General features: G+C 34.5%; 51 protein-coding genes (2 of these 51 only partly in view). 30 read left to right on the top strand and 21 right to left on the bottom strand.

Annotation, left to right across the window (positions count from 1 at the left end; translation table 11 throughout):
* The 8 genes from EHQ43_RS09955 to EHQ43_RS09920 form a co-directional block, all read left to right on the top strand.
* Positions 1-185: the end of a DUF262 domain-containing protein gene (locus EHQ43_RS09955; protein ID WP_135771084.1), read on the top strand. 1126 nt of this gene lie to the left of the window's left edge; the window shows 185 of its 1311 coding nt (coding positions 1127-1311); its start codon lies beyond the left edge, outside the window; the stop codon is at positions 183-185.
* Positions 185-1972 carry a DUF262 domain-containing protein gene (locus EHQ43_RS09950; protein ID WP_135771083.1) on the top strand — a complete coding sequence of 596 codons (1788 nt, stop codon included), beginning with the start codon at positions 185-187 and terminating at the stop codon, positions 1970-1972. Before EHQ43_RS09955 ends, EHQ43_RS09950 begins: the two co-directional genes overlap by 1 nt.
* Positions 1973-2027: 55 nt before the next feature.
* On the top strand, positions 2028-2687 hold the full coding sequence (locus tag EHQ43_RS09945) for a hypothetical protein (protein WP_167481777.1): 660 nt from the start codon (positions 2028-2030) through the stop codon (positions 2685-2687).
* 191 nt (positions 2688-2878) lie between these two features.
* A complete protein-coding gene (locus tag EHQ43_RS09940) occupies positions 2879-3880 on the top strand; it encodes a hypothetical protein (protein ID WP_135771081.1) in 1002 nt (333 codons plus the stop codon).
* An 88-nt stretch (positions 3881-3968) separates the two neighbouring features.
* Positions 3969-4355 carry a hypothetical protein gene (locus EHQ43_RS09935; protein WP_135771080.1) on the top strand — a complete coding sequence of 129 codons (387 nt, stop codon included), beginning with the start codon at positions 3969-3971 and terminating at the stop codon, positions 4353-4355.
* Complete coding sequence (locus EHQ43_RS09930) at positions 4352-4573, top strand: hypothetical protein (protein WP_135771079.1); 222 nt, start codon at positions 4352-4354, stop codon at positions 4571-4573. The genes EHQ43_RS09935 and EHQ43_RS09930 overlap by 4 nt, the downstream gene beginning before the upstream one ends.
* Positions 4557-4907, top strand: a complete 351-nt coding sequence (locus tag EHQ43_RS09925) for a type II toxin-antitoxin system PemK/MazF family toxin (protein ID WP_135771078.1) — start codon at positions 4557-4559, stop codon at positions 4905-4907. Before EHQ43_RS09930 ends, EHQ43_RS09925 begins: the two co-directional genes overlap by 17 nt.
* 283 nt (positions 4908-5190) lie before the next feature.
* Positions 5191-6606 (top strand): DEAD/DEAH box helicase, encoded by a 1416-nt coding sequence (locus EHQ43_RS09920; RefSeq protein WP_135771077.1) that lies wholly within the window; start codon positions 5191-5193, stop codon positions 6604-6606.
* Positions 6607-6813: 207 nt separating this feature from the next.
* Here the strand turns inward: EHQ43_RS09920 and EHQ43_RS09915 are convergent, their stop codons facing one another.
* Entirely contained in the window at positions 6814-7176 is a 363-nt protein-coding gene (locus EHQ43_RS09915) for a DoxX family protein (protein WP_135771076.1), read from the bottom strand.
* Between the two features lie 151 nt (positions 7177-7327).
* Complete coding sequence (locus EHQ43_RS09910) at positions 7328-9607, bottom strand: cyclic nucleotide-binding domain-containing protein (RefSeq protein WP_135771075.1); 2280 nt, start codon at positions 9605-9607, stop codon at positions 7328-7330.
* Positions 9608-10176: 569 nt separating this feature from the next.
* On the opposite strand from EHQ43_RS09910, the gene EHQ43_RS09905 reads away from it, so the two are divergent.
* Positions 10177-10944 carry a hypothetical protein gene (locus tag EHQ43_RS09905; RefSeq protein WP_135771074.1) on the top strand — a complete coding sequence of 256 codons (768 nt, stop codon included), beginning with the start codon at positions 10177-10179 and terminating at the stop codon, positions 10942-10944.
* Positions 10945-11123: 179 nt separating this feature from the next.
* Here EHQ43_RS09905 and EHQ43_RS09900 read toward each other — a convergent pair whose 3' ends face one another.
* The gene (locus EHQ43_RS09900) at positions 11124-12563 is read right to left on the bottom strand and encodes a lactonase family protein (RefSeq protein WP_135771073.1); all 1440 of its coding nucleotides are present in this window, start codon (positions 12561-12563) and stop codon (positions 11124-11126) included.
* A 104-nt stretch (positions 12564-12667) separates the two neighbouring features.
* Here EHQ43_RS09900 and EHQ43_RS09895 point away from each other — a divergent pair, with 104 nt between their 5' ends.
* The 4 genes from EHQ43_RS09895 (at position 12668) to EHQ43_RS09880 (ending at position 17932) form a co-directional block, all read left to right on the top strand.
* On the top strand, positions 12668-14605 hold the full coding sequence (locus tag EHQ43_RS09895; protein ID WP_135771072.1) for a 7TM diverse intracellular signaling domain-containing protein: 1938 nt from the start codon (positions 12668-12670) through the stop codon (positions 14603-14605).
* 1 nt (position 14606) lies between these two features.
* Positions 14607-15374 (top strand): response regulator transcription factor, encoded by a 768-nt coding sequence (locus EHQ43_RS09890; protein ID WP_135740507.1) that lies wholly within the window; start codon positions 14607-14609, stop codon positions 15372-15374.
* 207 nt (positions 15375-15581) lie between these two features.
* Complete coding sequence (locus tag EHQ43_RS09885; protein ID WP_135771071.1) at positions 15582-16601, top strand: hypothetical protein; 1020 nt, start codon at positions 15582-15584, stop codon at positions 16599-16601.
* 317 nt (positions 16602-16918) lie between these two features.
* Positions 16919-17932, top strand: coding sequence for a hypothetical protein (locus tag EHQ43_RS09880; protein WP_135771070.1), 1014 nt, complete (start codon positions 16919-16921; stop codon positions 17930-17932).
* 80 nt (positions 17933-18012) lie between these two features.
* Here EHQ43_RS09880 and EHQ43_RS09875 read toward each other — a convergent pair whose 3' ends face one another.
* The 7 genes from EHQ43_RS09875 to EHQ43_RS09840 all read right to left on the bottom strand — a co-directional run bounded on the left by EHQ43_RS09875 (position 18013) and on the right by EHQ43_RS09840 (position 24517).
* On the bottom strand, positions 18013-19047 hold the full coding sequence (locus EHQ43_RS09875; protein ID WP_135771069.1) for a DUF5777 family beta-barrel protein: 1035 nt from the start codon (positions 19045-19047) through the stop codon (positions 18013-18015).
* Entirely contained in the window at positions 19044-19598 is a 555-nt protein-coding gene (locus EHQ43_RS09870; protein ID WP_167481779.1) for a YceI family protein, read from the bottom strand. The genes EHQ43_RS09875 and EHQ43_RS09870 overlap by 4 nt, the downstream gene beginning before the upstream one ends.
* Positions 19595-20023, bottom strand: a complete 429-nt coding sequence (locus EHQ43_RS09865) for an LIC11213 family lipoprotein (RefSeq protein WP_135740512.1) — start codon at positions 20021-20023, stop codon at positions 19595-19597. The genes EHQ43_RS09870 and EHQ43_RS09865 overlap by 4 nt, the downstream gene beginning before the upstream one ends.
* A 932-nt stretch (positions 20024-20955) precedes the next feature.
* The gene (locus EHQ43_RS09855; RefSeq protein ID WP_135740513.1) at positions 20956-22188 is read right to left on the bottom strand and encodes an adenylate/guanylate cyclase domain-containing protein; all 1233 of its coding nucleotides are present in this window, start codon (positions 22186-22188) and stop codon (positions 20956-20958) included.
* Positions 22189-22291: 103 nt separating this feature from the next.
* Entirely contained in the window at positions 22292-22651 is a 360-nt protein-coding gene (locus EHQ43_RS09850; RefSeq protein WP_135771067.1) for a hypothetical protein, read from the bottom strand.
* 443 nt (positions 22652-23094) lie between these two features.
* Positions 23095-23481: a hypothetical protein gene (locus tag EHQ43_RS09845; protein WP_135740515.1), complete on the bottom strand. Its 387-nt coding sequence runs from the start codon at positions 23479-23481 to the stop codon at positions 23095-23097.
* A 214-nt stretch (positions 23482-23695) separates the two neighbouring features.
* Complete coding sequence (locus EHQ43_RS09840; RefSeq protein ID WP_244242743.1) at positions 23696-24517, bottom strand: ankyrin repeat domain-containing protein; 822 nt, start codon at positions 24515-24517, stop codon at positions 23696-23698.
* Positions 24518-24733: 216 nt separating this feature from the next.
* Here EHQ43_RS09840 and EHQ43_RS09835 point away from each other — a divergent pair, with 216 nt between their 5' ends.
* The 3 genes from EHQ43_RS09835 to lsa20 all read left to right on the top strand — a co-directional run bounded on the left by EHQ43_RS09835 (position 24734) and on the right by lsa20 (position 27813).
* A complete protein-coding gene (locus EHQ43_RS09835) occupies positions 24734-25645 on the top strand; it encodes a thioredoxin domain-containing protein (RefSeq protein ID WP_244242742.1) in 912 nt (303 codons plus the stop codon).
* Between the two features lie 65 nt (positions 25646-25710).
* Positions 25711-27183 carry an NADase-type glycan-binding domain-containing protein gene (locus tag EHQ43_RS09830; RefSeq protein ID WP_135771065.1) on the top strand — a complete coding sequence of 491 codons (1473 nt, stop codon included), beginning with the start codon at positions 25711-25713 and terminating at the stop codon, positions 27181-27183.
* Positions 27184-27189: 6 nt separating this feature from the next.
* Positions 27190-27813: an LIC11469 family lipoprotein adhesin Lsa20 gene (gene lsa20 / locus EHQ43_RS09825; RefSeq protein ID WP_135740518.1), complete on the top strand. Its 624-nt coding sequence runs from the start codon at positions 27190-27192 to the stop codon at positions 27811-27813.
* Positions 27814-27887: 74 nt separating this feature from the next.
* On the opposite strand, the gene EHQ43_RS09820 is transcribed toward lsa20, so the two are convergent.
* Complete coding sequence (locus tag EHQ43_RS09820) at positions 27888-29111, bottom strand: FAD-binding domain-containing protein (RefSeq protein ID WP_135771064.1); 1224 nt, start codon at positions 29109-29111, stop codon at positions 27888-27890.
* 168 nt (positions 29112-29279) lie between these two features.
* On the opposite strand from EHQ43_RS09820, the gene EHQ43_RS09815 reads away from it, so the two are divergent.
* Both EHQ43_RS09815 and EHQ43_RS09810 read left to right on the top strand, forming a co-directional pair.
* Entirely contained in the window at positions 29280-29879 is a 600-nt protein-coding gene (locus tag EHQ43_RS09815) for a GyrI-like domain-containing protein (protein ID WP_135740520.1), read from the top strand.
* A gap of 297 nt (positions 29880-30176) precedes the next feature.
* Complete coding sequence (locus EHQ43_RS09810) at positions 30177-30722, top strand: TetR/AcrR family transcriptional regulator (RefSeq protein WP_135740521.1); 546 nt, start codon at positions 30177-30179, stop codon at positions 30720-30722.
* On the opposite strand, the gene EHQ43_RS09805 is transcribed toward EHQ43_RS09810, so the two are convergent.
* Complete coding sequence (locus EHQ43_RS09805; protein WP_135771063.1) at positions 30709-32958, bottom strand: fatty acid desaturase; 2250 nt, start codon at positions 32956-32958, stop codon at positions 30709-30711. The genes EHQ43_RS09810 and EHQ43_RS09805 overlap by 14 nt on opposite strands.
* 106 nt (positions 32959-33064) lie before the next feature.
* Between EHQ43_RS09805 and EHQ43_RS19830 the strand changes: the two genes are divergently transcribed.
* Positions 33065-33199: a hypothetical protein gene (locus EHQ43_RS19830; RefSeq protein ID WP_279631082.1), complete on the top strand. Its 135-nt coding sequence runs from the start codon at positions 33065-33067 to the stop codon at positions 33197-33199.
* Between the two features lie 221 nt (positions 33200-33420).
* Here the strand turns inward: EHQ43_RS19830 and EHQ43_RS19565 are convergent, their stop codons facing one another.
* The gene (locus tag EHQ43_RS19565; RefSeq protein ID WP_167481776.1) at positions 33421-33597 is read right to left on the bottom strand and encodes a hypothetical protein; all 177 of its coding nucleotides are present in this window, start codon (positions 33595-33597) and stop codon (positions 33421-33423) included.
* Between the two features lie 85 nt (positions 33598-33682).
* The gene (locus EHQ43_RS09800) at positions 33683-34369 is read right to left on the bottom strand and encodes a S1C family serine protease (RefSeq protein WP_135771062.1); all 687 of its coding nucleotides are present in this window, start codon (positions 34367-34369) and stop codon (positions 33683-33685) included.
* A 228-nt stretch (positions 34370-34597) separates the two neighbouring features.
* Here EHQ43_RS09800 and EHQ43_RS09795 point away from each other — a divergent pair, with 228 nt between their 5' ends.
* From EHQ43_RS09795 to EHQ43_RS09780, 4 genes are all read left to right on the top strand, one after another.
* Positions 34598-38209, top strand: a complete 3612-nt coding sequence (locus EHQ43_RS09795) for an adenylate/guanylate cyclase domain-containing protein (protein WP_135771061.1) — start codon at positions 34598-34600, stop codon at positions 38207-38209.
* Positions 38172-38858, top strand: coding sequence for a response regulator transcription factor (locus EHQ43_RS09790; protein ID WP_244242741.1), 687 nt, complete (start codon positions 38172-38174; stop codon positions 38856-38858). Before EHQ43_RS09795 ends, EHQ43_RS09790 begins: the two co-directional genes overlap by 38 nt.
* Positions 38858-40762, top strand: a complete 1905-nt coding sequence (locus EHQ43_RS09785) for a 7TM diverse intracellular signaling domain-containing protein (RefSeq protein WP_135771060.1) — start codon at positions 38858-38860, stop codon at positions 40760-40762. Before EHQ43_RS09790 ends, EHQ43_RS09785 begins: the two co-directional genes overlap by 1 nt.
* A 325-nt stretch (positions 40763-41087) precedes the next feature.
* Complete coding sequence (locus EHQ43_RS09780; RefSeq protein ID WP_012389738.1) at positions 41088-41351, top strand: RNA recognition motif domain-containing protein; 264 nt, start codon at positions 41088-41090, stop codon at positions 41349-41351.
* Between the two features lie 179 nt (positions 41352-41530).
* Here EHQ43_RS09780 and EHQ43_RS09775 read toward each other — a convergent pair whose 3' ends face one another.
* The 5 genes from EHQ43_RS09775 to EHQ43_RS19730 form a co-directional block, all read right to left on the bottom strand.
* Positions 41531-45235, bottom strand: coding sequence for a LamG-like jellyroll fold domain-containing protein (locus EHQ43_RS09775; protein ID WP_135771059.1), 3705 nt, complete (start codon positions 45233-45235; stop codon positions 41531-41533).
* 171 nt (positions 45236-45406) lie between these two features.
* The gene (locus EHQ43_RS09770; RefSeq protein WP_135771058.1) at positions 45407-47455 is read right to left on the bottom strand and encodes a sensor histidine kinase; all 2049 of its coding nucleotides are present in this window, start codon (positions 47453-47455) and stop codon (positions 45407-45409) included.
* 74 nt (positions 47456-47529) lie between these two features.
* Positions 47530-48741: an NAD(P)/FAD-dependent oxidoreductase gene (locus EHQ43_RS09765; protein ID WP_135771057.1), complete on the bottom strand. Its 1212-nt coding sequence runs from the start codon at positions 48739-48741 to the stop codon at positions 47530-47532.
* A gap of 114 nt (positions 48742-48855) precedes the next feature.
* A complete protein-coding gene (locus EHQ43_RS19735) occupies positions 48856-50070 on the bottom strand; it encodes a hypothetical protein (protein WP_244242740.1) in 1215 nt (404 codons plus the stop codon).
* A 179-nt stretch (positions 50071-50249) separates the two neighbouring features.
* Complete coding sequence (locus EHQ43_RS19730) at positions 50250-51107, bottom strand: hypothetical protein (protein ID WP_244242739.1); 858 nt, start codon at positions 51105-51107, stop codon at positions 50250-50252.
* 135 nt (positions 51108-51242) lie between these two features.
* On the opposite strand from EHQ43_RS19730, the gene EHQ43_RS09755 reads away from it, so the two are divergent.
* A complete protein-coding gene (locus EHQ43_RS09755) occupies positions 51243-52052 on the top strand; it encodes a cell envelope biogenesis protein OmpA (RefSeq protein ID WP_244242738.1) in 810 nt (269 codons plus the stop codon).
* Between the two features lie 47 nt (positions 52053-52099).
* Positions 52100-52720, top strand: coding sequence for a glycosyltransferase family protein (locus EHQ43_RS09750; RefSeq protein WP_135771056.1), 621 nt, complete (start codon positions 52100-52102; stop codon positions 52718-52720).
* 41 nt (positions 52721-52761) lie between these two features.
* Here the strand turns inward: EHQ43_RS09750 and rnk are convergent, their stop codons facing one another.
* Positions 52762-53178, bottom strand: a complete 417-nt coding sequence (gene rnk / locus EHQ43_RS09745; protein ID WP_135771055.1) for a nucleoside diphosphate kinase regulator — start codon at positions 53176-53178, stop codon at positions 52762-52764.
* Between the two features lie 190 nt (positions 53179-53368).
* Between rnk and EHQ43_RS09740 the strand changes: the two genes are divergently transcribed.
* The 3 genes from EHQ43_RS09740 to EHQ43_RS09730 all read left to right on the top strand — a co-directional run bounded on the left by EHQ43_RS09740 (position 53369) and on the right by EHQ43_RS09730 (position 54662).
* Entirely contained in the window at positions 53369-53641 is a 273-nt protein-coding gene (locus EHQ43_RS09740; protein ID WP_135771054.1) for a hypothetical protein, read from the top strand.
* Between the two features lie 134 nt (positions 53642-53775).
* Entirely contained in the window at positions 53776-54213 is a 438-nt protein-coding gene (locus tag EHQ43_RS09735; protein ID WP_135740534.1) for a MarR family winged helix-turn-helix transcriptional regulator, read from the top strand.
* Positions 54214-54275: 62 nt separating this feature from the next.
* Positions 54276-54662 (top strand): nuclear transport factor 2 family protein, encoded by a 387-nt coding sequence (locus EHQ43_RS09730; protein ID WP_135740535.1) that lies wholly within the window; start codon positions 54276-54278, stop codon positions 54660-54662.
* Between the two features lie 80 nt (positions 54663-54742).
* On the opposite strand, the gene EHQ43_RS09725 is transcribed toward EHQ43_RS09730, so the two are convergent.
* On the bottom strand, positions 54743-55693 hold the full coding sequence (locus tag EHQ43_RS09725; protein WP_135740536.1) for an alpha/beta hydrolase: 951 nt from the start codon (positions 55691-55693) through the stop codon (positions 54743-54745).
* Between the two features lie 252 nt (positions 55694-55945).
* Here EHQ43_RS09725 and EHQ43_RS09720 point away from each other — a divergent pair, with 252 nt between their 5' ends.
* Both EHQ43_RS09720 and EHQ43_RS09710 read left to right on the top strand, forming a co-directional pair.
* Positions 55946-56935: a M14 family zinc carboxypeptidase gene (locus EHQ43_RS09720; RefSeq protein ID WP_135740537.1), complete on the top strand. Its 990-nt coding sequence runs from the start codon at positions 55946-55948 to the stop codon at positions 56933-56935.
* 369 nt (positions 56936-57304) lie between these two features.
* Positions 57305-57671 carry the 5' portion of a sensor histidine kinase gene (locus EHQ43_RS09710; protein ID WP_135771098.1) on the top strand. It continues 572 nt past the right edge of the window, so 367 of the gene's 939 nt are visible here — the first part of the coding sequence; it begins with the start codon at positions 57305-57307; its stop codon lies beyond the right edge, outside the window.

Below are 57671 nucleotides of genomic sequence, written 5' to 3'. Positions count from 1 at the left end.
CGAGAGGAGAGCACGAACGATTAAATTATGGAATGAATCTATTCACGATCATTAGTGAAATGAAAGATCCGTCAGAAATAAAATTGCTAATTTTTGAAAAGCCGTCAGTCATCAAATTAGAAAATAAGAATAAATACGAGAGTATTGTTAACACTCTCAATAAAATTAATGGGTGGGATTTGTAATGGAGCAGGAGCAATTAAAGAAGGTTGCCGTTTCCGATATTTTTATCAATACTAACTTTATTATACCCATTTACCAGAGGAACTATTCTTGGAAAGAAAAAGAAATTGAACAATTAATTGAAGATATTGATAGCTCTATACAATCTCCAAACAGCAGTTATTTTCTCGGAAATCTTATAGTGAATCAAAAAGAATCCAGATTATATGAAGTGGTTGACGGTCAACAGAGATTGACAACGTTATTTATTCTTCAACGATATTTAAGCACTATTTTCGCGCGAGACGCATTGTGTTTCGAAGCCAGAGAAAAATCCAACCGAACTCTTTCGGCACTTGATGATACTGGTAAATTGGATATTATCGATGAATTCTTTTCCTCGGAGATCCTGGACGGCCTTAAAATTATCTCAAATTACTTTGGTAAAAAACAACTGGATAGAAATAATTTTAAATCAAAGTTAAAAAACGTTTTTTTGATCCAAGTTCAAGTTCCTCAAAATATTGATTTAAACCATTATTTCGAAATCATGAATACTCGTGGAGAACAATTGGAGCTCCACGAGATTGCAAAAGCGAAGATTTTGGAAATGCTAGATTCTACTGAACAAAGAAAAGTAGGAGCCATAATATGGGACAATTGTTCAAATATGGATTCCTATGTTCAGATGAATTTTAAAAAGGAGTATAGAGAAAAAATATTTACAGGCGATTGGAGCAGTCTTGATAAAAAAGTTACTAGTTTTGAGAGCATTGTGAATTTGTTAAAAATTCAAGATAATTCTAAAGAAGAAAAGTCAATTCTCGAGATTCTTGGTCAAGAGAAGATAGTACAAGATAAAAAACCTTCTGGGGAAACCGAACCAAATGAGGATGAAAGGTTTGAATCCATTCTCTCTTTCCCAAACTTTCTTTTGCAGATTAATTCATCGAAAAACGACAATCTTTATGAAATGGAAGGAAACCTGGATGATAAGAAATTTATGCTCAACTTGGAGTGGACTTGGAAGAGTTCCATTAATGCAAAAAGTTTTCTTTTTCTACTTTTAAAATCTAGAGTTTTATTTGATAAATATATCGTAAAAAGAGAATTCGCCAGGGATTACAAAGATACCGGTAAGTGGTCTCTCCAACGCCTGGAAAAATATACAGATACGACAAAAGGTAAATCAAACGATAAACCGAATTATGTTGCTACTTTCAGTGATAGAATTAACAAGCAATTAAGAACACTCCAATCTTGCCTACGAATCACTTATACTTCTCCCAAAACAATGCATTGGATTACATTGGCAATTCAGAATTTATTGAAAGATGAAAACGCAAACTTAACAACTATACTTGAAAATTATTGCAGTGAAAAAATAAAAAATTCAGGTTTTGAAAATGAGAGTGGGTTTGCCATTGAGCGAATCGTTTTCACATACCTTGATTATCTTCTCTATCGTGATGGAAATACAAAATATGATATTAAGAAATTATCGGAAGATTGGCAATTCCAATTTCGGAATTCAATAGAACATTTCTATCCGCAAAATCCTAGTGAATTAGAAAAATGGGAAAAACCACATTTGGATTGTTTCGGGAATCTTGCTCTGATTACAACTTCTGACAATTCAAAGTTTTCGAATGTAACGCCGCTTGCAAAAGTTGATACATATAAAAGCATAATTGATCAAAGTTTGAAATTGATGATCATGGCAAAAATGGTCAAAGATAATCATTCCTGGACGAAAGAAATGGTAGAATTACATAAAGATGAAATGTTTGAGATTCTTGCAGGAAACTAAATTTGCATGCGAGGAATAAATTTTAAGTTCCTGAAGGCAATAAGCCAATATAATTTTGAGCAAGTTAATATCCTGCCGTTGGATCAAAAATCAACTTCTCTTTCCAAAAAACTCGAGACGTATTTCACCGGTTGAATTTGTGAGCCTAAGTAAAAAATCAGCCGGAATTCTCATTTCCATCGATTTAAAAAATTCATCAAAAATCAAATTTCAAAACATAATCGATGCAGGAAAAAGAGAACTGTACACGCAAGCTTTTTATCAACAGCATACAAAAGTTTATTTTCAATTCATTGAGAGTCTTTGTAAGACGAATAAAAAATACATCGATCAAGTATTTCTGATTAAAAATATCGGAGATGAATATTGGATCATTGTTATCCTTCCAGAGAATGATAATAAATTCTTAAAAGAACTATCGATTGCTCTTCATGATGTTATTCACTTTAAACCTAAATTCAAATTAGAAGAATTAATAACTCTCAACTACCGAGTTTATGCAGAATATTATCCGACTATTCTAACATTTCAAAACGTCTGGAGTTTAAAATACTCAGAATTCATTCAGGGTTTTTTTGAGAATGAAAAATTGGATCAAGTTGAGTTAACAAATCACATAGAAAAGTATTCACAAACTATAGGGAATTTTCAGGTAGAGCGTAAATCGCCAATAGAGTGGGACGCTACTGTTAGGTATGATCCTTTCGGAACTTAGGTTGACTTGTTCTTTCGTTGCTCCAATGAGGTGAAGGACGTAGGTGATTTCTGCTTGGGTGAAAATTTGTATCATCTTGTGAAATCTACGCTTACTGAGGAGAAGGTGGAGAGAGTGTTGCTCTATGGTTTGAAGGGTTTTGAGGGTTTGAGAGTGCCAGTGTATGCAGTGGATGTCGGGTGAGGATTAAAATGAAAACACTTTATTTATTAGGTGCTGGTGCGAGCGCGACTGTTGTTCCAACTGTTCAAGAAATGAAGGAGAATTTTGAGAAAATTTTCGATCTTCCTTTTCAGTCTTCCACATTGAGAGATAAAATGCCAACCGAATTGCTAAGTGATTTAAGATTTTTATCTTCGGGAATCCGCGAGTACGGAACTCCAGATATATTTGCCAAAAAGGCATATCTCTCAAACCAAACAACTGAATATTTGAAAATCAAACGTGCCTTATCCTACTATCTAATGATGATCCATATATTTCGTGGAATTGATTCAAGATATTATGCATTTCTTTCAGCTCTTATTGAAAAGAGGAGTAATCATTATAAACTTCACCAAGAGGTTTTTGTTGCAACGTGGAATTACGATCTACAGTTTGCATCTGCATTATGCAATTTAACAAATAAGACTATTGGTTATTTGAATGATCGGTTTGATAAATTAACTGATGATGCGTTCGCACCTCCAAACACATCAAAACAATTTTTTAGACTAAATGGATATGCTGGTTCCCACTTATATTTTAATAATTCTCTTGATGCAAGTATTTCAGGTGAAGCATTTGGATTTATATATGAAAACATTTCTCAGGAGGAAAAGCTAACAAGGTTATTCGACTTGTATGATCATTTTAAGTCCAAAGAAAGTGATATAAAGTATAATATTTGTTTTGCGTGGGACAAAAGAGAAACGGATCATCCGAGTAAAGAAGATTTATTTGATTCTATCTCGGAGGTTGAAGTATTAATTGTAATAGGCTATTCCTTTCCAAATTTTAATCGAAGCATTGATCGACGAATTATAAGATCTATGCCCAAATTAAGGAAAATTTATTTGCAAGATAAGATAAATTATATGGAGAGCAGAATACTGCCTTTAGTTCCAGAATCGGTTCACCTAGAGCGAAGTCCAAGGGAGTTTATTTCAGAACTTAGTCAGTTTTTCATTCCGCCAGAGCTTGGTGATTTTTGAGATGAAATTAATTTCCAGCTCGTTTTGAAAAAATTTATGGGTGCAAAAATAGGAATTGTCTACCTATAATGGAATGGGATTACCATCAATGCCAAAAGACGAAGAAATAGATTGGAATGGCTTAGTTACTTTTGGAAGTCTCATCGGAAATCTAATCCAAGCCACCAAACAACAGCAGACTCAAGACCAATTGGAAGCATCCAAAAGGGATATTGAAACACTCTTACAAGATAGGGTAAAATTGATCCAAAGCCTCAATAGTTTTCAAAGTGCGATCGAGAGCTTTAAGAAAAAAACGGCAAACCTGGAGAACATTAATCATCAGTTGATCGCGCAAAATAAAACCCAATCAGATGAGATCGAAAATCTAAAATTAACAATTGCTTCATTAGAACAAGAAAAGGGTTCTATTCAGAAATCGTTGTCTGAAGAAATTGAAAATCTGAAAAAGCAAATAGAGGAGATTCAGAAATGATTTCCATTCCATTAGAAAAAGAGTCAAAAGATATCATTGATGACATTCACGCGTTCAATGAACTTTTCTTTGATCAAATAAAATTTCCTTATGTAGAGATTGAGGATGAAATTCCATTTAGTCCATCTATGTTGGCTGAAGCATATTCCGATGAAGAGACCGAGTATACAACTAAGGATTTAATTTGGAAAAATCCTAACTATGATCCAAGTCGGTAAAATATGTTTGGCAGAACTTCCGCAAGTTGATGGAAAAAAGAAAAAGAGGCCAATACTAGTCTTATCTAAATTGCCTAGCAGGGACCATTGGTTTGTTTGCGGTGTTTCTCGTAAAACTTATGACGTGGTTGTTGGCTTTGATGAAATCATAAGTTCTGAGAAGGAGTTTTTTCATGAAACAGGACTCAAATCAACTTCATCCATCAAGTTAGGGTTTGTTTCTTACTTAGAAGAAACTAGAATTGAGGGATTTCTGGGAGAGTTGCCGAGCGAAGTTTATGATTTACTAATTAAACGATTTTTGGATCAACTATCTAAAAATTTGGTTCGATAGCAAATCGTTACATAGTAGAAATCAATCCCTCCCGCGTTAGGGATCTGCAGGGCTTGGTCCGAAGGACGGAAGCGGAGAGCGCACCCCGAAAGAGCCCGACCCTTACACATTCCATTTCCAATACTCCAATCCCATTGGGAACGTCCATTCTATCAAAATTCATTCCTCTACCTTGATATGATCCAAACCCATATTCTCGTTTCACACCCCAAAAAGAGAAATTTTTGACCTATCCAAATAGACTGCTTTTCTTAATTTTGGAGGATAGATACGAAGGCATATTTTGCAAAAACAAATTGAAACGTTTTCCGATCTGAAATTAGATCGATCCATCCAAAAAGCAGTCGTTGAGACTGGTTATACAAAACCGACACCCATCCAAATCCAAGCCATTCCTTTACTTCTAGACAATCACGATCTGTTAGGTTGTGCTCAAACAGGAACGGGTAAAACCGCTGCTTTTGCTTTGCCTATGATCCACAATTTAATTTCCACGAGGGCAAAACCAAATCCAAAACAACCCAGGTCTCTTGTGTTAGTTCCCACCCGTGAGCTTGCCATTCAAGTCCATGAAAGTTTTGTTTTATATGGAAAATATACGCAAATTCGAACGGCTGTCATTTTTGGTGGTGTGGGACAAAATCCCCAAGCCAAGGCGATTGCAAGTGGATTGGATGTACTCATTGCCACACCTGGTCGCCTTGTCGATTTGATGAACCAAAACCTGGTGTCTTTGAAAAATCTCGAAATATTCGTGTTAGATGAAGCAGATAGGATGTTGGATATGGGATTTATCCATGACATTCGAAAAATCATTTCGTACTTGCCGAAGCGCAGACAGAATTTGTTTTTTTCTGCAACGATGCCATCTGAAATAGAAAAATTGGCAAACTCAATTTTGGTAGAGCCAATTCGTATCGATATAACACCTGTTTCGTCGACAGTAGAACTCATTTCACAATCTGTGATGTACACAGAACTTGCAGATAAAAAAAATCTTCTCCTTCATTTGTTTAAAGATAAAAATTTTAAAAAAACAATTATCTTTACCAAAACAAAACATGGAGCCAATAAAATTTCGGAACTTTTAAACAAAAGTGGAATCAAAACGGATGTAATTCATGGCAACAAAAGTCAATCGGCTCGACAAAGAGCCTTAGAAGATTTTCGTTCGGGAAAAAACAGAGCTCTTGTCGCAACCGATTTAGCTGCCCGAGGAATCGACATCGATGACATCACCCATGTCATTAATTATGAAATTCCTTATGTTCCCGAAACCTATGTACACCGAATTGGTCGTACGGCACGTGCAGGGAAAAATGGAATTGCCATTGCGATCGCCGAGGCAGACGAAAGATCACTGATCAAAGACATTGAAAAAGTAATCGGAATTTCGATCCCAGTGGATCGGGACCATCCTTACCATGCAGCGCGGGTTGAATCGTATACAGGCAAGGCTCCAAAAATCCATGGATCGGGAGGTGGCGGCAATCGAGGCCAAAGACGTCCCTCCCAATCGGGAGATAATTCTTCTGGCCGTAATGCGAACTCAAAACAGAACTCCAAACAAAACTCACATCGAAGTCAAGGGCAATCCGAAAAAAGAAAGCCAAGTGATTCAGGCAATCGATCTGAGCCTAAAAAATCATCTCCTGGTGCAAAAAAATCACCGAGTGCCAAAAAGGCACGATTTAGGTAGTGTGACATTCTATACTAATACTTACGAACGTTAGGTTGCTAAGTGATTGGTTGGGGTAAGTCAGTCAGATGCGAAAGGCGAATTGATAGATCCACTCTTTAATGATCGCCATTCCAGCTAACCCAGAACCCGCGACCTTGTAATGCACTAGAATGCATGTTAGGTGAAAGCCGCGAGCCTAACGCGGCAGAATCAGGAGTTTGTCGTTCAGCTAATTTTTTTATGCCATAAAAAATAAGAGGCAAAAATTGCAGATAATGGTAGGATCATAAAGGAAAGTCTTGGGTCGAATGGGCCCGCCATGAGTGCGGAATAAATGGCACCGACGATATCGAAAACAAGACCAGCGTAAGCCCACTCCTTCAGTCGTCTTAGGTTAGGTAAAACAATAGCGATGCAGGCAGAAATCTTAGCGACACCTAAAAACGGCAATAAGTACGCTGGGTAGCCAAGTTGTTTGAAGACTTCAAGCCAATCCTCGGTTTGCATGATATTCATCACAGATCCTGGTAATAAAAAAAATACGACCAGGCCAGTGGCGATCCAATAATAAAGATTTACTTTTTTCATATTTTCTACTCTTCTAATGAAAGTTTCAATCTAGAAAAAACCAATCGACTTTTTGATACAACTCTTTTGCGGAGATATCCTTCGATTACGCATGTTTGTGATAATTCGAATCCAATGGAATCGTTTCCCGATTCACGAATCCAACTATCAATTATCCTCTGATCCCTAGTTGTTTTTTCCAACTCTTGGCATGAGTTTTGCCATACTGGTATCCGATATCAACTAGTTCATAAAATTTCTTCCAATCGAAAAGACCATATTGTTCAACAGGTAGCTCAGCAAAAATATCTGACTCAGCTTTTGCTTTGGCTTTTGCAGCGTCAGAAGCAACAAATGTAGCACGCATCAGTAAACTTAAAAGGTTTGGGACGTCTTTTTGTATTTGATTTTTGCCTATGAGTCGTTTGAATAAAAGTCGGAGTGCTGATGGAAGTGCTCCTGAATTATTTTTTTCATAAATGGAGCTGAATGCTTCATCTGCTGTAGAATCACCCTCAGAAGAGAGTGCCACCGATATTACAAAATCGGCTCCTCTTTCTCGCATCACAGCACCTGGTATGTTATCGAGTATAGCACCATCGACAAGCAGCTCATTTTTCTCGTAGAACGGCGGTAAGATGCCTGGTATCGATGCAGAAGCACGTAATGCTTTCCAAACAGGTCCACGGTCGAAGATCACTTTCTGGGCTTTGGTAAGACTTGTTGCAACAGCAAAATAAGGTAACCAAAGATCTTCGATCATTGTGCTTCCAACGAAATTTTTAATGACTGTATTGAATTTTTTACCACGAATGAGTGAGACAGTTGGAATTGTATAATCATTCAGTGTTTTTTTGTCGCTCATAAGTGATTTGGCGACGCGTTCTAATCCGGTCGCATCATAACCCATTGCATATATACTTGCCATAAGAGCACCAGCACTTGTGCCTCCTATCATATCAATAGGTATATTTTCTTCCTGCATGGCTTTCAAAAGTCCGATATGAGCTAGTCCTTTTGCTCCACCACCACCTAATGCGAGTCCTACGGAACGACCTGTAATAAAACGGGTTAGACTTTCAAAACCATGGCTACTGTAAGTCCGAATATGTCTGACGATTCCAATTTTTCGAATGCGTGTTAAGTTCGCTGTATTGGCTGGTTTTTCGTTCGGGTCAGAATAGAGTAAAACTAATTCCCGTGTTGGGCCAAAAAACTCTTCTGAATCGCCAAGAAATCGAATCTCTTCTGCAGTAAGACCTCCAGTTCTATGCGCCTCGCTTAACAGTAAAATACGATTGGTATGATGTAGTATCGTTTCAGTCCATAGTTTATCTTCAAAGTCAGGGCAAAGGATCAAGAATTCGTGAGAGTCTTGCATCTGGTATAATGATTCAAGCAAGTCTGAAACCGCATATTCGCGATTTCCAAGACGTTTTTTAAAGTCGCGGCTTTCAATGATCGCTGTGCGTCCGAATTTTTTTAGTGATTGTGAAAGGTTTGAGGCAAAATTACGAACTGAAAGATCCTTCTGTAATGGAAAAAGTGTAATGATACTACGAGCTTGTTTGGCAACTCGTTTCCCCATTCGGTCGTTTGTGAACCGTTCTGCGATCAGTTTGGTAATAGCCAACAGACTCGGAGGATGTTTGGAGAAAACGGATTCAAATGCAGCAGTACTGATTTTTACAATCTCACAGGAAAGTGTTGCGACAACTGTGGCGGTACGCGGCTCACCTGTTAATAGTGCAAGTTCGCCAATGATATCTCCTTTTGAAAAATACCCAGTTGAAACAATGAGGTTCTCATGATTTCTCACTTCGTATTCGAGAGTTCCATTGACGACAACATACATACCATCAGCTTTGTCGCCTTGGCGCATGAGTGTTTCGCCGCCCGGTAAAAATATCCATTCCATTTGTGGTTCCAGTTCAGCGATGAGTTTTGCACCGACACCGCTAAAAAGAGAAACTGATGAAATGAGCTCTTTGATTCGTCTTGGTTCAGGACGGAACACACTTCGATGCAGAGCACGCGACCGTCTGCTAATTAGCCTAATGATTGCATTTAGTTCTTCAGAGCGATCTTTGAAAGCCTTTTTGAATTCATCACGTCCGATTCGGTAGACTGTGCCATACTGGTCGCATATAACAGTAGCATTACGTGGTTCGTCTGTTACAAGCGCACCTTCGCCGAAACAACTTCCAGGTTTGATCTCACCTAGTTTCTGTTTTTTTCCATCTGCCGTCACATAGACACTAAAACTTCCGGTAGCAACAAGATACATTGCGTCGCCATGATCTCCTTGTTTTATGACAACCTTGTTCTTTGGCACCTTTACTTTAACGAACGATCTTGCAAGGTGTTCTCTGGTTTCCGGTGATAGGTTCAGGAATAAATCTGTTCCTGCGATGATTTCTTTGATCGATAGAGGAGATGTCTTTGACAACATAGTGTATTGGTAACGTTTGTTCTGCGATGAACACTCCAACTTTCCGTTGGAATCTGATCATTGCAACTCATTGAGAATCATGCGAGACTAGGTAGTTTCATGGCGAATCTATTTTTGCAAATAATTGAAAAATGTAGGGTCCTTTCAAAAGAAGGAATATGAGAAAAGCCCTTTAGAATTTGACTTTTTCGAAATGTGATTCACCAGTTCGGAATTCCGTTTTTTGACTAGACACCTATTTGATGTTAGATGGTTATCGATCGAATATTTAATCAATTAAAATCTGGAACCAATTCTATAGAACGTAATGAATACTAATTTCAAGGTTCCCAAAATCTAAAAAACAGTTCACGTGATTCTTTCGGGAGACAAAGGAATTGGTCACCGTTTGGTATGAAAGTCCTCTTTTTCCTTCCAGATATCCATGACAAACCCTTAGGAAAAGAGCTGAAATGTCGATTTTTGTATGTCATTTTCATGACTAACATAGATAAATATGGCATTTGTAATAATATTTGACACAAAATGGTCAAATTTGTAGTCGTGGAGTACTTGAAAAGGAGTAGAAGATGAAAATGACAATCAACCTAATTATGGCCATGCTGTTTGTGACAAACATAAGTGCCGAAACGTTTACCGTGTTCATTCACGGAAAATCCAGTAAAAACCACGATGGAGTAGGAACAACCGATGTGAACAGCTATTGGGGGACCAATGCCAATGTTGTATCAGGTTCAAAGGTATTTATTGGTTACGATGGAAGTACTGATCCTAGAACCTTTGGTGCTGCGAGAGCTCAAACAAATATTTCGACTGGACTAACAAATTATTGTAAGGGAGCAAATACCTGTAAGGTGGTATGCCATTCAGCAGGTTGTTATGCAATTGAATATTGGTTAGCGAATCTTGGAGATACGACTACTTCAAAAGGATTCAATATCACAAAGGTAACTGCTCTAGCCGCTGCTTCTGGTGGTTCAGAATTAGCAAATTTAGTTGGTGGATCTGGAAACGCAATGGATCTTTCACTTGTTGTGACAACTGCTCGTGGAGCATATAATCACAACTTGACGGCATCAGTTCTTGTGAATCATGTTCCAGGGTATAAAACTCGATTTGGATCTTCCTTTATTTTGCCAGGTGCTGATGACTATGCAGTTGCATTCCATTCATCTTGTGGATACAATCGTGCTGGTGGACTTGATAAGTGTCAAACATCCATTGTCAGTGGCCAAACAACTTACACACAATATGCGGGTCACGTACGAGCACCGTCCTTAACAGCAGCTGGATTAAATAAAAATCATAGCGAAATTATGAACGAAGGTACAAGATAAAATTTGTAAAATTTGGAAGGGTTCGGCAAAACAAATTGCCGAACCTAGTGATTTTTGCAAGAGAATACCTTTACTAAATACTCTTGATACAAAATCTTTTAAGGAGAATTGGAATCGATCGCATATTTGTCATAGGTATATTAACTTCATCTTAACAAAAATAATTTTTATGTAATTGATTAAGGATTGGTCCCTGAGGTTAAAATCACTGCTGGACTAGTACTGGTTCCTACGTTTCCATTAGGTGTTAAAAGACCATTTGATTGGTTGATCGTGAATATTCCAGCAGTAGCAATTGCTATATTCGTATTGTATAAAAATTTACCGGAAGGGTCCACTGTGATGCCAAGAGGTTCAGTCCCAGTAGCGATCGTTGTTGGAGACAAAGGAAACAACTCACCGGTTACGGGGTTCGTTGCAAACATAGAAATTGTATTTGTATCTCGGTTTGCTATATAAAAAAATCTTCCCTTAGGGTCAGTAACAATTGAACCAGTTACAACTCCCGTGGAAGGCATTTCGGGAAAGATTGAACTCATGAATCCTGTGTTTGAGTCAATTTGGTAGGTAGAAATAGAACTATGAGTTTCATATGCTACATATAAAGTGTTTCCATTGGTATGGAATGCCAATCTTCTTGGTCGAAATCCACTGCCGATCGACTGAATCGGGTTTTGGCTCAAAAAACCTGTATTGATATCAATCGGAAAAGATTCAATGGAGTTTCCATTGTAATTGGATCTATAGAAAAAATTACCAAATGGTTCTACAATGATACTCCCTGACGCATTTGAATGCGCCAATGTATTCACCAACAATAAATTCCCGGTCAGTGGATTAACAGAAAAAGTAGAATAGTTATTAGAGTTACCTACATATAGTAAATCCTTTTTGGGATGGTAGCTGATTGAAATTGGAGTATTCCCTCCACTCGGTACCGTTTCGACTAAAGTTAAGTTTCCATTGGTTTGATTGATCGAAAATTGACTGAGATTATTTGTATTTCGATTCGCAACAGTCAAAAACCTTTGGTTAGGACTAATCGCCATGGATTCTGGACCACCACCGGCTGCTACAAAACCAGTATTATTTAAGACACCAGAGTTAGCATTGATCGTATACGAATTGATCAAATTCGATCCTATGTTTGCAACGTAAGCAAATTTAGGAATAAACAAGGATTTGATGACCAATGGAATGGTTGTTTGTTTGTTACTACTTTTAGCTGTGATGTGATATTTAGTTGAATCAATTCCGACGAGTGAAGTTCCCGAAATCGTACAATTTGACTCATCTAAAATTAAACCTTGAGGAAGAGTGGGATTCGATTCGCAATGAACAATGGGTTCAGTTGAAAATGGAGTAATTGGATTGATCGTTTCATTCTGTTGTATAATTAAAAAATCGGTGCCATAATGAAACCGAAGTGGGCTTAAACCAGAAAATATAGGGCATAAAAATGATCCGTCATTTGAACCAAATTCAAGTAATGCGGTAATCACAAAACTTTTACTTTCTGGATCACAAGTTGAGTTTAATTTTGTTGGAGCACAAAAAAGATTTAAAAGCAAATAAGAAATAATAATAAATTTATTGACATTAATGGATTGATTCTTCACGACAAATTCCTGAATACTGAATTCTAATTCAAATTAAGGAATCTGTCTTCCTTGGACGGGAATCCGGAGTTAGTTTTCCGTTTTTATATTTTTATGGAAGATATATGAATCATAACCTGCTCTTAAGAAGGATTTCCCGTAGTGCATTAAACCACATTTCGGCTGCGATTGTCATACTAACAATATTTTCGTGTAACAATGAATCAACTAACAATAGTATATTGAAAGTTAAAAATGGGAAATTGATTCTGCCTGAAACTTTCGTTTTAAACCAAACTTCCATTAAACTCGATGGAGAATGGGATTTTTATTACCAAAAATTTCTAAGTTCAGCTGATTTTGGAACTTCGAATTCACAAATTGAAAAAGGAATCGTTTCTATCCCAGGGTTTTGGAATGAGATCAAATATGAAGGGAAGGAGTATGATGCAAAAAGTTACGGCACTTTTCGGATGCTTTTAACTCTTCCAAATCATTTAATCAATCAAAAACTTTCTTTTTATGTTCCCCATTCGTTTACAACTTATCGAATGTTCTTAAATGGCTCAATGATCTCAGAAAATGGAATTGTTGGAACCAATGAAGAAGATACGAAAGAGTATTGGTTGCCAAAAATTGTATTTTTCACACCTAATGCCAAGACGATTGAAATCATCATCCATGTTGCAAACTTTAAATCATTAAATGCAGGTTTTCGCCAAAGTATAGAGTTTGGAACCGAAGAAACGATGCTCCGAACAAAACAAACACGTGTTGCATTGGATATTTTTTTGATTGCGAGTTTGTTTGTTATTTCTTTATACCATTTTACTCTTTTTCTATTGCGTAAAAAAGATCTAAGTCTTCTTTATTTCTCTCTCTATTCTTTTTCTAGTATGATTTACCAATTTACGAGTGGAGAATTTTTTTTAATGATTTTGTTTCCTGATTTCGAATGGAGATGGTTAATTAAGATTTTTTTTATTTCTATTTATTTAACTTTTCCATTTTTACTTAGTTTTATAGGAAAAGTTTTCACCAATGAAATCAATAAAATTCCTTTAAATCTATTCCAATTTATATTTTTTAGTTTCTCAGTTTTTGTGTTATTTTCGGAATCAACATGGATAGAAAAAACACTTTTACCGGCAGAAATTTCTATGTTATTTTGTTGTATTTATATTTTTTGGATCTTGACCAAGGCGGTCATTCATAAAAGAGAAAGTGCATCAGGGTTTTTGTTTGGATTTCTTTTTTTATTTCTTACGATACTAAACGATATACTATTCGAAAAAAATATTATTAAAACTGAAGTATATGCGCCCATCGGGAATTTTGTTTTGTTCTTTTCGCAATCTTTTTTCCTTTCGAAAAACCATTCAAAACTACATGTTACAATCGAAAAACAAAAGTTAGAACTTGAGCAATCAGTAATATTAAAAGATAAAATTTATCATGCAAATATTCAATCCAAGAGGATGGAATTAGAGTTATACAAAAAATCGATCCAACCACATTTTCTTATGAATTCACTTTCGGCGATTCGGTATTGGGTTTCCGAAAGTCCAGATAAATCGGAACAAATTTTAGATTCGCTTGTAGGAGAACTTCATATTATCTTAAAAGTTGCTTCTAAACAACTGATTCCAATTGTCGATGAAATCGCATTATGTAAATACCATATAGGTGTCATGAAAATGCGAATGGAAAAAGATTATCGATTTAAAACAATTGGTATCAGTCCAACGGAAGTAATTCCTCCGCTAATCTTCCATACGCTCATAGAAAATGCTTTTACTCATGAGGATTCCTTAAAAGCAAGGTTAAGCTTCGTAATCCTCAAAAAAAACATTAAAAAAGATGGGAATTTATTCTCAGTTTATTGTTTTATTGTATATAACCATTGTAAGGTCGAAAAAGAGAACATAATGAAACATGGATCAGGTACTGGATTAGAATATGTAAGACTTCGGTTAGAGGAGTCCTATTCTGGTAAGTGGTCATTACAACATGGAAAATCTAAAAAAGGATATCGGGTTATCTTTCAAATCCAAACTCTATAAAATGAAAATTTTAATATTAGAAGATGAGCCAGTTCATGCAAAATTTCTTACGAAATTATTAAATATAGTTTTGGAATCTACAATAAAAGAAATCAAACATGTAACCTCTATTGATGAAGCGGATAAAGAATTAAAATCCTCACCAATCGATTTACTTTTTTTAGATCTTAATATTTTTGGATTCGATGGTTTTGATATATTAGAGAGAATCCCAACAATTTTTACGAATACGATTGTAGTTTCAGCAAATACTGATAACGCCATTCGTGCATTCGAATATGGTGTAATTGATTTTATCCCGAAGCCTATTTCGGAAGAACGATTGCGGTTGGCATTGGAAAGACATTCTCTTTTTGCGATCACCTACCAAAAAGGAGCTGACCAACAAAAAAATGTGAAATCTCGTTTATTACAAGTGGATTTGGATCGAGTTCAGAATCGACTATTGCATTTAATGGAGATAGAAAAAATATATTTAAATGAGGATTTAACTCTCGAAGTTCTAGCCGAAGAATTGGAGTTACACCCGAGACAACTATCTGAATTTTTAAACGGTAAAAAACAAACAACTTTTAACTCCTTTTTACACAGTTATCGGATCAAAGAGGCAAAAGAACTTTTGCTCAAATATCCAGAAAAAAATGTAAGTGACATTGGTTTTGAAGTTGGTTACAAATCACTTTCCAGTTTTTACGAAGCATTCAAAAAAGAATTAAAAATTACGGCATCGGAATTCAGGCAAAAAAATTCAATCTCCGAAACCACATAACAGAAAATAGATTTTTTGGATTCGTTGATGTAATATTTTTTCTTACATTAATACTTACGAAATAGAGAAAATCATATTTCAATTTGATAAAAAATTAAATTCCTCTCCTGATTCCCGTCCCAGGAAGACAGAAAATCCAAAACGGATTAGAATCATTATGATTCGATGATGAATCGAATTCTATTATGTTGTTCAGGAGACTTACTCATGTTTAAGGCAGTGGATTACGTTAGCCGTTCGTTCCCCTTTCAAAAAAATAAAAGTTTGGAACATATGTTTTATTTAACATTTTTCTACTTTATGCTATTTCTTTCGTTATTGTTTCTCAATTGTGCACAGGAAGAACAAAAATCAGAGCAAACCAATACCCTTGGTTTATTGGGTTTGGCATCCGGAAATCAAACACCCACAAACTCAGAAACAGGTCAGCCAGAAGGAGGATTGTTACCTCCAATCCCACCCGTTGTGGGTCCACCTGCCAATCCTGGCCAACCTCTGAATGCTCCGATCCTGAATGACCCTCAAACACAAGTGAACAATGCACCGTTAGCTGAAGACCAATATGGACTTTATGGTAAAATTCTAATTGATCAAATTAGTTTCCAACTACCAGTCCATGACCAAACAACGATTACTGCCTATATCGGGAAACGAAATTTGAGATTGGAACCTGACGGAACCGTTGTGAATGCAACAAATTTTAAAACCTTTACTCCTGCCAATCCAAATCAGGGAGGAACTGTTTGGTTTAGTTTTATCCATCGTTCCAATCAAAAACAAAAACTAATTCTAGTAGCAAGGAATGAATTTGGTTCGTCTTCGAAAGAAATCAATTTTAGTCACAACCGGGACTGCGGTGGAGTGGCTCTTGCTCCCACTACTTATGGTAATTGCAACGGACAATGTATTGAAGTTACGAATGTAGCCGGACAATGGAATTTTAAAGCAAAATACAATCATGTCGGTCCTGGTATTGTTTATTCTATGATAACGATCCAAGGAAATACACTCAAGACAGGTGGATTGTTGGGATATGATGAATCTGAATACATCTGGGATTTGACTCATGGACCAAATTATCCCTTAGTAGTTGCTCCAATTTCATCAACGATAGGTCCTCTAGTGAATGAATATACCTGTATTGGTTTACAAAGTATTATTTACGTCGAAGATGAAAATGGAAACCTTAATACCTCTATTTTATCGGAAAAAGCTCGGTTCGAATAATCGGGATTAAAGCATCGGAATTCAATACCAAAGGAGTATAACTCCAATGGTTTTTTTTCCGATGTCGACTTTGAATCGTTTTATAATGTAAATTATCTTTCAACGTTAAAGCCAATTGTCTACTAAATTCCAAGGTTCTTTTCTGTAATATTATTTCTTACGTTATTACTTACGAAATAGAGAAAATCGTATTTCAATTTAATAAAAAATTAAATTCCTCTCCTGATTCCCGTCCCAGGAAGACAGAAAATCCAAAACAGATTAGTATTGTATAGATTATAAATATAAATCATTCATTTGATTCAGGAGACTTACTCATGTTTAAGGTAAAAGATCTGGTTAGTGGTTCAATCCCCTTTCAAAAAAATAAAAGATTGGAACATATGTTTTATTTAACATTTTTCTACTTTATGCTATTTCTTTCGTTATTGTTTCTCAATTGTGCACAGGAAGAACAAAAATCAGAGCAAACCAATACCCTTGGTTTATTGGGTTTGGCATCCGGAAATCAAACACCCACAAACTCAGAAACAGGTCAGCCAGAAGGAGGATTGTTACCTCCGATCCCACCCGTTGTGGGTCCGCCTGCCAATCCTGGCCAACCTCTGAATGCTCCGATCCTGAATGACCCTCAAACACAAGTGAACAATGCACCACAAGCTGAAGATCAATATGGAATTTATGGTAAAATTCTAATTGATCAAATTAGTTTCCAACTCCCAGTCCATGACCAAACAACGATTACAGCCTATATCGGGAAACGAAATTTGAGATTGGAACCAGACGGAACTGTTGTGAATGCAACAGATTTTAAAACCTTTACTCCTGCCAATCCAAATGTGGGAGGAACTGTTTGGTTTAGTTTTATCCATCGTTCCAATCAAAAACAAAAACTAATTCTAGTAGCAAGGAATGAATTTGGTTCGTCTTCGAAAGAAATCAATTTTAGTCACAACCGGGACTGCGGTGGAGTGGCTCTTGCTCCTACTACTTATGGTAATTGCAACGGACATTGTATTGAAGTTACGAATGTAGCCGGACAATGGAATTTTAAAACAAAATACAAACATGGTCCCGGTATCACTTTCGCTAATATAAGTCTCTCAGGAGTTTCACATAGCGCATATCCATTTGGCTACGATGAATTCCTTTATCTATGGGATCCAGCGAATGGACTTCCTTTGCCTGACGGAATTTTTTCGCTTTCTACAACGCTAAATCCTATAGTGAATGAATATTCTTGTATATTATTACAAAGTTATGTATTCATCGAAGACGAAAATGGCAATTATAGTATTTTTTATTTAGAAAAAAGCGCTCGGCTCGAATAATCGGAATTAAAGCATCGGAATTCAATACCAAAGGAGTAAAACTCCAATGGTGTTTTTTCCGATGTCGAATTGGAATCTTTTTATAAAGAAAAATATCGGTGAATGTTAAAACCGATTGTCCATTCTTTTTTATCGTAGTTGTAATCAGCACCACGCAGGAGTTGGGTGTTAGCAAGGGAACGACTGTTGGTCACAAAAAACTGAAAGACATGCCCACCCGTTTCAAAATCGATTCCCGTACTGAATGGTACAGATGTATATTCTACAGGTTTCGACAGAATTACATTATTTATAAAAGCATCTTCAGCCTTTCCTCTTGCGATCAAATCATTCACTTCTGATACAGAATACTCCTCGCTACCAATCTTCGTTTTCCGATCCTCATTTCTATATGAATCACCTACGTAATCTCTTTTGGGAGTAAAGATAGCAGCGAACGTAAAGTCTACTCTCTTAAAGAGATGAAGACGAAAGGATACATCCAAACCCGTTCTATCGTTAGACAGATTTTCTTTTACGTAATTTCTATGAACAAACATGGGAGATACTTGAATCGAAATTAAATCATTAAACCGCCGCGAAATCAGCATAGACGCTAATGTACTTTGGCGATCTGAATCACTCAATTCATAAGTATTAAATCGTTTTTCAAGATTGGAATCCAAAGATGGATTTCCTGTCGAAGGCCGAAGGTAGGGTCCAAAAAATTGTTCTTGTTTGGAAGTTTCTTGGCCAAACGCACCAAAAAAACTAATCGTCAAAGGAAAATCAGAATCTTGGGTCAACAAACGAACCTTTGATCTAGCTTCATATGTTTTTTGAAAAGGGGTTCTTGCTAGCCCAACTGATATACGATCTGAAATTCCGTAGTCCAAAGAAAGTTGCGTATTAGCTCCTTGGTCCAACCCAAAAAAATCATAGAAAGTGGACTTTGCATCTCCGAAGCGGTGGTTGATTCGAAAATCAATTCCGTTTTTGCCAACGTCTTCCGTACTTGGCATATGAATCAAACTAGTACCTAAAAAAGCAGTTTTTCTAAATTCTTGGGAGTCAATTGGGGAGACTAACAATAGTATAATGAGTGAGAGAATAAAACGATAAAAAAGTTGATTCATTCTTGGTATGTCCATAAAATTTCTGATTCGATTTGGATCGTATCGTTTAGTTTTAAGATCACTAAATGAGGTATTTCGATTTTAAAATCAGTTAGAAGAATTTGAAAATTTGATCGGATCAAAAAATCTTTTTCACGTGTTTCAATACTTCCATGGATTTTAAAATTCTTTTTAGTGACTCCGTGGAGAGTGAGATCCCCTTCAATTTCAACTACCTTAGATTGAATATCCCAGGTTGTAATCACACCATTGAAGATTGAAGTTGGATACTGTTCCGATTCTAGATAGTTCTCATGCATATGACGATTCATCAATCGATTCGGAACATTTATGTTCTTCATCTCGATTTGAATGGATACCTTCTTTGAAACCATATTTGCAGACCCGGAAACATTTGTTATGTTTCCTCGAATCGTTTCTTGGGGTGCCTCACTTAAAAATTGAATCTTAGCAACTTTCACCACCAGTGATTTGGTTTTTGTGTCTGCAAATAAATTGGTTGTTAATATCCAAAAAAGAAGAAAAAGAATCTTCTTATGAAAGAGCTTCAGGGGTTCCCACCTTTTAGTGTCCAACAATAGATTGCTTTATTGATTGCATTCGTATTATAAATTCGCATGGATCCTGAATTGATTTTATTAAATAATAAACTTCCCTTTGGGTTTCCAACCGTAATCCTATTTCTAGTGCTATTGTAAGAAGTGATGTCAAAACCTGCATTTGCATTACCTGCGTTATGACAATTGGAACAAGTAGCTGTTGTTCCCGCTTGGCCAAGTGATGCGAATGTTGGCGCAGGGTCAGTACAGTCTGCATCAGAAATTTCTGCAAGTGGCGCACTTGAACCGAGTAACAAAGCATAATATTGTAATATGCCTTCTTTGTCAGAACTCTTTTCGTTTTTGCAACTTACGAAAAAAGAAAGAGTAAAAAGGATAACGAGTACAATTGGTTTAAACATTTGAATTTTTGACATAAAACTACCTTTTAATTTTTTTTGATAACCGATACATCGAAGACGATGGTTCGGGGCTAAATTTCTAATTTTCCAAAATTCAATTTTGGAAAAACCTTCTGTTTTGTTTTTAAAGACCTTTCAAACATTGATCGCGAAACAATATTAAATTGGTCACCGGATTTACTGAAGCTTGGATTTGTTTGATCCGGCAATTCAGTATCAGGATTTCTTAAATCGTATTTGAATAATTTGATGTTAATGGAAGTGGAGCAAAAAAATGACTTATCATATCAACTTTTTTATCCTCAGAACAATTCACCAAAATTATACTAAACATTAACGTGAACAAAATTAAACTCAACGTAGGGACCGTTATAGTTTTTTCTTCTCTATTTGTTTTCAAGTTATCCTCCATAGAAAAATCTAAAATATCGATGAATTGATGTTACTATATTGATTCTAAACTGTCGTCCTGGGACGGGATTCAGGAGAAAAAAATATTCTAGAACCCAGACTATATAGAATTTGTAGTGATTGTATTGACGACGAAAAGTAATGATGAAGCAGCTAACTACAATTAATTTTGAGTTACTTTTTGTTTTAATGATCAAATGAAGGAGGAACAAAATCATTGGACTCCTGATTCCCGTCCCAGGAAGACTGGACTGTATAAATCCATCGAAATGAAAAAGATTTCAGATAGAAATTGATCTAAAGTTGGGTGAGTCTTCTTTGTTTAATGAAATAAGATTTATCTTAATAAGTCTTCATGCTGTAATAAGAAATTTAATCGATCAGAACCTTTATCTTTCTATACTTTGGTTGTGGTATTAAAGCATAGCGCACGCATGATGTGGATCTAATATATCCGATGGTTGGAAATTATCTTAATTATTACTTGTTACACATTTACGAAGAGAATTTTAAAGGTAATTGATTGATAACTAATATCACAAACAAACTACTTCATACACTGTGATTGGTTTCGATTTTCCTTTGACAATGACTTGGTCAATTTCTCTTATTTCAAAACCATCTTCGAGGGAATATTTGCCTGCAACTTGTTTGTATGTGGCTTCAGAAATTAAGATTGGGCAATTATAGTGTTTTGTTAAACCTTCAATCCGAGAGGCTAAGTTTACATTGTCTCCAATGACAGTGTAATCCAACCTTCGATCCGATCCAATATTACCTACAATTGCTTCTCCTGTATGAATTCCGATTCCTACATTTATTTTGTCTTCAGGATTTTTTTGTTTCTGATTTAAGGACTCTATTTCGTGCATCATGGCAACTGCAGTTTTTACGGCGCGGAGAGCATCGTCATCTCTTTTGAATGGAGCACCGAATATAGTCATGATTGCATCACCGATAAATTTATCTATCGTACCGTTGAATTTGAAGATGACATCAGTCATGCGAGATAAATAGTCATTTAAAAATGCAACAACTTCTTCAGCAGACCTTTGTTCTGAAAATTTTGTAAATGCACGGATATCTGAAAAAAGAATTGTGACTTCTTTGTTTTCGCCTCCAGGTTCTAGTTGAACTTTATTTTTATAGAACTCACCTACTAACTGTGAAGGAAGGAATCTTTCCATCATTTGTTTGGTATTGGCTTCTTTTACCATTTCAATATTTGATACCGTTGTCACATAACCAATAGCTAACAACATTCCCAAACCAAAAATCATGGGAATCAAATCAAATGGATATCCATCACCTAAACCAACTGAAACAACCATAAAGTATATAAAAGCTAGGATTGCGCCGTATATGGTTCCTGTCTTTGAATGCCTTAATAAATTGAGTTGGAAAATAAAAATGGCGCTTGTCATTGCAATAAAGTAAATCAGGCCATTTGATTTTATGATTGTTGGATCTAAAAACATCATTAGTCCGATGATGAAATAATCGAATGCAATAGTGAAAAATTTTAAGTAAGGTTTATAAGGTAAAAAATTAACAAAAATTAAAACGATACTCGCAAAAACGAGAAACGTCAAATCTAGTCCAACTGTGATCAAACTTGGTGTGACAATTGTATAACTGATCCATCCAAGATACGATACAAAATCTAAAATAGATGTGATTGAAAATAAAGCAAATCGGACAAGCGCTACTGTTTTTTCATTTTTCATCTCCCTAGCGATTAGGATCTCATCAACTAACGAATGTTTCATCTATTTTTCCAAAAAATACTGATTTTACAGTGAAACTACCAAAAATCGTGGTGGTCTCTCCATGGTTTGTGGTAACAATCGTCATGATAAAAGAGGAGTTGGGTTATGGGCGACTCAAATTTATTCCATACTTCCGGAATAGTTCAACTGCTTCCCAAAAAACTTCTGACGTTTGTTCTTTCAAAATTTTTAAAAGTAAGATGAGTGCTCTTTCATTCCCTGCAACTGCTTTGTAAGCGATAAAAAAAGCGATCAAATCAAGTTGGTTTTTGAAATTAGTCTGTTTTGTTTGTTTAGATTTCCAATCCTTCCAAAAATTGGAGCGTTGTAATCGATATCGTTCTCGGAGGAAGTAAAACAAAAATGGAAACACTTCCATTATTTTAAGAGAATTCCAAATGGTTTTTATGGTTTGCCATTGTATTCTTATCGATAAAGAAAATTGATTTATAGGTGAGGCCATGGTATTGAATTCCAAAAGTTGAATGGCGAGTTTTATTTTAATCTCAATTTCACAGTTTTAAATCAATTTGTTTTCCAATAGAGTATTTATTAAATGTTTTATTTGGAAAATATGGTATTTATGTCCATTCATAAGAAAGAAAATTATTTGAGTCAGTTATTATCGATGAACTTAAGGAATTCGAGAGATTACTTTCCTTCTTTAGAAAATTGACCGTATACTTCTTTGACATCAAGGATTCGAATATCATAAGGAAGCTCTATAGCCATCATCGATTTTTGTATTGGAAAAGAATCTCAGAAAATAGAAATGGATGTAGGAAAAATAGGAATCGATTTTTGAACATTCTTGTTTCTTTTTGAAAAACTATGCAATGGGTTGTATGAGAAGTTTGTCATTGTAGAATAGAAAGTTCAAAATCAATACCAATCATTCAAAATATTTTATTTATTTTTTGGCTTAAAGACTAAATACAAAACAAAAATCAATACGAGTATGGAATCAAAAACAAGTGCGATTCCAGACTTTGCAAAATAGGCTTGTCCATATACTAAATTCAACAAAACAAATGTACTTTTGCTAATTGAAGCTGCAACTAACACTAGATTACGATTTGGTTCATTGTAAGCACCATAAACTAGCATACCTCCAATTAAGGCAATTAGAGCACCCCAATTGCGGACAATGATATTGGCTAAATTTCCATCTAAAGTTTCTCCGAAGGTTAAACTTTGTCCTAAGGAAGGGTTTAAAGTTGATAAAATCATGGAACAAGTAACAATACCAGATCCTACCATGATCCATTTGATATTTGAAACAATTAAATTCATTCGATACCTCGCTGCTAAAGAAGAGCAGATGATTCAATAATTTGCGAGATTTTTTTTTCTAAAGAAGGAAAATTCTGAATCGTGAAATGAACTTTAAGTGCATTTGTTCTTCTATGTTTACAATTGATCGTGTTCTTTCCGTTAATAGTTATCGCGAATGGAAAGTTACTATGATGAGGTTTGATTTGTTTTACAAAATTTGTATTGTTGGTATTTATTTTTTCTTTGAAAATTTCTTTAAGTAAATGGCGATTTCATCGGTTTCCGGTGAATCGTAATAGTCATTGATAAAATCAAAAATGGTTTTACCTTCTTTGTCTTTTGAATTAATATCGGCTCCGTTTTCAACTAAAAATTGCACCAAAGGTTTGTTTATTGTTCTTGCCTCGACTAGTATTCGTAAGATCGATTTCCCATCTTTATCTTTTGCATTCAAATCAGCACCTTTTTTAATCATGTATTTGATTAAATCTAAATTAGGAGATTCTTTGGTGGTTAGATACATAAGTGCTGAATAATGATATTTATCTTTAACGTTGATCTTTACTCCTCGATCAATGAATAGTTGGATAATCTTGAAGTTGGTTGGAGTTTGGCTACTTGCAAATGTGAGCACTGTTCCTCCTTGCTTTGAAAATTCTAATTCCAATCCGTGGTCTAACATCATTTTCACGAGATCGTATTGGTTATTTGCGATTGCCGATTGGACGGCATGTCTTCCATTCGTATTGGTAACATTGACATCTGATTTGTTTTGGATTAAAAAACGGGCAATGTTGACTAAATTCCGATCCAAAGCATAGAACAAAGCAGTTTCTCCTTTTTTATCTTTTGCTTCTAATGGAACACCTGCCTTCACAAGTTTTTGGATTTTTTCCATGTCAGCTTGAAGCACTGCCTTGTGTAGATCAGGCAATTTACGATTTTCTATGTAATCTTGGATACCTTTGGTCGTCTTCGAATAACTTTTGTCAACTGCATCAATGATGAGCATTGGTGAAAGGATGATATAATGATACCATTCTAGTTTTACCATGTCTTTACTTTGGGAAAAAAGAAAATTGGGATAACAGAGAAAAACCAAAAGGCAAAAGTAACAACATTTTTTTTGTGAAATGTTGGTTTGAGATCCTTTTGCCTTCATTGTGAATGAATGAAACATAGAATATATTGTCTTTTCAATCAAAAAAATAATTGAATTAATTGGAAAAATTGTGGAGGCAATTTTACCAATGGTTTATACATTTATCTTGTGAACCTTGTATTGATTCCTTTGTTTTTTTTTCTCTTTTCTTGTGGAGGTTCTCCTACCGAGACTTTATACCTTCCAGAATCATTACCCTCAGAAGATACAATTAAAGAAACTCTTTCATCCGATACCCATCTTTCGCTGTTAAACGAGAAGGCGACTTCCTTAGGTAAAACTTTACAAGAATGGAAAGAATGGGAGAAATCACTTGTCACGGACAAAGAGATCAATACCTATTGGCAGACTGAAAAAAAACAATTCCACAGTAGTTTCCCAGATACAGATGCAATCGATCGTATCCGTGAATCCATTCGGATGCGTATTGTTTGGAGTCGAATCTTTCACAAAACAAATCTTAGTTTCAAACAAAAACCAACATACCAATCGAAATCGAACATACTATCAAAAATTAATCTTCAAAATTCACCTAGGTTTGGAAAAATGAATTCAAAATGGGTAATTGTCGAATGGAGCGATTATCTTTGCGGATTTTGTAAACAAACATTTCCCCACACGAAAAAACTATTATCAAAATACAAATCTGAGATAAATTATATACACAAAGATTTTCCATTAGACGGTGACTCGGATGAAAGTTTGATTCCACTTGCTGTTTCTCGATGTTTATGGGAAAAAGATCCAACTCATTTTTCTGATCATATGGAATTGTTATACCAACATGCTAAAAAAATGACTAAAGGAGAAAACATTCAAGTCAGCCAGTGGGATTTTTTTGAAGAATGTAATTCAAAGAATTCTAATGCTCGTTATCTTAACTTAGTCAAAAACGATTGGGAGGAAGCTAAAAAATTCGGTGTAAATTCTGTCCCTACATTTTGGGTCAACGGGAGATGGATTGTTGGGGCCTTGGATTCAGAAACTTGGGAGAAAGTATTGAAAGATACAAAACCTTAAAAAAATTTCTTGCCTTTTTTTCGTACATTCGGTTCTTATTAATCCACATTTTCAAAGGACTAACAATGAAATTCAAAACCAGCCTATTTTCTATTTTGATTCTAATGGCCTCATTCACTCTTAATTGTGGGAAAAAATTACATTTCTCCATGGTGACATCCACATCTATGGACAATGGTCTCCCCTTCTTAGTGTTAGATGAGAAGGAATGGAAAGCAGAACCTGGGGCCGAATTTGTCAAACTGCATTTTTATGCAGATAATGCATTTAGTTTGAGCCAAGTATCAATCCAATCTTGTAATGGTGACTTCAAAGATCGAATTGCAGCTTATGTAAACTTTGATGAAGTTTACGCAAGTACTGACATTGAAAAATCCAATTCGGATGTTATATTTGATCCGGTCGTTCAAGCACGATCAGTGACTTTGAATTTCCAAAGGAATCAAAATATTTGCATAAAATCCGTTAAGTTTTACGACGAAAAGAAAAAATCATACAGAACATTTTCACCTGAAATAGTTTCTGGAAAAGTGACTGCATCGGAAACAGCAGTACCTGAGCCAACATACTCCGTGATGAATTTATTTGATTCAAAATATGAGAATGGATATTCATCTGTCAAAGGTGGAGTAGGTGTAACGTTAAACTTTGAATTTGAAGAGAAACAAAAGATTTCCGTGATTAAGATTTGGAATGGTTACCAAAGATCGGATGTTCATTGTATCAAAAATGGTCGAGTCAAATCGTTTTTGTTAACAGGCGATGATGGCTATTCTGCAAAGATTAACGTGGAAGATACAATGGGAAGCCAAGAGATCCAACTTCCAACTACCTTTAAGGGCAAAAAATTGACCATGAAAGTGGAAGAAATTTATCCAGGGTATAAAGAAGACGGAATCGTCTTATCCGAATTACGTTTTGGTCATGATGGTGATTGGATTGCCTTTGACACTCTTCCAAAATCAAAAGATACAGCATCAAAGAATTTTGAATCTTTTACTAAAGCATCTCTTCGGATGGTGTTAAACCGTGGTTTGACTGGTAGAGAAGTGTATGCTGTCTCAGGTGAAGAAACAGTGTCGGATCAACCAACAGGTGCTGATAACCAAGTGCCAATTGAAGAAACTATGGATCCACCAACCTCTTCTGATTGGACCATTCGATTGCGATCTGATGGAACATTCTTTTTGGAAGGATCAACTGCTCGAACTAATTATGATGCGGGAGAAGAAAGTTCAAATCGATTTTATGGACTTGGTAATTATGAAGTCAAAGAAATGACTCCTGGGAAAATTCAACTTCGTATCTTCGGATTTTTGCGAAAACAAACATTCACAAACTTTTTAGATTATGGTGGTGGAGACTGTAATGGATGTGGTAGGGATTGTAACATTGTGAAAAATCCTGATCCCAATAATACAGAAAAAATATTCCAAGAGTTTGTAACCTTACAGATTAAAGGGAAACAATTTTATCTCATCAATTCTAAAAAAACGGACAATTTAGATTTTTCAACATTGGAACTTAATTTAGAGTAGAGATTTATGATCATTGGTTTATTTCGTCATTCGATTGTTAGCGTAATTTTCTTTGCATTGAGTATGTTCATTTTGAGCTGTAGTGAAAAAGAAGATAAACTAATGCACGATCATCACCAAACAACGGTGACGAATCCGCAACCAGCAAACAAAGTGAAACTTGATGTAAAATGGGAATACACATCTTTACCATTGGAAATGGAGATTCGAGAGCCAAGTGGTGCACAATCTTTAACACTCTGGACTACAGGTACTGTGCAAGAGGGGAAACGGGCTCCTTTCGGAGACCCGATCCCAGATGCTCAAATTGTGTTGAAACCTGGTTCTAAAAAACAATTTTTACTCGTAATGAAAAATACAACAGAGAATCCTGTTTATTTTTTTGCAGCACCACATTCAGCCATGCCTGTTGAACATAGTTTTGGATTTAAATTCAAGTGTTTATGTGTTAATCATGCGTTTAGTATTCCACCTAACGAAACATGGTATCGTGTCGTAGAAATACGTTTAGCACCTGATTTTTTAGGTGATTCATTGGTACTTACTCATAATTTAATTGGGATCAGCCGAGAAAGAATGTTACAATTTGAACAAAGTGCAAGTAAGTCAATCCAGAGTGAATTGGATTAATTAACTTTTTTAGTTTGCAATTGTAAGTTTTTGTTAATCATCTAAGTTTTGATTTTGAAATCAATCACTAGACATCATTGATCAAATAGATTAGGATTCTGAAACTCGCCTATTCGATTCAATTTTTTTTCACATTTTTTCCAATAAGCAAAAAAAGAAGGGTAATAACCTTGGACATCCGGAAAAATCCAATCTCTAGGTTCTTCTTTTCCCACATATTCTTTGTTTGTTGGGTGTTCTTTCCAATAGATTGTTGGTCTGAATGATTGTACTTGTTCTAACAAATCATCCCATTCTCCCCAAAAAAATTTGATATTTGGAATATTGAGAGCCAAAGAATGTATAAAATCCAAAGTTTTATGAGAAGAAGGAAACTGCTTAAAAAAATGAGGGCGCATCATGAAAACACGATGAATCTTAATATCTTGTTTCCAGTTTGGATCTAAATTATAAAAATCATACAAACAAATTGGTAAAGGTTGATCCAATCTTAATGGATTTTCGGTATCGCAGAAAGTGTCAAAAATTCCATTTTTTTGATATTCCCTTTGTTTGGATTTGAACCATTCTTTAGTTGAGTGAAATGCATTTGTTAGATCCCAGTCCATAAGCGACTCCAATTCTTTAGGAATGATATCTCTCTTTTGCAATTCATCGTAAGAGAAATCTAAATAAGTATTAAAATCATTTGTTTTTAAATATCGATTAATATTCTCTTGATTTGCGAAGTATTTCCTTGAGCTAAATGCACCTGAGATCCATTGCCAGCTGCAATTGTTACTTGCGGCATCGGCATCTAACAAGTGGTAATACATCCATTGCGATGGTTTTTCCCAATAGGCACCACCAATATTACAAACTATGGAAGCGATATACATTCTGACATGATTATGGAGATAACCTGTTTCATAAAAATCGATTAATTCATGATCAATTCCTGGAATTCCGGTATGAATAGACTTTTCTAAGATAGCTATCGGAATTTGCTTATGTTTAAAACCTGGTTGTGGTTGTTTTAAGTCATAAAAAATACCTTCGCGTTTATTTCTCCAAACTTGTTGGAAATAATCTCTCCATGTTAATTCCTGCACAAACTTAGTGATTTGGTAAGGTTTGAAACCTAATGAAACTACAGATTGAAATACTTGTTTGGTGGAAATAAAACCGCGTGAAATATATGGAGATAACAATGAAACTGCTCCATCAATATAATTTCGGGAACTTCCGTATTGAATTGGATCGATCGACTTAACTCTCGATTCTATGGAAGATAAATCTGTAGGGAAAGTTACTTTCAAGATACCAATGTTCCTTCTATTTTTTCAGCAATGCTTTCTAAACTTAGACATAACACTTTCACGAGTGACTAAATTTATTGACAATGATTCTTTGGTTTTATAAAGTCAGAACGAATTTTATATCAAGATAGAAGTAACACTAGAATTGAAGGTGATTAGGAGAAAATTATGAAACTACTTTTCCGTTTTGGAATAGGAATAGGAGTCCTTCTCGTGGTAGGAATTTCCTTTTATGCTTATATGGGTGGATTCAAACAAGTGGAAGTCACTCAGGAATCATTTGGACCTGAAGAAATATTTATCTATCCGCACAAAGGTCCCTACCAAAATCTAAAAGATAGTTGGGAAAAATTCCAAAAAGATTGGGAATCAGTTGGAATCACTGAATGTAATAGTTTAGCAGTGTATTTAGACGACCCCAATACACCACCCGAACAATTAAGATCTGTTTTAGGGTGTCGGATGGATGGATTGACTGACTCACAAATGAAGTCTGTAAAGAGTAAATTTGTAACGTTTTCAATTCCAAAAATGAATTGTTTATCGGCTACTTTTCCATTCAAAAATGTACTCTCTTATTTTCTAGCTCCTACCAAAGTATATCCAAAATTCCAAGAAAGTCTTCTACGTGAACCGAAAGAAACTTCTGTAGCGATCGAAGTGTATGGTGGATCTGCAAACTTTGTAGATAAAATTGATTTTTATATGCCGATTGGTGTGAAGCGGGATGTATTTTCTCCTTTAGAAACATTATTTATATCAAAATAATGCTATTTATAAACAAGAGTCTGATCGGTTAAATGGACTCTTGTTGTCAATACGATTAACTTAACAAAGTTTATGATTCACCTTCCCCTTATGAAAAAACTTAAATAGAATCAGATCAAAATTGTTTTGGATTTTGTATCCATTCGGTGTTTGAAATCTAAAGAGAAACCAAAAAGATTCTTACTTGATGTTCTTTTAGCAAAGTGAATAGTATCCTTGTTGAAAGTTTTGTTTTTTCAGCATGTGAAAAAAAATAACAATCAAATACGAAGAGTCTTTTGTCAGTAGGTGGTAGATATGCCAAAGATTGTGGATCATAATCTTTATCGAATTGAGTTACTTTCTAAATCCCTTCCCATTTTTGTGGCAAAAGGGGTAGCTTCTGTTTCAATGAGAGAACTTTCCAAAGAACTGGGTGTGTCAACAGGCACATTATACCACTACTTCCCAACGAAGGAATCTTTGTTTGCTTCGATGGTGAAACATTTAGTTTCTTCCGATGCAGAGGAAATCGTGAAGTTATCGGAAGAAACTAAAAATCTAGATGATATACTACAATTTGTCACACAAAAGGAAGGACATTTTTTAAATTTAATGTTACTTGCTGTTGATGTAAAAAGACATCATTCGAATTCTAAAGATTTACTCCAAGTAGTTGATGATTCGTTTTTAGCTTTCGAAACAGTATTAAATCGTTTTTTTCCTCTAGATTCAAATGGAAAAGGAGGAAAAGCATTCTTAGCATTTTTTGTCGGAATCCTATTTTTGAAATCAAACGTAGAAGAAAAAACTTCTTGGGTCGATTTGTTCGATGGACTCAAACAAATAATTAGTTTGTATTAGTTGATTTGAATTTCGCAATACCACTGTTTTCATTTGCAATTCTGGCAAGTTCGAGTTCTTCTTGGCTTGCAAATTTTCGATCCCATTCAAGTACTTTCGGCGTCATTAGATGATGCCATAAAGGAGGGATCAGAGCGATCACAATTGTTGTCAGATAACCACTAATCATCATTGGAGCATTGGGATAGGGTCTCAGATTTTGGTATGGCACTTCCCCTTGAGCGTGGTGGTGTGAGTGTCGCGTTAAATTGAACATAGTCCAAGAACTAATTCGTTTATTTGTATTCCAAGAATGTCTAGGTTGCACAGGTTCTTCTGGCATACGAACCATCCCGTAATGCTCCATATAATTAACAATTTCAAGTAGGCTTTTTCCAAATAAACCAGATGTTATAAAAAATAACATTCCAGGAATGCCTCCAATTAGATATGATAGTAATACTAAACAAACACTCATTAAATGTCCACGAATGAAAGCGTTATGGTAGGAAAAGATAGATACGTTTTTTCTTTTCAAACGTTTCACTTCGATTTTCCAAGCACTAATGTTCCCTTTAATTGTTGAAGCCAAGATATGATAGTATACATTTCTTCCACGTGGTGCTGTTGCAGGATCTTCAGTTGTGGATACATAACGATGGTGACCATACACATGTTCGATAGAGAAAATTGTATCAAAACTAAATGCTAACAACCAACGACCAATGAACATTGATATGGCGTCCCAAGTCCGGTGTGTTAATTCATGGGCAGTAATAGTTCCAACGAGTCCGATCATTAAGCCAGTTAAGAAGATAGCATAAACATGAACAATGGAGGAAGTGTTTTCCTTTGCTAAATTGAAATCAAATCCAAAAGTTTGAGTTAACCAAGACCCAAAACCAAAAGTATCAGTTGGACTGACTGTCCATACGGAACAAAAAAAGATCAAACATAAGATAGGCAAAGCCATCCAAAGTTGAAGTGTTAGTACTTCTGGTTTTGTGTAGTTTGGAGTATCCTTATCATCCCCAGAAAACGCATCTCCTATGATATAAAAAAATAAGAGTGAAAAAAAACCAAATGTAGTGTAACTTCCACCTAGTAACAAACTTATCATCGAAGAGATTGCTACTGCATGGAATAAAAAGAATTTTAAGTAATCGAAAATTTTTGCTGCGGATCTTGAGTTTTGATCATCAATATTTAAACTCAAACTATGATCAATTGTTGTAAATCGATCGGCATAAATTGAACGTTTGGAAATTCCACATTGGACAAGTTCTTTTTTTGCTGTGTCCACCATGGGAGGAGGTCCGCATAAATAAGCTTCTGTTGTATTGTTTATGTGTTCTTTGATTAAATTGGTAACATAACCTCTTTGTCCTTTCCAAGAACTTTTTTTGGGTTCATCAGAAAGGATCGGAATGAATGTAAATTTACCTTTCCACTCCTTCCCAATCTTTTGAATTTCCTTAAGTTTATATAAATCTTCTTTGGTTTTAGCTCCAAAGAGTAAGGTCAGCGGTCGTTTGGTACGAGCTAAGATTCCTTGTTTTAATATGGCAAGTATTGGTGCAAGTCCGCTACCTCCAGCTATCATGAGAATTGGTCTTTTACTATCTCTTAAATAAAAATCTCCAAATGCTCCTTTTAATTTTATCGATTTGCCAGCGAGATTGTAATCAAAAATATAATTCGACAATTTTCCATCGGGAACTTTACGTATGATGAATGTAACTATTCCCTTTTGGTTAGGAGGGTTTGCAATGGAATAATTTCTTTCTACGTTTAATCCTTCAATCGTAAGAGAAACATATTGTCCTGCGATGTAGGTCAGTGGTCTCTCTAATTGAATAGTGATTTCACATATATCATGTGTTAAATTTTTTTGATTCGTTATTTTCCCTGTGATTGTTTCTTTACCAGTTACACGAATCTCAACATCCGTTTTTGGAATACTTTGGCACGCAAGGATATACCCTTCGTCCAATTCTTCATCGGAAAGAATATACCCGGTTTCGGTCAGTTCTTTAACTTTTCCTGCAACTAATTGGCATTTGCAGGTTGCACAACCTCCTACGCGGCAGCTATGGGGAAAATCAAATCCTTGCCGGATCGCAGCACTGAGTATGTTTTCATCTGCCTTGGCATATAACTCAACTCCGTTGATTTTGACTCGTTGATTGCCTTCATTTGCCCCTGTCAGTAGATTTAAGTTCTCTTTTTGGATGCCGGTTCGATCTGTTAGAAACATAATTGTCTCCCGCCGTTTCTATTGGTCCGAGTTCACTCGAGCGCAAAAAACGGCTATGAAATGGATTTATTTCGCACGTTTGTTATAAATAAACTAAGGCAAAAAAATGTCAATTCGAATTATTTATGATTTTTCCAAATCAACGAAGGATTCACTCTCGCTGACAATGGGAACTGATATTGTATCTGAATCGTATCTGTTTTTGAAAGGAGATATAGGTGTATACGGACGAAGAACGTAATCTTATCTTCATCGAATCAAAACGTGAGTGCATGATAAAATTTGCAAACGTAGTTTCTTTTCACGTAGTTTCAAAAACCTCAAAAACGAAATCCACACTTGGGTTCTTATGTAGAAGAAATGCAAAAGAATAAATTGATAGAAGATCAACTGAAAAAAGTCTCTGGACTACGATTGGGAGAGAATCTCCCAATCGTTCATTTTCGCTCAATGAGATAACGTTTATTTTATGGTGACGTTACAATTTCCTGTTCCATTTGTGATGTCAATTTTGCAATCTACATCATATGTAAACTTATCTTTATTGAAGGATCGGCTAACATTCACATTTCCACCACTTACATTGCCAGGAACAGAGACAGTTCCCGTTAATGTATCCGTGAAAGAACTATACAACAATTATGCGAAGGATCTTCCGTACATTGCAGGCTATGATTCATATCTCGGAGAAAATTCAAACTTTTTTCCTCCTAAAATATGACAATTAAATTTCTATCTTCGAAAGATTGAGAAATGTTTTTACATATCCTGAAGGAATGACTAGTCCAATTGAGTTTCCAGGTTCACTACCAATCGTGGCCCTATTGATACCGATGAGTTTACCATCATATAAATAAACGCCAGCACCCGAACATCCTGGATAGGAAGTTCCGATTGTTTGGATGAGCGGAACCAATTTAAGATTTAAATCAACACCTGATCTATCAGTATTTGAAATATATCCTTTTAGAAATGAATTTGCTAATCCCCACGCTGAACCGAATAAAAAAACTGGTTCGTTGTTTTCTAAATCATTTCTGTCAATAAATTCTAATTTTGGTAGTTTCCGTTTTAGTTCTGTTTTTAAAATGACCAAATCAAGTTTGGGTTCTTCAATGATTACCTTCGCATCAAAAAAAGTTTTTGAATCTTGTGAAATTCGAACTCTATCTTCCCATCCAAGAATGACATGTCTCGAAGTTAACACATGCCCTTTGTCATCTAATAGCAATCCTGTGCCTTTTGCATAATCACTGATGTGATAATGCAAAGTGACAGTTCGATTTTTTGCGATTTCAATGATTTCTTTTGTTGGCTCAATCTGGATAGGATTGTAATTCTTTGAACAAAATGTGAAATAAGAAAAAAAAATTAATAGCAAAAGAAACTTAATGTATATTGTTTTTGACATAAAAATTATATCTATTATAGCCAAATTGGTAAAACCAAGGCAATCAGTTTCTTATCTTTAAATTTTCAAATTCAGATTGAATTCAAATATTTCAAAAACCCCCTAAACAGGGGGGTGAATCAAGTGAAATAATTATTTCCAAAATGAGATTAACAGGAAGGCTCTAACGAATTCTATGCATAAGTAGAACTTTTATGCGAAGAAATCTGAAATGAAATTGAGGAATCCATGTTACCAATCCCCGAACTTTCAATCCATCCATCAGCGATTGAATACTTTTGGCACAAACTTCCTTGGGCCATTCCAAACTTTTTAACCATCTTTGTTGGTTTGGCACTAACAACACTTGGAATCATTGCGACGAAAAGATCAGAAAACCGTAAGATTTTATTTAGTTTTATTTGTTTTTGTTTTTCCATTGCCTCTCTGGGTTTCGTATCATCAATCCGAAGTTTAATTGAAGATCAATCTACGATATTATATTGGAACAGGATCGGATACTTTGGAGTTATATTAATGGCTCCTTCTGCATCATTTTTGACATATTACTTAACTAACGAACGTTATAAGTTTTTAATCTTCTCCGGTATACTCACAATGTTAACTCTTATATTCGGGTATTATGGACTTATAAATCATTATGATTTTACAGGTAGTTATTTTTCTTATTCCTTTGGTAAATATCCAATTGCAAAGTTTCCTTTAAAAATTTGGGGGGTGGTAACTTTTTTTAATTATCTATTTTTATATACTCCGGCTTCCTTTCATTACCGAGTTCGGTTCAAGAAAGATTTTGAAGCAAAGAAATTGATCTTTTGGGGTCTTCATATATGCAGTATTCTTTTGATTACTAATTTTTTAAGTTTAGTTGGTTATCCAGTATTTCCATTAAGTAGTTTTTCATTTATACCATTATCGATTCTAGGTTATGGAATTTTTCGGTCAGATTTCCTGAATTTAAATGATTTACTATTCAAACAAAGGGGGTTATTCTATTTTTTATCAGGATTTATCACTACGATTTTACTGGTCATTGCTTTTATCGTTTCGTTTTACCTCCACCCTAATATTCAACTAACAGCATATGAACGACCTTATTTTTTAGTACCACTATTCTCTAGTGTTTTTGTCTTTGCATTAGCGATTTATATTGCCGGTAGTAATCCAGATAGAAAATTAAATATGTTGGCTTCTATTTCATTTTTTATGGCAGGAACGTTTGCTATCATTATGGTGATTTTCAAATTTGAAATGCCATTAATTGTCGCAAGAAGGATTGAACAAATTTTTTATACCTTATTTGTTTTTACACCTGGGATTCATATACGTTTTTGTTATGCGATATTTGGTAAAAATTCTCCTAAATTTGTTCGGTGGATCGACTTTTGTTCCTTTGTTCTATCTGTTGTGTTATGGACTCCTTATTTTTTTAGCGGGTTTTACGAATATTCTTTCGGACGAATTTCTGCAGGAGGAATTGGGCTTAATTTTTTTGGTTTTTTGGGAATTTTCGGTATGGGTGTATTTCTAAAAGACTGGATTAAATTACGTAATGAAACTAACAACAGGTTGGCGAGTGTAATTGTAACCTCCTTAATTTTTGGAGATTTTCTTATATTGTTAAATTTGCCTGCAACAATGGGATTACCACTCTATACATTCGGTGAATTACAGTTCATTCCTGCTCTTTTGATTTCTATTTTTATTCTTAAAATGGGTGCTATACCTACTTCAGGACAAGCTACATTGATAGGGAATCGAGTATCACTTATGATTCTCTTTTTTGTACCCATTTCAATGTCGTTCTATGTTTTGAATTTGATGAATGTGTACCCAGTTAGTGTTGCAATTTATCATGCCTTGATTGTTGCATCACCGATTGCCCTTGCATTTTATCTAGTTTCGTTTGTTTTTTTACGATCCACCGCAGTGAAGTTGGATCAAACCATATTAGCATTAGCGCAAGAGAAAATAAATACTGACCAAGCTCTCATCCAATCAGAGGATGCAAAAAAAGAAATCGAAGCTTTTAACCATTTTACCAGTTTAATCAACTCAGAATCTGAATTAGCAAAAATCATTAGCGCTATTGCAAATTATGTAAATCAAAAATATGGAATACTTGCAACTTGGTTATTTTTATTGGATGAAAACAAAGAAGAAATCAAGAGCGTACATGCAGAAACTTTTGTTGAAGCGACAAAAGAACAAAGGGAATTTGTGAATAACTTGCGAATTCCTATGAATCAGACAGGCGGGGTTCCTTATCTAGTATGGAAACGTAAAAAAAGTATGTTTCTTCCTCATGTCAAAAAATTTGGGTTTGATATTGATCGACGAATTAGTGAAGGAGTAAAAGCAAATTCCTTTTTGCATGTTCCTTTAGTATTAAACAACGAAACGATTGGGCTCATAATGTTTTCCAACTTCTACAAACGTTTGGATTTAACAAAATCGAATGCTAGATCTATTGAACATTTATGTGCACAAGTATCAGGAGTCATTCAAAGAGTACATTTGTTAAAAGAAACTGAAAAACAAAAAAAGGATATTCTTGCTCTCAATGATCTGATCAAAAATTTAAATGAAACAATGGATATCCATTTGATTATGAAGAAAGTACAAACATATGTAAAAGAAAATTTTAATATAATGTACTATTCGTTGCTAGTTGCAGACAGCGAAAAAAAATATTTAAGATTTATCGATATGGACATTCCAGAATCTGTTACAGAATTTCAAAAGAAACGCATCTATGATATGCGTATACCGATAAAAGGAGGGAAAGGTGCTCACGAATTATCGCTACGCAGAAAAAAACCTATTTATATACCAGATCGTAATGGAAGTTTTGAAAGATGGTTATCTGACGATGATAAGTGGGTTCAAGATGTATGTAAAATACGATCCTTTATCTTTATACCTATGATACTAAATGGGGAGGTAATCGGTATTCTAGATTTATCAAATTCGGAAAGTAAGTTAGATTTAAGTGAAGAAGATATTTCTAAGTTATCGATTTTAGCGGATCAACTTGCCGGAATAATCTATAGTTCAACTCTCTTTAAGGAATTGGAAATTTCTAGAAATATTGCAGAAGAAGAAAGAAACAAAAACGAAAAACTCCTACTCAATATCTTACCAGTTGATATCGCTCAAGAATTGAAAGAAAAGGGGGCTACAGAACCAATTTTATATGAAAATGTAAGTGTAATGTTCACAGATTTCAAAGGATTCACTCAAATTGCAGAAGTTTTATCGCCGCAAGAGCTGATTCGTGATTTGGATGCATGTTTTGTCCAATTTGACAAAATTACAGAGAGATATAAATTAGAAAAATTAAAAACCATCGGAGATAGTTATATGTGTGCAGGTGGAATTCCAAAGCGAAACCAAACGCATGCTATAGATTCTATTCTTGCAGCTTTAGAGATTCAAGCCTTCATGAATATAATGAAACAAATTAAAGCTGACCAAGGGTTACCTTTTTGGGAACTCAGATTAGGAATTCATTCAGGACCTCTTGTGGCAGGAGTGATTGGCGAAAAGAAATTTGCTTATGATGTTTGGGGAGATACTGTAAATACGGCCTCAAGAATGGAATCTTCCGGAACTCCAGGAAAAATCAATATCAGTGGAACTACTTATGATATGATTAGAGAAGTATTTGAATGTGATTACAGAGGGAAAGTAAATGCAAAAAATAAAGGTGAAGTCGAAATGTACTATGTGTTAGGACTAAAAAAAGAATTTTCCCTTTCAGAAGACCTTAGAACACCTAACGAGAATTTTTGGAAATTTTATGAGACCATCGCAGGAACAAGAGAACATGTCGCTTAAAAATAATAACGTAAAGAATAGTCCTTCCATTCGAATTGGTATACTTGAGAATGATGAGTTTTTTCTAGAAGAGCTTAAAACAAGAATCTCAGAATTGGAGAATGTTGCCGAAATTCTTTCTTGGAAAACAGGAGAAATGTTATTACGAGATCCTCAACACAAAAATATTGATATTCTGTTTTTGGATATCATGTTACCAGGGATCAACGGAATCGAAGTAGTAAAAATATTATCAGAAAAAATTGATAATATCAAAGTTATCATGTTGACGAATATGAATTCCGATGAAATGATTTTTAACTCCATTAAAAATGGTGCCCTTGGATATCTTTTGAAATCAGAATTAGGTCAGATTAAAAGTATAATTGATGTAATTTTGGATGGGGGTGCCTATATCACACCGACGATTGCACTTCGAGTATTTTCTAGTTTTAGAAGTCCAGTTGATAAACCCAAGGTGTATCTTACTGATCGAGAAAAACAAATCCTTGAATTATTAGTAAAGGGGAAAACAATTCCACTCGTATCAAAGTTTTTGGATTTAAGTGAACATACAGTTCAAGGATATGTAAAATCAATTTACCGAAAACTACAAGTTCATAATCGATCTGAATTAGCCCTAAGAGTTCAAGAATATTCGATCTTATAATGAAATTTATTTCTAATGTTGTTTTAGTAATTTTCTATATACTTTTTCAATTAAACTGTTACAAAAGTTTAAACCAGCTTGAACAAAACCAGTTTTATGTAGATTTATCGCAAATAGATTGGGAAAACTCGGAACCTATCAACATCTCATATGGCTGGAAATTTTATTGGAAAGAATTGTTAGATCCAGTTGCATTACAAACTCATAAAAGTATTAGTAAGGTTCCCCTGGTTGATTTTCGACCATGGACAAATTTAACCACATCTAAAAATGAATTCCCAGCGCAAGGTTTTGCAACCTATCATAAAAAAATAAAAATACAAATTAGTGAAAGGCCAATCCATTTGGTCCTTTATTTTTCTCACCTATATACCGCATCCAAATTATTTATCAATGGAGAGTTGATGCAAGAAAAGGGAGTTGTCTCAGCTTCTATAGAGAAAGTACGGCCAGATAGAACAAACTCAACAATAGATATCAAAACTAACAAACAAGAATTAGATATTGTGCTTCAAATTGCGAATAAAGATTTTTATCATGGTGGTCCGAGAAGTGAATTTATAATATCTTCACCTTCAAAAATGAGTTTATTTAAAAGTAAAAGTTTGATGGTAGAAATATTTGTTTTTGGACTTATCTTTGGTTCTGCCCTCTATCATATGTTTTTTTATTTGCACAACCGTAAACAAAAAGCATTTCTCTATTTTGCGATTGTCTGTTTGACATTTTTAGTTCGCATTCCTTTTTTAAATTCAAAATTATATGAATATTTTTTCCCAATATTCAGTTTCAATCTGCAGTCCATATTATTGCATTATATAAATGTAATAACGTTTTTGTTTTCTGTTTTGTTTTTGAAAGAAATGTTTAGATCGAATCAATATAAAATGATTCGTTATACTTTTTATATGGGTGCTTTGATTGCATTATTTACTCCACTTACTCCTTCCACTATCCAACATTATCTGAACTTTATTTATCTCGTTGTATGCCTTATTTTGTTTTTATTTTTTTCCCTATTCTTATTAATCAAACATAAAAAAGAAGCACAGGGATTATACTTTATGGCAATTGCATTAGTATCGCTTGCTGTGTTTTGTTTTTTGGCAATTTCACTCAACTATTATGGAATCCAAGGAGGTTTATATCTAATTATAGGATATTTATTATACGTTATTTTTCAAACTGTATCTTTAAGTAAATATTTTGCATTTGTAATTGAATCGAGAGCCAACATTGAAATGTTACTTCATGAAGAATCTATCTTAGCTTTGTCCAAACAAAGAACTGAAATGCAATTGATGGTGCATGATCAACTTGGTGCTAATTTAACAGATTTGAAGGTATATTTGGAAAGAAATATGCCCAAACCTATTGATACTTCGAGTGACTTCTTGAATTTGGAATACATCTACCAGAAAGTTAATTCTATCATCCAATCTCTTAGAAACCAACTTCTTTACATTGAAGATATGAATTTAATTTTTGAAAATTTTATCACCGGATTACATTTAACTTTGTTAAGGAGGTATTCTGATGTAGGAAGAGAGTTTGAATTTTCAACTTCTGAAAAAGTAATAGAATACTTTAATCAAACAAAGATTATCGGAAAAAATCAAAGTTATTTTTTAAATATATTTTATATGTTATATGAAGTTTGTACAAATGATATAAAGTATGGTTTGGGTGAATCTGTTTGGTTATTTGATTACGTGAACGGTTTTTTTACCATTAATCAAAAAAATATGTTCAGAAAACCAAATATTCCATCGCCAGGTGAAATTGAATTAAAAAGCATCCAACAAAGGTTGGAACAATTGAATGGAACTTTTGACATAAGTATTTCAGAAGTATATTTTGAATTAAAGATTCGTTTTCCGGTTGAACGCAGTTTAAATCCTTAGAATAAATGCATTTTTTTAATCCATTAAAATTAAGAATCTTAGTTTTTTGGTATCATTTATGAAAAGGTAAAGGTTCAAAAAACATACGTTAAATGAAAAATAGTATTAAATCGTTTGCTATAAATTCATGCCATATATATATTGGCAATAGATTCAAAATATTATCGTTTTTTTAACCACTAGTAGTCCTCACTTTCTTGCATTCTGATTTCTTTTATTAGTTTTCCCCTGCATTTTCGTTGTTGTTTTTACCTAAATTCCTTACCGGAAAGTCGTTTTTAATCCATTAAATTTCAGAGTCAAATTAAACTAATAAGGACATCACATGTCAACAAACATCTATGTAGGAAACCTATCATACGAAATGACGGAAACTAAATTAAACGAACTTTTTTCAGTTCATGGTGCAGTTTCTTCTGCTAAAATCATCACTGACCAGTATACTGGCGGGTCAAAAGGTTTTGGTTTTATCGAAATGAAAGACCGCAATGAAGCGGATAAAGCAATTAGCGATTTAAACGGAAAAAATATATTAAACCGTGAAATGAAAGTGAATATTGCAAAACCAAAAACTAATAATTGGAATTAAAGATTCTGAATTAGCATTGATTGAACAAACTGACAAAGGTATTTTGATAAGAAATACTAATGTAGTTTGTTCTTTTTGTTTTCACAAATTTCCAAGTTACCTTAGCCTTCTACAAATCTAGCAACATTCAAATCACGAGATTCTTAAAAATAAATGCATTAATTTATTGGATTTTTGGCTTACGGACAAACATGTCCAACCTTCAAATTGTATTTGTTAGATAAATAACATTCAACAAGTTCTCTATCACTTTGAGAAAGTAGTTGGTCAAAATAAATGAAATCTCCAATATTTCCATCCAAATAATCACCGTTATTTGGGTAAATTCCAGAATTCCAGGTGTATCTGCCAATACTTAGGTCATATATTGCACAGTTATAAGATGAACCCGATATGGGAATTGAACTGACAGTTGCACCAAATTTATAAATATTCCCTGTTGTTCCATTATAATCTAGAGACATGAGAACATTTTCTCCCGTGGTATTATATGCGAGAGAAGAAATAACTTTTGCATTGTTGAGTTGGAGATCAAATAAACTAAGATTATTATCTGGTCCATTATCTGGTAAATACAAAAGTTTTGCACCATTATGAAAAATTCCATCACTACCTGACATACCGAGATCATTAAACACAGCAAAGATGGTATTATTTGTACTTAATAATTCTGGAACACATGCTGTTGATAGATAAGTTGAAGCGATTCCAAAAAATCGAATTCCAGGTTTCCCGTTAATACCGGTTAAACTGTAGCTTGGTTGAGATGCTGCACTAACTTGGCTTACGTGAAAATTATTTCCACTACGATCATTCCAAACCCCAACACAATTGACTCCGCCATTGCAACCACCTGCTCCAAATACAGCACTCTCAGGTAATAGAAAAAATTTTAAACTACTGCTAGTCACTGTTTGGTTCCAAGTACTTACTTGTGTTGGATATGGACCCGAAAGTGCACGTATTTCCGAAACGGTTAGTGGCCTGTCATATATCCTAACATCATCAATATCACCAGAAAAGTATCCAGTAGCCGTGATAAGACGACCAATGTCTAAATTAGTACTAACTCCTGTTGACCATGAAGCTTTTAATTCTGAGTGCCGGAGTGTTCCGTTTTCGTATAAGTGAACAAATTGAGTTGCTCCATCATAAACACCACATAAATGAATCCATTGGTTTCTAAAATCCTCATGTGATATGTTTGCATCGTCATTCCAACCAAACATACCAATAACAGGTGGAACTATAACCAACCCGTTTCCAGTTGATATAATTGGAGTTCCAAAACTTATGATATATTGGCCAATGTTATTCGATGTATTGAACCAAGCACAGATAGTACGACTACTCCCACCAATGGGCAAACCATTTGGGTTAGTTTTTTGCAGGTAGTTCGTTCCATTAAAATAATAAGCTGAATTTGGGAAGCCGTTTCTATCATTTGTAATCGCGGCACCATAATTTGTAAGATTGTTAGAAAAATTTCCATAATCTTTACCATTTCCATTGAATGGAAAATATGAAATCAATCCGGAAGGTACTTGGATCGCCAATTTTTGGATGGAATCGTCATCTAGGGCGCCGTTAAAAAATTGCACATTCGAAATTTTTCCTTTGAAGAAATATCCATTCCCTGCATCTCCCACTTTGAAGGTGCTAGTTGCCAAAGGTTGAATCGGATTTGTTGAAAAAACAATACCATCTGATATACCATTGATAAAAATTTGCCAGTTATTTGATAACCTTCTCACTGCAATATGTGTCCATCTATTTAGTGGTAATTTCATCGTTGTAGAAGGACTATCCATTACTGCACCTAATGAAATTTGTAAACTTCCTGTTGCATTAATACGTATTCCATAACCATTTGCTCCACCTAATCCATTGTACATAATGAATTGATTGGAATTGTTCACAGAAGAATGAACCCATGCAGAAAAAGTGATATTATCAATATTTTGTGTTAAAAGTCCAGAGGAGGTTATGTAATCGGTTGAACCATTAAACTCATAGGCTCCATTAGACAATCCATTTTCATCTGTTGTTAATATAGGCGATCCATTAAGAATTCCATGATTAGTTCCAATGGAATCATCCGGATTCCCATCAAAGTTGTATTTTAAGATTTCAGAAGGTTCTAAAAATCGGATGGCATGGTTCCCTCGATCAGCTATGTAAACTTTTGTTCCATCTGTAGTTACATAACCTGGGAAGTTCAATAAACCATTCCCACTGGTGTTATCAGAATAACCAGATATACCACCTACAAGTGTGATCACCTGATTGTTCGTAAGATTGAGATGACGAATGCGATGTCCAGACCATTCCGATATGAACAAATTTGTTCCGTCAGTTGTAATGCCGTGAGGGTCATTAAATTGGGCATTAGTTCCAAAACCATCTGTTGAAGCTTGCACACCATCTCCTGCAATTGTATCAACAGCATTTGTACCAGTTAAGGAGATCCTTCTAATTTTATAACCACCACCCGGACCTATATCAGTCACATAAAGATAACTTCCTATTCCAACAATCGCAAGTGGTGAAACAAACCGAGCATTTGTTCCGATCGGGCTATTTGCAAAATTACATAAACCTGCGCTACCAGCAAGAGTAGACACTGCTGAAGTAGTTGGGTTTAAGGTTCTGATTGTGCAATTGCCTCTGTCTACTATGTAGAACATTCCATTATGTAAGGAAATCCAAGTAGGGTTGTTAAATGATGCAAGAATACCTGATGTATTATCCGTCGAGCCAACACTTCCAGAACCGGCAAATGTGGAAACAGTTGCTGTTGCTAAGTTGACAACTCGAATTCGATTTCCGTTTAATTCTAATACAAATAAATTGTTACCATTCGTTGTGAGACCAACGAGTCCATTGAATTGTGCAGCACTACCTACGCCATCCAAACAATTAGTAGTAATAACACCCGGACATACCGTTCCGCCACCAGTATTCCCTCCTGCAAGAATAGTTGTGATACCAGTTGATTTGTCAATTTTCCTAATGACTTCATTTGTTGTATCAGCAACATATATAAAATTTGTATCTGTAGCCAACATACTTGGATTGTTAAACCTTGCTGAAGTTGGCATTGCGCTTGCAACTGCTGGACCTGAACTAACACCAGCACCACCATTGTTAGTTGGGAAGGATCCAGCAAATGTTCTGATATAGGTTTTTCTGTTGATTAGATTGGATCCAAGATCTGTCCCAGTGGTTGAAAATAAATTTCCTGCGACGATATAACCAGATACACACGTGATAAAAACAGTTACATTGGTTGCTACTACAGTGCCAAATGCAAGTGATGGATTGTCAAAAGAACAAACTAGACCAATAGGTTGCGAAGTAATTGTAATAGCATAATTTGTTCCAGAAGGTTGTATCGTAGTAAACTTTACCAAACCATTGGAGTTAATGTTTAATGTTTCGATTCCATTGTTTTGGACGGAGATCATGCCGCTAAGTCCTGAAACATTTACACCTATTTCATAAAATCCGGGTCCAGTTCCACACGTAACGCTAACATTTGTTATTGAAACATTTTGTACGATTCCTTGAGCATTCGCAATAGAACAAGACAATCCCACTCCATTTGTTGAAAAGGTAACATTATAACTTTGACCTGTGCTTAATTTAGTTGGAAATGTAAAATTTCCATCTGAGGATATTGTAATTGATTCCCCAGAATTTATTAACGTTACTGAAGTATTCGGTAATAAACCAGAAACCGCACCTCCAATAGAATGCCCTGTAAATTGTGGTCCTGTAAAAATTCGAAGAAACGCAAAATAGTCCAACGGACTTCTAGATATTGTTGGGAATGAGCAGGAAAATAAAAATAAGGAAACTAATGCAACAGCAACTTTCTTCATTCAGCAGCTCCCTTTTCTTTCAAGTTTTAGATTCTCAGTAAATAGTTCAATATATTTCATAACCAAACAATCACTATCTAAATGTTTATTATGTTCACTTTTCAATAATCGGATATGTACGTAGCGAAATTTACTGATCAATGAATTGATCAAATGGGATAATTGCGTGATTTAATCTTGGTTGGATTTTTTTCTTGGAAACTCTAAGAGAAATGAACTACCTTGATCAGATTCCGATTCTACTTGTATATTTCCATTATGTAATCTCATCAATTCAAAACATAACTTAAGACCGATACCAAAACCTTTTTCACCCATAGTTCCTGGTAAACTCATTGGTTCATTGAACAATAGTTTTTGTTGTTCAGTGGAAATTCCTGTCCCTCGGTCTTTGATAGCGATTATAGATGTGTCTGTAGTTTCTGAAAAGCTGAATTGAATTTTACCTTGTGGGTGGCTAAACTTTATCGCGTTTGCTACTAAGTTACGAAGAATTTCAAGTAGGATTGAAGAATCAGCATAGACTTGAGCTGTGTCTGGAATCGAATTCTCGATTACCAAAGATTTTTTTTGTAAATCAAAAGTAAAAGACTCTATTACTTGTGTTAATCGTTCGTTGATGAAATTATTTGATAGATTTAAACGAATTTGACCTTTATCAATTTGAAAACGATTAAGGTTTAGCAAATGTTCAACGGTTGACATTGCATTTTCCAAAATAGTATAAACTTGCTTAAAAATGTGTTTTTTATCTTCTTCAGTTGTATCTGCATCATTAGTTAACATTAATGCTGAATAGACGGTACTCAATGGTGATCTGAGGTCGTGGGCAACGAGTGATATGAATTTATCTTTCCATTTATTTGCTTCTTCAGCATTTTGTTTGGCCTCTTTGTAATCTTTTGTTCGCAGAATTACGGTTTGTTCGAGTGATTCGTTTAAGGCAGAGAGTTCATTTTTAAGAGTTTCATTTTTGATAAAAGTTTTTGTAAAAAAGGAAGCAAGGAGTAATGATTGAAATAAAACTGTTGATAGATATGAATATTTTAAAATCAAAGCATATTGAAAGATGCCATATAAATACAACGTATCATTAATCGCACTAAAAAGTAAAAATACTTGAATGAGAAATAAAATAATAGATAGAGCTTCCTTTTTTAAAGCACTTCTGAACAAACAAATCGCAGAATAAACCAAACCCAAAATTGAAAAAACAAGTCCAATGAATGTTGTTTGTGAACCCAATTCAGTAGGTCCTAAAATAACAAATAAATATAAAAGGAAACAAATCGTTGAAAATACCCTTAGAATAGGTTTAGAAAACTGAGATGGAAACAATTCCGATAAAAAATATAGATAAAATGGCATCGCGAGATAAAAAATGAGAGAAAGTGAAAAAGCAATTCTATAAGAGATAGATGGAATCAAATAATATAAAACATCACCATTTAATGAAAGTGAGTGAAGAGCTGTCGTGATACTAAATAAACCGAAAAATAAAATTAATTTTTTAGTACGTCTGAAAAAGAATAAAACAAAATGATAAAATGCCATAAAGAATAAAGCACCTGATAATAAAGTATCTAGTGCTAATTCTTTGATAAAATTATTTTGTATATTTTTATATAGGCCAAATTTTGGAGCATACCAAAATGAACCATCATCGTGATGAAAATTCGATATATGGACCATAAGATTTACAACGTTAGTTGGATTCGGTATTATCAGAATGCCTGAACTCCTTGTAGGTTCCATAGATGTTTTATCGATTCCGACTTTCCCAAGTGTTAAAGATTCTTTGCCATTTACAAAGACTCGCATAGCTGCGCCACCAGTTTGGAAAAACCTAACTGCGAATATATTTTTATTTGAAGTTTCTGGTAAAATCAATTTGACTTGATAAGTTGCATAACCCTTTCCAAAATGAATATCTTTCCATCGTTTACCGATACCCAAATATTCTTTTTCATTTTCTGGAGCCAGAGTGTTGGTTAATACTGTAGATTGGATTGGACTTTGAATTGAAACTGGTGTGACAAATGTGTTCCAGTGGAATTCCCAATCACCAGAAAGTGGAATGGAAGTTTGGTTATCGAAATGAATGTTTGACAAATCAATCATTCCATTTTTGACAATTGGATTTAAATTAGATTCTCCATTGTATTTACAGTGAGATAAAGAAAAAAAACACAGAAACAAAATCCAAATTTTCAAATACATGATGGTCTAGGAAAAATTCTCTAGACCATTTTTGGAATTGTTACTCTATAAACAAAGGAATATTTCTTCTATCCTTAAGGAAGTTGAACAAGTCCCTTTTTATTTTTCCACAACATGTACTTCTCTAAAATTATTTTACCAAAATTATAGAATAGATTTGGAATCATGATTTCAAATTGTCTCGGTTTGAATAAATGGTTAGTCAGGATCCAAACTTCTTTTTCCCCTGCATCCATGATGCAAATACCTGGGATTTTACCAAATGGCATCGTTTTGAATTTTCCATTTCCTTTGATATCGTTTTTAATATTTTCTGCGACAATTTTACCCATAACATCGGAAGGAAATCCTGTTTTTGGTACTCCAAATGGTGCAGCACATTTTGGAAAAGGAGTTATCACTTCCACTGCAAGACCAGCAGCATAAACATTTTTAAATTTTATATGTTGATATCCGTCATTTGTAACTACAAAACCTTTTTCATCCACAAGTTCAGGAGAATTTTTCATTACATCTGCACCTAAAAAAGGTGGGATCATCATGGACATTTTGTAAGAAATTTCAGTATTATCACCTAACGTTATTTTTTCTTTTTCTATTTTTTTAATCGTAGCATTTGTAAACCATTTGATGCCGTAAAGTTTCATAAAAATTTCTAACATTTTTTGCCCACCCCAAATTCCACCGATACCAAAATGTCCTAAAAATGGTTCGGGTGTTACCCAAGTGATCTCCACTTGATCACGGACACCTCTTTTCCTTAGATATTTATCCAAGTTAAATAAATATTCATAGGCTGCACCCATACAACTTGCCCCTTGGGTTGCTGCGACAACAACTGGACCGGGGTTTTTTACAATTTCTTCAAAAGCAATCGCTGATTTTTCAGCCAATTCGGGTGTGACTATACATTGTATCATATTGTCTTTTGGATTTAAATTTGGCAATATATCAAAGTTAAGCGAAGCACCTGTTGCAACGACTAGATAATCATAACTTATTTCACCATTTGATGCGGTTATTACAATATTTCGATCAGGAATTACTTTTGTTGCCCGGTCCTGAATGAATTTGACTCCTTTAGCATGTAACATTGGCTGTACGGCAAATGTAATATCCTTTACTTTTCGAACTCCAAATGGAACCCAAATCAGGGAAGGGACATATAAAAAATTTGATGTTGGTGATATAACGATGACTTCTACTTCGTTCCCGAGTTTTCTTTTCACAGAAATGGCAGCCGTTACACCCGCAAAATTGCTACCTAAAACTAAAATTCGTTTCATGATCGAGTTTCTCCATATAGTATACAGGGTATCCTATATGACTTAATGGTGTAGTAAAATTTTAATCATGATGTGATTTTTTAAGAAAATTTTTCGCTTTCCCTCGTATTTTAGTTAGAATGATTCTAGATTAGGAAGATTTATACGATGGTAACCATTGTAAGGTTGGTTTCCTTTTTCTGTAATATTTCCGCAAATGAATAAATAATTCCCAAATCGTTTTTGGTTGGTTGTAACACCTGTTTGGGAAATATCCCATGCTTTAATTTGATTTGTGTTAAGGTTGATAAATACAGTACCAGATGCGTTCGTTGAATTGACAGATGTGAAAGCACCATGTAAAACCATTAAACCTTCATTAGAAATGAACATATTATAAAAAACACCACCATTTAATTGAAATTTGTTGGAATCAAAAACTCCTGTCGCCTTTCTAAAACTAGCCAAATACTGATTAGATGATCCACCAACTGTAGAAAAGTTTCCACCAACATAAATGATATCATTATAAGAGGCAAATCCAGAAACATCAGAGTCAGGAAAATTCGTTGGGATGTTGATTGCTAAACCATCAGATTTATTAACTGCTCGAATGAAATTTGAAGCACTCCCTCCCGCTGTGGTAAAAAGACCACCTAATAAAATGCTTTCGCCTAAATCAAACATCGTACTCACTTGGTTATTCGGATTAGGCGTCCAATTTGTCAGATTAAAATTATCTAAAGTATAAGCGGCAGCATTATTTCTTGTTTGTCCACTAACCGTACCAAATGTTCCGCCAAAATAAAAATTGTTATCATCAGATATCAAGTTTGTAACGCTACCAGTTGGGATGACTGGATTGAATGAGGAAAGTTCGAAAGATGGAAGTCGAAACGCTGCCAATCGCGTTCTAGATTGTCCACTAATTGTTGTAAAAGATCCTCCAAGAAATAAATGGTCCCTTTTGATATGAAGAACGCTCACTTCATTATCAATGGAAGGTGACCAATTTGAAGGAATTCCTGTGGTCAAATTAACAGATGCAATGTTTGATCGATTGACATAATTGACTGTGCCTATCACACCTGGAATCATTATGCGGCTTCCATCCAATGAGAATCCAGATGCCGCAGAAGGGTAGGGGAAAGGACTCAAAAAATTTGGATTCCATTCCCTTAGAGTGTTTGTATTAGAATCGAGACTAGCACCGTAATTCCTTGTGGAACCTAATATGGAAGTAAATGAACCGAACAAATAAATTTGACCGTTTGATTCGATGACTTGGTGAACGTTTCCGTTCACAGCAAAATTAGTGCCTATGTCGGTGCCTGAATTTGAATCAACCACAGCAAAATTTGTCCTTGCAGTTCCTCCATTCACTGCAGTGAACGAACCACCGACATAAACTTTATCACCGGAGACAGCAATCGCATCGACAATGCCATTGAAATTTGGATTCCATGCGAGTAAGGTTCCACTTAAATCAAGAGCAAAGGCATTATTTCTAGGTGTTGTGAATGCACCTCCTACACAATTGCAGGTGATCCAGAGATAGTTCCAATTGCCAATGCACGAACCGTACTGTTGAGTGCTGAAGATGGTACAAAACTATCAAGAGTAGAACTAACTAAATCAATTCTTGCGATTCGATCACGAGGAAATCCATTCACTGTTCCGAATTGACCAGCTATGTATAATTTTTGGTCGTACACCAAAAGTTTTTCCACAGCTGAATTTGTATCCATGGTAAAAGATTCTAGTGCACCTGTAAATCTGTTGATTGCTACCAAATTGTTTTTGGTATTTCCATCCCATGAATTGAACACCCCACCTATGTACAATTTGTCGCCAAACATTACCATTGAATAAATATTAGGAGGTGAACCAGGATTTGGCGAAAAAGTAAAATCAATATTGCAGTTAGCTAATATATGGACAATATTTTGTATTGGAATTCCTCTTACGTGAGAAAAATTCCCAGCAACATAATATCCACCATTTCCATCTGAAACGACTGACCTTGCCGCAGCATTTAGTTTTAAAAAAGGACAATCGGAATGAGATACAATTTTCCCTGTGATTGTATCGAGATAATAGGTCGAACCAACATTTGGACCCAAGGTAGTAAAGGAACCACCTAGAATCAGTTCATTGCCGTAAATTTCCATCGAGTTTACAGTGGCACTTCCACCGAAAACTCCCCAGTAATCAATATCGAAAGGGAGGAAAGCAGGTAAACAAGAAGGAGAGCTGTCGGAAATGGCAAACCGAATCAGTGTTCCTAATAAATATGATTTTGATTTTGGGTCACAACCATTGGTAAGCTCTGGTGGTTTGCAAAAAAATAATAGAGGTAAAATGATAACTATGAATAGAACACGCATAATACTATGTAGTTAGTTTCGTAAATTTATTTCCAGGTTAAATTCATGTTTCATTTCATTCAAATTTTTGAATTAAATAGGGAATTTACTAATACTGAATAAAAAATATAATGTAACAACCCTTTCGGTGTTAAAATGGTTTCCAACTGGTTTGCGGAATGGAAAGGTTTCCTTATGATGATCCATTTTAACAAAGTGAATTTCAAAATCCTTATTTTTTTTATTGTGATAAACGTAGTTTCTACGTCTTGTGCTTGGCGCGGAATCCCTCTTGAAAAACGAAAACACATTCCAATCGCCACGCCAAATGGTTGTGATGTTAATACAGAAATTAGGACCTATCGCGTGTTATTTTTGTTACCCATTTTAGAGCACAATGTGAACAAAGAGAATGGTATTAATCCATCTGACAATTTTATTGTTGAATCAAGTTCTTTTGCCAAACCTTGGGATATTATTTTCACAACTTTGGGTTTTTTATTTTCATTCAATTCATCTACTGATACACTTGTCAGTTGCCCCAAAAAAGTAGTATTAGAGGCACTACAATCACGAGGTAACAATCTCGATGCGCATTCTAAATTATCATTTTGGCACTCCAATGGAAGTCCAAACCCAATCTACTCCATTCAATTCCCACCAGATGACCATACGTTGTCAGAAGAATCCATAGAAAAAATAATTTCATTATCAAAAGAAATTCTTAAATCTGAAATCAGTTTCAAAATTGTTCTGATAGGGAAATCACATACTTCAGGAGATATTTCTTACCAAACGAGATTAGTAAAACGTCGATTTGATGAAATTAGACAGATTTTAAAAAAAGAATCTATTGATGAAAATAAAATTCAATCTTTGATAGCAGAACGAGATATTAGAAATTCAAATTCAGAAAAAAATGATGAATCTCAATCAACTATCTCTATTTATTTGATAAAGGATTGATTTTTAATTCAAATCTTTAACATGAATACTTATTTCAATTCGTTTAGATGTTGAGTATCATTGTTCCAGTTGATATAGATTCTAATATTTATTATAAGGAATCTCTAAAAAACTTTCAAAAACGAAAAGATGTAGAGATTATTCTTGTAAAACAGGAAGAAGCATTTACCAGAGCAGAACGATTGAATTTAGGTTTCCATCGTTCTCATGGGCAGCTGATTTTATTCCATCATCCGAGGAGTAAGTTACCTAAAGATGCAATAGAATTTTTGATTTTAGAAAGTACAAAAAAAAATAGAGATCTAGTTTGGGGAGGATTCGTACATAAGTTTGACAATGATCATATTTTTTTACAATGGATATCATTTTATTCCAATTATATCCGTGTTCGATGGAAAGGTATTGTTTACTTAGACCATTGTGTCTTTTTTTCGAGAGAATTGTGGACAAAAGACCTTTCCATCTCTTATCTTTTTGAAGATACAGAATTGAGTTATAGATTTAGAAAGATAAAACATCCTCAGTTATTACCTTACAAATCGTTGACTTCTGCACATCGGTTTTTAAAAAATGGAATTTTCAAACAAATAATACTCAATTTTTTACTTAAAATTGGTTTTCGATTGAAACTTCCTTCTTCTTTTCTGTTTTGGTTATACCAAAAATAATTTTTTTTAAGAAAGGAAACGGACATTTCTGTCCGCTTTTATTATAAGTGGAAATCTCCATTTGCTTCTGGTTGGTAATTGATTCCTGTAATTTGGAATTGATGAATGCCATTCGGAATATTCCATTGTATGACATCACCAATTTTGTATCCTATACACGCAGTTGCAATTGGTGCCAAAATCGAAATTTTATTCTGTTCTAGGTTTGATTCTTCAGGAAATACCAATTGGAATTCTTTGAATTCTAGTTCGTCTAGGTTTTTAATCTCTATGATAGAATTCATCGTTACAACATTTTTTGGTATCTGTTTTGAATCTACTTTTTGAGCTCTTTCAATTTCACCTAATAAATCTTCGATGTTTGCATCTGTTTTATTTCGTTTGGAATATTCAGAAATCATATTCTTCAAACGTATGTAATCTAGGTTGGTGATCGTAATTTTTTTCAAGGTTGTCATCTTCATTCTCCTTTAGTCTTGAATGCAAAAACTTTCAGTTTATTTAGATGATGATTTCTGTCAATCGGAAGCTTTCGGTTCGCATTGATTCGATCCTGAACGATGGTATCCTTTGGAAATTATTGAATACTTTCGATAGAAAACGTGTTAGATTAGCGTGATCCAAAATAAATTTGTTTAAGAGGTGAATATGTTTGCGAAAATAAGGTTTCTATTCCTTTTGATAAGTTGTCTATTTGTGTTTGGACTTTCCGCCGAGGTTTGTGAAGAAAATGACTTAGCTTGTCAGATGCAAGGGAAAGTTGAAACGGCAGAAAATGAACCTGCATTAAATCCAGATAAGGTTGATGATAAAACTCACAAAGTTTGCTCTAAAAAACCTGACAGTGTTAAATGTTTGAAAAATCCTGATTGTTATTGGGACTCAACTGTAAAAGGAGGGAAATGTAAAGGCCATCCTTAATTCCCTGTAATAGCGATGGAGAATACTTCGGAGAAATAAAACCCATCGCTTTTTTCTAAAAGGATGCTAACAAAGATTTTCAAATTAATGATAGACAATTAACAGAAACAATATTAATGTTGCTATAGCAACATATGGGAAAAGATTTCGAATTAGAAAATTCATATGCTTATTTAATTTACAAAACTGTTCGTGCCTTAAGAAAACAGTTTATGAGAATGGCAATGGAGAAAGGATTGGAATTGTTTCCTGAACAATGGTTTGTGTTAGTAAAAGTCATCAAACAGCCTGGTTGCAGCCAGTCAGATTTGGGTAGAGATTTTGATGACAGGCCTTCGATGGCAAGAGCACTTCGAAATATGGAACAAAAGTTATGGATAAAAATTGTCCCTGACCCTGAAGACCGAAGGAAACACCAAGTGTTCCCTGCAAAAAAAGGGATCCAAATTTATAATACTTTGGTGCCTGAAATTGAAAAGGAAAGGAGTCGTATGTTTAAATCATTATCAACTCAAGACTTTACTAACTTTAAACGAATTATCGATGAAATTTATGACCAATCGATTGAATAATTTTTTGTATAAACGTTGCTATAGCAACAAAATGAATGGGTTATAAAGTATCAGGGGGATACATGATGACAAATCACCAATCAAAAGAAAATGTTACGGAAAGTTTAAAACATGCGTTTAATTCTTTTATCAATGATATAGATTCAAGAAACGTCATATCATTGGAACATAAATTTCATGATCAATTTTTAGATCATGTAAGTATCGGTGGATATACTGAGTTATTGGTATCTAATAAAGACAAATACATCCAATCATTAACGGAAGGAAAAATCGGAGGGATTCCAAGAAAAATTCAAATCAATTCATTAGAATTCATTGATAATTTTGGAATTGTGAAAGCAGATTTAGAAAGTAATGTAATGCGTTTTCAAACCCAATATTCTTTTTTATGGCAAGATGGCGACTGGAAAGTGATCCATGCTTTGGTGGTAGCAAATAAGATTTAAGACGAAATTTTTCCTTCATGATAAGTATTTTAAGGAAAAAATCTGAGATACTTATCATGATAAAAATAGAATTTAAAATGCTAATGTTTTTCAGTGAATTGAACAATTGCATTGTCTCTTTTTTTTAAGTTATCAAAAAGTATGCCATAATGATTTGTGTTAATTTCAATACCACTTGCATTCGGTATTCGTTTCAAAATTTCAAGAAAAGATTCTTTCGGCAATAAATCATCATTGGGGAAAAGATTCATCTGATTTGCTCTTAAAACAAGGGTAGGTGTTTTAATACTTTCGAAATCTAACCTTTTGTTCTCTTTCATTCGTTTCATTGTATTGATCGGATGCAAAATTAAATTTAAAAATACTTTCCAAAGGTGGATGGACCCACCCATTTCTTTCAATTCTTCTTCCATCACAAATTTTGGCATATGGCATACAAAACCATTTTGAACTTTGTGTAATTCTTTGATGAAATAATCATGAATTTTTTTTGACCATTTCGGAACGAGTGGTGAATTTTTGACTAAATTGATATAATCGGACTGGCTATTGTAAACAACGTCCAATCGTTCAAAAGATTGTTTGAGAACTTTTAAAATCTGGATTCGTTTTGGTAAAGTTAAAAGACCGCCACCATCCATAAGAATGAGAGCTTTTGTTTGATTTGGGTATTTTAAAGTATGCCGAAGAGCAATCATACATCCGAATGAATGAGCTAGAATGATAGAATTTTTAAGTTTATAATGTTGTATGATTTTTTGTAAGTCTTCGATATGATGATTGAAACCATAAGAACCTTTTGGTTTATCGGAATGACCTCTACCTCTTAAATCATAAGAAATTACTTTGTGACCTTTTTTGTTTAATAAATTGGCAAATGTTTCCATTGAATACAAATTTCCAGACAGTCCATGTAAACATAGGATAGGTCTCTTTTTTCCTGGCCAAATTCCAATGTGAATATTGATACCATTTATCAAAACATTTTCTTCGTAATGTTTTTTGAGTTTTTCTCGGGGTACTGCTTTCATTGATTTTGCCAATTTTTATCCAAGGAAAAATAGTTAACTATAGATACATATCTTTGAAATCAAAATTCACTTCAATGTTAAAATATGCTATAAGGAGCACTACAATTCTTGAAAATTGATATTTTGTCATTAAATTGTAATACTGACTGTAATATTCGAATTTAAGAAATGGAGACAGTTTTAAAAGCTGAACTAGAGCAATAGATTAGAGATAGGTTCCAAATCTAAATTTTGGAGCGGGAAAAGAATTAAATGTTACGCGGTATTAAAAGATTAAATCGATATGAAAATAGAATTTTGAAAATAGTAAAGTTAGGTGGTAAGCTTGTTCGTCTAAAACAATTTGGGTTTTCAACTAAAACAGATGAAGGGTTTCGGTTCCCAATCTATGTTTTGGAAATTGGAAAATCAAAAGCCATAAAAAAAAATGTATCTGGGTTGATTGCTGGAGTTCATGGATTAGAAACAATTGGAATCCGAGTATTGTTGGATTTTTTAGATGATTTGTTTGCACGTAAAAATTCCGCTCTATATGATGAGATAAAAAATGGGGAATTAGGGATTGTATGTATTCCCATTCTTAATCCAGGTGGTGTAGCATTAAAAAGACGTTCGAATCCAAAAGGTGTAGATTTAATGCGTAATTCCGGCGTGGAAGCAGTGAAGGCTCCATTTTTCTTTGGAGGACATAAGTATTCAAATATTTTTCCGTATTATCGTGGTAAGGTATTACAAACAGAGTCGAGAGTGCTTGATCGTTACTTCCAAGAATATTTCGTTAACGCAGAAAATCAAATGATTCCAGTTGTCGACATCCATTCGGGATTTGGTACAGTAGATCATGTTTGGTGGCCATATGCAAGTACACATGAACCATGTGTTGATGAAACATTGTTCCAAAAAATTGGAGATCATTTCACGAATGTATTGAATCATTTTTTGTATCGATTTGGACCACAAAGTGAATCATATACAACGCATGGTGATCTTTGGGATAGATTGTATGACAAATTCCAAGTAACAATGAATGAGTCTCCAATCCAAAAAACAAACCGATTTCTCCCACTAACATTGGAAATCGGGACATGGTCCGATATAAGTTTAGATCCTTGGAAAATTTTCCGAAAAAGAGGGATTTTTAATCCTGCCAGGGAATCCAAACAAAAATCCATTATCAGCCATAGGCGGTTCCTATCGGATGTTATACGGCTAGCTAAAATGGACCCTTCGGAATTGCACTAATAAAAAATTATGTTCCTAATTCTGTAAATATTCACTTTACCTTTTGGAAATTTCTGGTAATCTTTCCCCTCTGAGAAAATAATTTTCCCGAGGGAAGAACGATGTATCAACTGAGCGAAGTACTAAATCTTGTTTTTGATAGCATTGGTATTTTGATTGTCACTAGACTTTTTTGGTTAGGTCTAATCCCTAAATATTATTTTCTTATCTCTGGTTTTATATGTATTTGGTTTAGTAATCTTTTTACTGTACTCGAAGGATATTATTTTCCAAATTTTTTTAATCTACTAGAACATAGTTTTTATTTCATATCGTCTATTTGCTTTGTACTTAGTATTAAGAAGGAAATTTTTGTTCCCAATCATTAATATAAACGAAATTGTACTATTGAATGTGTTGTCTCTATTGATTAATTTGATGGCAACATGTATGATTCTAAATGTACTTATTAAAAAACCATCTTTTCGTGGAGAAGGAACTATTTTAATTCTTTTGGCAATTATTCCTTGTTATGTGAATTTTTCAAATATTTTTGAACATGGATTGATGATAGATTATTTTGATGACTACGAAGGTTTTTTTAAAGATTTATATGCTATGTTTATACTCATTTTTTTATATGTTCATACAGTTAAAAAAGAGCAAATAACAAGAATTGGTCATGAACATCAAATTAAGTCTGATTTAAAACTAAAATCCAAATTACTCACTGAAATTCACCATCGAGTAAACAATA

It is taken from the genome of Leptospira bouyouniensis (assembly GCF_004769525.1).
Classification (GTDB): Bacteria; Spirochaetota; Leptospiria; order Leptospirales; family Leptospiraceae; genus Leptospira_A; species Leptospira_A bouyouniensis.
Note: the sequence above shows the minus strand (reverse complement) of the source record. Positions and strands in the feature narration are given on the sequence as shown.

What these genes read in the sequence shown, in the direction of transcription:
- EHQ43_RS09950 (WP_135771083.1), top strand. Translation starts at nt 185, where the DNA reads ATGGAGCAGGAGCAATTAAAGAAGGTTGCCGTTTCCGATATTTTTATC.
- EHQ43_RS09940 (WP_135771081.1), top strand. Translation starts at nt 2,879, where the DNA reads ATGAAAACACTTTATTTATTAGGTGCTGGTGCGAGCGCGACTGTTGTT.
- EHQ43_RS09935 (WP_135771080.1), top strand. Translation starts at nt 3,969, where the DNA reads ATGCCAAAAGACGAAGAAATAGATTGGAATGGCTTAGTTACTTTTGGA.
- EHQ43_RS09930 (WP_135771079.1), top strand. Translation starts at nt 4,352, where the DNA reads ATGATTTCCATTCCATTAGAAAAAGAGTCAAAAGATATCATTGATGAC.
- EHQ43_RS09925 (WP_135771078.1), top strand. Translation starts at nt 4,557, where the DNA reads ATGATCCAAGTCGGTAAAATATGTTTGGCAGAACTTCCGCAAGTTGAT.
- EHQ43_RS09915 (WP_135771076.1), bottom strand. Translation starts at nt 7,176, where the DNA reads ATGAAAAAAGTAAATCTTTATTATTGGATCGCCACTGGCCTGGTCGTA.
- EHQ43_RS09910 (WP_135771075.1), bottom strand. Translation starts at nt 9,607, where the DNA reads ATGTTGTCAAAGACATCTCCTCTATCGATCAAAGAAATCATCGCAGGA.
- EHQ43_RS09905 (WP_135771074.1), top strand. Translation starts at nt 10,177, where the DNA reads ATGAAAATGACAATCAACCTAATTATGGCCATGCTGTTTGTGACAAAC.
- EHQ43_RS09895 (WP_135771072.1), top strand. Translation starts at nt 12,668, where the DNA reads ATGAATCATAACCTGCTCTTAAGAAGGATTTCCCGTAGTGCATTAAAC.
- EHQ43_RS09890 (WP_135740507.1), top strand. Translation starts at nt 14,607, where the DNA reads ATGAAAATTTTAATATTAGAAGATGAGCCAGTTCATGCAAAATTTCTT.
- EHQ43_RS09885 (WP_135771071.1), top strand. Translation starts at nt 15,582, where the DNA reads ATGTTTAAGGCAGTGGATTACGTTAGCCGTTCGTTCCCCTTTCAAAAA.
- EHQ43_RS09880 (WP_135771070.1), top strand. Translation starts at nt 16,919, where the DNA reads ATGTTTAAGGTAAAAGATCTGGTTAGTGGTTCAATCCCCTTTCAAAAA.
- EHQ43_RS09875 (WP_135771069.1), bottom strand. Translation starts at nt 19,047, where the DNA reads ATGAATCAACTTTTTTATCGTTTTATTCTCTCACTCATTATACTATTG.
- EHQ43_RS09865 (WP_135740512.1), bottom strand. Translation starts at nt 20,023, where the DNA reads ATGTCAAAAATTCAAATGTTTAAACCAATTGTACTCGTTATCCTTTTT.
- EHQ43_RS09855 (WP_135740513.1), bottom strand. Translation starts at nt 22,188, where the DNA reads ATGAAACATTCGTTAGTTGATGAGATCCTAATCGCTAGGGAGATGAAA.
- EHQ43_RS09850 (WP_135771067.1), bottom strand. Translation starts at nt 22,651, where the DNA reads ATGGCCTCACCTATAAATCAATTTTCTTTATCGATAAGAATACAATGG.
- EHQ43_RS09845 (WP_135740515.1), bottom strand. Translation starts at nt 23,481, where the DNA reads ATGAATTTAATTGTTTCAAATATCAAATGGATCATGGTAGGATCTGGT.
- EHQ43_RS09840 (WP_244242743.1), bottom strand. Translation starts at nt 24,517, where the DNA reads ATGGTAAAACTAGAATGGTATCATTATATCATCCTTTCACCAATGCTC.
- EHQ43_RS09830 (WP_135771065.1), top strand. Translation starts at nt 25,711, where the DNA reads ATGAAATTCAAAACCAGCCTATTTTCTATTTTGATTCTAATGGCCTCA.
- lsa20 (WP_135740518.1), top strand. Translation starts at nt 27,190, where the DNA reads ATGATCATTGGTTTATTTCGTCATTCGATTGTTAGCGTAATTTTCTTT.
- EHQ43_RS09815 (WP_135740520.1), top strand. Translation starts at nt 29,280, where the DNA reads ATGAAACTACTTTTCCGTTTTGGAATAGGAATAGGAGTCCTTCTCGTG.
- EHQ43_RS09810 (WP_135740521.1), top strand. Translation starts at nt 30,177, where the DNA reads ATGCCAAAGATTGTGGATCATAATCTTTATCGAATTGAGTTACTTTCT.
- EHQ43_RS09805 (WP_135771063.1), bottom strand. Translation starts at nt 32,958, where the DNA reads ATGTTTCTAACAGATCGAACCGGCATCCAAAAAGAGAACTTAAATCTA.
- EHQ43_RS19830 (WP_279631082.1), top strand. Translation starts at nt 33,065, where the DNA reads ATGTCAATTCGAATTATTTATGATTTTTCCAAATCAACGAAGGATTCA.
- EHQ43_RS09800 (WP_135771062.1), bottom strand. Translation starts at nt 34,369, where the DNA reads ATGTCAAAAACAATATACATTAAGTTTCTTTTGCTATTAATTTTTTTT.
- EHQ43_RS09795 (WP_135771061.1), top strand. Translation starts at nt 34,598, where the DNA reads ATGTTACCAATCCCCGAACTTTCAATCCATCCATCAGCGATTGAATAC.
- EHQ43_RS09790 (WP_244242741.1), top strand. Translation starts at nt 38,172, where the DNA reads ATGAGACCATCGCAGGAACAAGAGAACATGTCGCTTAAAAATAATAAC.
- EHQ43_RS09785 (WP_135771060.1), top strand. Translation starts at nt 38,858, where the DNA reads ATGAAATTTATTTCTAATGTTGTTTTAGTAATTTTCTATATACTTTTT.
- EHQ43_RS09780 (WP_012389738.1), top strand. Translation starts at nt 41,088, where the DNA reads ATGTCAACAAACATCTATGTAGGAAACCTATCATACGAAATGACGGAA.
- EHQ43_RS09775 (WP_135771059.1), bottom strand. Translation starts at nt 45,235, where the DNA reads ATGAAGAAAGTTGCTGTTGCATTAGTTTCCTTATTTTTATTTTCCTGC.
- EHQ43_RS09770 (WP_135771058.1), bottom strand. Translation starts at nt 47,455, where the DNA reads ATGTATTTGAAAATTTGGATTTTGTTTCTGTGTTTTTTTTCTTTATCT.
- EHQ43_RS09765 (WP_135771057.1), bottom strand. Translation starts at nt 48,741, where the DNA reads ATGAAACGAATTTTAGTTTTAGGTAGCAATTTTGCGGGTGTAACGGCT.
- EHQ43_RS19730 (WP_244242739.1), bottom strand. Translation starts at nt 51,107, where the DNA reads ATGCGTGTTCTATTCATAGTTATCATTTTACCTCTATTATTTTTTTGC.
- EHQ43_RS09755 (WP_244242738.1), top strand. Translation starts at nt 51,243, where the DNA reads ATGGTTTCCAACTGGTTTGCGGAATGGAAAGGTTTCCTTATGATGATC.
- EHQ43_RS09750 (WP_135771056.1), top strand. Translation starts at nt 52,100, where the DNA reads ATGTTGAGTATCATTGTTCCAGTTGATATAGATTCTAATATTTATTAT.
- rnk (WP_135771055.1), bottom strand. Translation starts at nt 53,178, where the DNA reads ATGACAACCTTGAAAAAAATTACGATCACCAACCTAGATTACATACGT.
- EHQ43_RS09740 (WP_135771054.1), top strand. Translation starts at nt 53,369, where the DNA reads ATGTTTGCGAAAATAAGGTTTCTATTCCTTTTGATAAGTTGTCTATTT.
- EHQ43_RS09735 (WP_135740534.1), top strand. Translation starts at nt 53,776, where the DNA reads ATGGGAAAAGATTTCGAATTAGAAAATTCATATGCTTATTTAATTTAC.
- EHQ43_RS09730 (WP_135740535.1), top strand. Translation starts at nt 54,276, where the DNA reads ATGATGACAAATCACCAATCAAAAGAAAATGTTACGGAAAGTTTAAAA.
- EHQ43_RS09725 (WP_135740536.1), bottom strand. Translation starts at nt 55,693, where the DNA reads ATGAAAGCAGTACCCCGAGAAAAACTCAAAAAACATTACGAAGAAAAT.
- EHQ43_RS09720 (WP_135740537.1), top strand. Translation starts at nt 55,946, where the DNA reads ATGTTACGCGGTATTAAAAGATTAAATCGATATGAAAATAGAATTTTG.